At 58.3% G+C, this 57671-nt stretch carries 49 protein-coding genes and 5 pseudogenes (2 of these 54 cut by a window edge); 28 read left to right on the forward strand and 26 right to left on the reverse strand.

Translation table 11 applies throughout. From position 1 onward, the window contains the following. Both ACSQ83_RS24105 and ACSQ83_RS24110 read left to right on the forward strand, forming a co-directional pair. A protein-coding gene (locus tag ACSQ83_RS24105) for a PfkB family carbohydrate kinase (protein ID WP_436229866.1) crosses the window boundary here: on the forward strand, nt 1-733 show its 3' portion. The gene continues 215 nt to the left of window position 1, outside the view; 733 of the gene's 948 nt are visible here — the last part of the coding sequence; its start codon lies off the left edge, out of view; its stop codon occupies nt 731-733. A gap of 246 nt (nt 734-979) precedes the next feature. Beyond that, nucleotides 980-2098, forward strand: a pseudogene (locus ACSQ83_RS24110) (IS3 family transposase). A gap of 255 nt (nt 2099-2353) precedes the next feature. On the opposite strand, the gene ACSQ83_RS24115 reads toward ACSQ83_RS24110, so the two are convergent. Together ACSQ83_RS24115 and ACSQ83_RS24120 are read right to left on the reverse strand one after the other, a co-directional pair. After that, nucleotides 2354-3196, reverse strand: coding sequence for an oxidoreductase (locus ACSQ83_RS24115; RefSeq protein ID WP_436229867.1), 843 nt, complete (start codon nt 3194-3196; stop codon nt 2354-2356). Between the two features lie 141 nt (nt 3197-3337). Then, nucleotides 3338-3622 (reverse strand): hypothetical protein, encoded by a 285-nt coding sequence (locus ACSQ83_RS24120; RefSeq protein ID WP_414954878.1) that lies wholly within the window; start codon nt 3620-3622, stop codon nt 3338-3340. Nucleotides 3623-3957: 335 nt separating this feature from the next. On the opposite strand from ACSQ83_RS24120, the gene ACSQ83_RS24125 reads away from it, so the two are divergent. Beyond that, complete coding sequence (locus ACSQ83_RS24125) at nt 3958-4404, forward strand: cupin domain-containing protein (RefSeq protein ID WP_414954877.1); 447 nt, start codon at nt 3958-3960, stop codon at nt 4402-4404. A 35-nt stretch (nt 4405-4439) separates the two neighbouring features. On the opposite strand, the gene ACSQ83_RS24130 is transcribed toward ACSQ83_RS24125, so the two are convergent. Beyond that, complete coding sequence (locus ACSQ83_RS24130; protein ID WP_414954876.1) at nt 4440-5771, reverse strand: polyhydroxyalkanoate depolymerase; 1332 nt, start codon at nt 5769-5771, stop codon at nt 4440-4442. A 220-nt stretch (nt 5772-5991) separates the two neighbouring features. Between ACSQ83_RS24130 and ACSQ83_RS24135 the strand changes: the two genes are divergently transcribed. Continuing rightward, nucleotides 5992-6645, forward strand: a complete 654-nt coding sequence (locus tag ACSQ83_RS24135) for a glutathione S-transferase family protein (protein ID WP_436229868.1) — start codon at nt 5992-5994, stop codon at nt 6643-6645. A 21-nt stretch (nt 6646-6666) separates the two neighbouring features. Here ACSQ83_RS24135 and ACSQ83_RS24140 read toward each other — a convergent pair whose 3' ends face one another. From ACSQ83_RS24140 to ACSQ83_RS24170, 7 genes are all read right to left on the reverse strand, one after another. Then, nucleotides 6667-7032 (reverse strand): response regulator, encoded by a 366-nt coding sequence (locus ACSQ83_RS24140; RefSeq protein ID WP_436229869.1) that lies wholly within the window; start codon nt 7030-7032, stop codon nt 6667-6669. A 17-nt stretch (nt 7033-7049) separates the two neighbouring features. Then, a complete protein-coding gene (locus ACSQ83_RS24145; RefSeq protein ID WP_436229899.1) occupies nt 7050-8009 on the reverse strand; it encodes a chemotaxis protein CheX in 960 nt (319 codons plus the stop codon). 40 nt (nt 8010-8049) lie between these two features. Further along, nucleotides 8050-8589, reverse strand: a complete 540-nt coding sequence (locus ACSQ83_RS24150; RefSeq protein WP_414954873.1) for a hypothetical protein — start codon at nt 8587-8589, stop codon at nt 8050-8052. Between the two features lie 41 nt (nt 8590-8630). Continuing rightward, nucleotides 8631-9353: a methyl-accepting chemotaxis protein gene (locus ACSQ83_RS24155; protein ID WP_436229900.1), complete on the reverse strand. Its 723-nt coding sequence runs from the start codon at nt 9351-9353 to the stop codon at nt 8631-8633. Nucleotides 9354-9432: 79 nt separating this feature from the next. Beyond that, on the reverse strand, nt 9433-11772 hold the full coding sequence (locus ACSQ83_RS24160; RefSeq protein WP_436229870.1) for an ATP-binding protein: 2340 nt from the start codon (nt 11770-11772) through the stop codon (nt 9433-9435). A gap of 584 nt (nt 11773-12356) precedes the next feature. After that, nucleotides 12357-13604, reverse strand: coding sequence for a serine hydrolase domain-containing protein (locus ACSQ83_RS24165; RefSeq protein ID WP_436229871.1), 1248 nt, complete (start codon nt 13602-13604; stop codon nt 12357-12359). 252 nt (nt 13605-13856) lie between these two features. Next, nucleotides 13857-14816 carry an SDR family oxidoreductase gene (locus ACSQ83_RS24170; RefSeq protein ID WP_436229872.1) on the reverse strand — a complete coding sequence of 320 codons (960 nt, stop codon included), beginning with the start codon at nt 14814-14816 and terminating at the stop codon, nt 13857-13859. Nucleotides 14817-14906: 90 nt separating this feature from the next. Here ACSQ83_RS24170 and ACSQ83_RS24175 point away from each other — a divergent pair, with 90 nt between their 5' ends. Then, complete coding sequence (locus ACSQ83_RS24175; protein ID WP_436229873.1) at nt 14907-15803, forward strand: LysR family transcriptional regulator; 897 nt, start codon at nt 14907-14909, stop codon at nt 15801-15803. Nucleotides 15804-15820: 17 nt separating this feature from the next. Here ACSQ83_RS24175 and ACSQ83_RS24180 read toward each other — a convergent pair whose 3' ends face one another. The 3 genes from ACSQ83_RS24180 to ACSQ83_RS24190 form a co-directional block, all read right to left on the reverse strand. Continuing rightward, a complete protein-coding gene (locus tag ACSQ83_RS24180) occupies nt 15821-16549 on the reverse strand; it encodes a cytochrome c biogenesis CcdA family protein (RefSeq protein WP_436229874.1) in 729 nt (242 codons plus the stop codon). A gap of 288 nt (nt 16550-16837) precedes the next feature. Continuing rightward, entirely contained in the window at nt 16838-17029 is a 192-nt protein-coding gene (locus ACSQ83_RS24185; RefSeq protein WP_436229875.1) for a hypothetical protein, read from the reverse strand. Between the two features lie 294 nt (nt 17030-17323). Then, a complete protein-coding gene (locus ACSQ83_RS24190) occupies nt 17324-18430 on the reverse strand; it encodes a catalase family protein (protein WP_436229876.1) in 1107 nt (368 codons plus the stop codon). 272 nt (nt 18431-18702) lie between these two features. Here ACSQ83_RS24190 and ACSQ83_RS24195 point away from each other — a divergent pair, with 272 nt between their 5' ends. From ACSQ83_RS24195 to ACSQ83_RS24235, 9 genes and pseudogenes are all read left to right on the forward strand, one after another. After that, complete coding sequence (locus ACSQ83_RS24195) at nt 18703-19008, forward strand: hypothetical protein (protein WP_414954865.1); 306 nt, start codon at nt 18703-18705, stop codon at nt 19006-19008. Nucleotides 19009-19055: 47 nt separating this feature from the next. Then, nucleotides 19056-20147: a flavin-containing monooxygenase gene (locus tag ACSQ83_RS24200; protein WP_436229877.1), complete on the forward strand. Its 1092-nt coding sequence runs from the start codon at nt 19056-19058 to the stop codon at nt 20145-20147. Between the two features lie 183 nt (nt 20148-20330). Further along, the gene (locus tag ACSQ83_RS24205; protein WP_436229878.1) at nt 20331-21974 is read left to right on the forward strand and encodes an acyl-CoA synthetase; all 1644 of its coding nucleotides are present in this window, start codon (nt 20331-20333) and stop codon (nt 21972-21974) included. 11 nt (nt 21975-21985) lie between these two features. Continuing rightward, nucleotides 21986-22789, forward strand: a complete 804-nt coding sequence (locus ACSQ83_RS24210; protein WP_414954862.1) for an enoyl-CoA hydratase — start codon at nt 21986-21988, stop codon at nt 22787-22789. A gap of 146 nt (nt 22790-22935) precedes the next feature. Continuing rightward, nucleotides 22936-23100 (forward strand): annotated as a pseudogene (locus ACSQ83_RS24215) (hypothetical protein); the annotation flags it as partial. A 38-nt stretch (nt 23101-23138) separates the two neighbouring features. Beyond that, nucleotides 23139-24628 (forward strand): annotated as a pseudogene (locus ACSQ83_RS24220) (carbohydrate-binding module family 20 domain-containing protein); the annotation flags it as partial. Between the two features lie 523 nt (nt 24629-25151). Continuing rightward, the gene (locus ACSQ83_RS24225; RefSeq protein ID WP_414968033.1) at nt 25152-25886 is read left to right on the forward strand and encodes a Crp/Fnr family transcriptional regulator; all 735 of its coding nucleotides are present in this window, start codon (nt 25152-25154) and stop codon (nt 25884-25886) included. A gap of 972 nt (nt 25887-26858) precedes the next feature. Continuing rightward, on the forward strand, nt 26859-27062 hold the full coding sequence (locus ACSQ83_RS24230; RefSeq protein ID WP_436229879.1) for a hypothetical protein: 204 nt from the start codon (nt 26859-26861) through the stop codon (nt 27060-27062). Nucleotides 27063-27337: 275 nt separating this feature from the next. After that, nucleotides 27338-28151, forward strand: a pseudogene (locus ACSQ83_RS24235) (porin). Between the two features lie 173 nt (nt 28152-28324). Here the strand turns inward: ACSQ83_RS24235 and ACSQ83_RS24240 are convergent. After that, a complete protein-coding gene (locus ACSQ83_RS24240; protein ID WP_414954562.1) occupies nt 28325-29236 on the reverse strand; it encodes a CHAD domain-containing protein in 912 nt (303 codons plus the stop codon). A gap of 251 nt (nt 29237-29487) precedes the next feature. Here ACSQ83_RS24240 and ACSQ83_RS24245 point away from each other — a divergent pair, with 251 nt between their 5' ends. Continuing rightward, nucleotides 29488-29856 carry an NUDIX hydrolase gene (locus ACSQ83_RS24245; RefSeq protein ID WP_414954563.1) on the forward strand — a complete coding sequence of 123 codons (369 nt, stop codon included), beginning with the start codon at nt 29488-29490 and terminating at the stop codon, nt 29854-29856. A 210-nt stretch (nt 29857-30066) separates the two neighbouring features. Here the strand turns inward: ACSQ83_RS24245 and ACSQ83_RS24250 are convergent. Beyond that, nucleotides 30067-30655, reverse strand: a pseudogene (locus ACSQ83_RS24250) (flavin reductase family protein); the annotation flags it as partial. 363 nt (nt 30656-31018) lie between these two features. Here ACSQ83_RS24250 and ACSQ83_RS24255 point away from each other — a divergent pair. Next, nucleotides 31019-31801 carry a DUF4239 domain-containing protein gene (locus tag ACSQ83_RS24255; protein WP_436229880.1) on the forward strand — a complete coding sequence of 261 codons (783 nt, stop codon included), beginning with the start codon at nt 31019-31021 and terminating at the stop codon, nt 31799-31801. Nucleotides 31802-31863: 62 nt separating this feature from the next. Here ACSQ83_RS24255 and ACSQ83_RS24260 read toward each other — a convergent pair whose 3' ends face one another. The 3 genes from ACSQ83_RS24260 to ACSQ83_RS24270 are packed head-to-tail and all read right to left on the reverse strand — an operon-like array spanning nt 31864 to nt 35000. After that, entirely contained in the window at nt 31864-33111 is a 1248-nt protein-coding gene (locus ACSQ83_RS24260) for an arsenic transporter (RefSeq protein ID WP_436229881.1), read from the reverse strand. Nucleotides 33112-33144: 33 nt separating this feature from the next. After that, nucleotides 33145-34428: an MFS transporter gene (locus ACSQ83_RS24265; protein ID WP_436229882.1), complete on the reverse strand. Its 1284-nt coding sequence runs from the start codon at nt 34426-34428 to the stop codon at nt 33145-33147. Further along, complete coding sequence (locus tag ACSQ83_RS24270) at nt 34425-35000, reverse strand: metallophosphoesterase family protein (RefSeq protein WP_436229883.1); 576 nt, start codon at nt 34998-35000, stop codon at nt 34425-34427. The genes ACSQ83_RS24265 and ACSQ83_RS24270 overlap by 4 nt, the downstream gene beginning before the upstream one ends. A gap of 317 nt (nt 35001-35317) precedes the next feature. Here ACSQ83_RS24270 and ACSQ83_RS24275 point away from each other — a divergent pair, with 317 nt between their 5' ends. The 4 genes from ACSQ83_RS24275 (at nt 35318) to ACSQ83_RS24290 (ending at nt 39590) form a co-directional block, all read left to right on the forward strand. After that, nucleotides 35318-36811 (forward strand): sensor histidine kinase, encoded by a 1494-nt coding sequence (locus ACSQ83_RS24275; RefSeq protein WP_436229884.1) that lies wholly within the window; start codon nt 35318-35320, stop codon nt 36809-36811. Then, a complete protein-coding gene (locus ACSQ83_RS24280) occupies nt 36796-38160 on the forward strand; it encodes a sigma-54-dependent transcriptional regulator (RefSeq protein ID WP_436229885.1) in 1365 nt (454 codons plus the stop codon). The genes ACSQ83_RS24275 and ACSQ83_RS24280 overlap by 16 nt, the downstream gene beginning before the upstream one ends. Nucleotides 38161-38305: 145 nt before the next feature. Continuing rightward, nucleotides 38306-39031, forward strand: coding sequence for a hypothetical protein (locus tag ACSQ83_RS24285; protein ID WP_436229886.1), 726 nt, complete (start codon nt 38306-38308; stop codon nt 39029-39031). A gap of 22 nt (nt 39032-39053) precedes the next feature. Further along, entirely contained in the window at nt 39054-39590 is a 537-nt protein-coding gene (locus ACSQ83_RS24290; protein WP_436229887.1) for a hypothetical protein, read from the forward strand. A 127-nt stretch (nt 39591-39717) separates the two neighbouring features. On the opposite strand, the gene ACSQ83_RS24295 is transcribed toward ACSQ83_RS24290, so the two are convergent. From ACSQ83_RS24295 to ACSQ83_RS24315, 5 genes are all read right to left on the reverse strand, one after another. Beyond that, nucleotides 39718-40509 (reverse strand): COG4705 family protein, encoded by a 792-nt coding sequence (locus tag ACSQ83_RS24295; protein WP_414954533.1) that lies wholly within the window; start codon nt 40507-40509, stop codon nt 39718-39720. Between the two features lie 322 nt (nt 40510-40831). Then, nucleotides 40832-42199, reverse strand: coding sequence for an ATP-binding protein (locus ACSQ83_RS24300; protein WP_414968332.1), 1368 nt, complete (start codon nt 42197-42199; stop codon nt 40832-40834). 14 nt (nt 42200-42213) lie between these two features. Then, nucleotides 42214-42876 carry a response regulator gene (locus ACSQ83_RS24305; RefSeq protein ID WP_414954535.1) on the reverse strand — a complete coding sequence of 221 codons (663 nt, stop codon included), beginning with the start codon at nt 42874-42876 and terminating at the stop codon, nt 42214-42216. Further along, nucleotides 42873-43412 (reverse strand): hypothetical protein, encoded by a 540-nt coding sequence (locus ACSQ83_RS24310; RefSeq protein ID WP_414954536.1) that lies wholly within the window; start codon nt 43410-43412, stop codon nt 42873-42875. The genes ACSQ83_RS24305 and ACSQ83_RS24310 overlap by 4 nt, the downstream gene beginning before the upstream one ends. Before the next feature lie 416 nt (nt 43413-43828). Next, nucleotides 43829-44395 (reverse strand): cytochrome b, encoded by a 567-nt coding sequence (locus tag ACSQ83_RS24315; protein WP_436229888.1) that lies wholly within the window; start codon nt 44393-44395, stop codon nt 43829-43831. Nucleotides 44396-44717: 322 nt separating this feature from the next. On the opposite strand from ACSQ83_RS24315, the gene hpnI (ACSQ83_RS24320) reads away from it, so the two are divergent. Continuing rightward, entirely contained in the window at nt 44718-46013 is a 1296-nt protein-coding gene (gene hpnI, locus ACSQ83_RS24320) for a bacteriohopanetetrol glucosamine biosynthesis glycosyltransferase HpnI (RefSeq protein ID WP_436229889.1), read from the forward strand. 114 nt (nt 46014-46127) lie between these two features. Beyond that, nucleotides 46128-46961, forward strand: coding sequence for a hopanoid biosynthesis-associated protein HpnK (gene hpnK / locus ACSQ83_RS24325; RefSeq protein ID WP_436229890.1), 834 nt, complete (start codon nt 46128-46130; stop codon nt 46959-46961). 45 nt (nt 46962-47006) lie between these two features. On the opposite strand, the gene ACSQ83_RS24330 is transcribed toward hpnK, so the two are convergent. The 3 genes from ACSQ83_RS24330 to hpnJ are packed head-to-tail and all read right to left on the reverse strand — an operon-like array spanning nt 47007 to nt 50754. Further along, on the reverse strand, nt 47007-48017 hold the full coding sequence (locus tag ACSQ83_RS24330) for a lysylphosphatidylglycerol synthase domain-containing protein (RefSeq protein ID WP_414954540.1): 1011 nt from the start codon (nt 48015-48017) through the stop codon (nt 47007-47009). A gap of 36 nt (nt 48018-48053) precedes the next feature. Next, the gene (gene hpnI / locus ACSQ83_RS24335; protein WP_436229891.1) at nt 48054-49289 is read right to left on the reverse strand and encodes a bacteriohopanetetrol glucosamine biosynthesis glycosyltransferase HpnI; all 1236 of its coding nucleotides are present in this window, start codon (nt 49287-49289) and stop codon (nt 48054-48056) included. A gap of 43 nt (nt 49290-49332) precedes the next feature. Continuing rightward, complete coding sequence (gene hpnJ, locus ACSQ83_RS24340) at nt 49333-50754, reverse strand: hopanoid biosynthesis associated radical SAM protein HpnJ (RefSeq protein ID WP_414954542.1); 1422 nt, start codon at nt 50752-50754, stop codon at nt 49333-49335. A 716-nt stretch (nt 50755-51470) separates the two neighbouring features. Between hpnJ and ACSQ83_RS24345 the strand changes: the two genes are divergently transcribed. The 6 genes from ACSQ83_RS24345 to ACSQ83_RS24370 form a co-directional block, all read left to right on the forward strand. Beyond that, the gene (locus ACSQ83_RS24345) at nt 51471-51650 is read left to right on the forward strand and encodes a hypothetical protein (protein WP_436229892.1); all 180 of its coding nucleotides are present in this window, start codon (nt 51471-51473) and stop codon (nt 51648-51650) included. 102 nt (nt 51651-51752) lie between these two features. Further along, nucleotides 51753-52916, forward strand: coding sequence for a hypothetical protein (locus tag ACSQ83_RS24350; RefSeq protein ID WP_436229893.1), 1164 nt, complete (start codon nt 51753-51755; stop codon nt 52914-52916). Between the two features lie 247 nt (nt 52917-53163). Then, a complete protein-coding gene (locus tag ACSQ83_RS24355) occupies nt 53164-55494 on the forward strand; it encodes a bifunctional salicylyl-CoA 5-hydroxylase/oxidoreductase (protein WP_436229894.1) in 2331 nt (776 codons plus the stop codon). An 8-nt stretch (nt 55495-55502) separates the two neighbouring features. Next, complete coding sequence (locus ACSQ83_RS24360; RefSeq protein ID WP_414954545.1) at nt 55503-56285, forward strand: SDR family NAD(P)-dependent oxidoreductase; 783 nt, start codon at nt 55503-55505, stop codon at nt 56283-56285. After that, nucleotides 56282-56821, forward strand: a complete 540-nt coding sequence (locus tag ACSQ83_RS24365) for a MarR family winged helix-turn-helix transcriptional regulator (RefSeq protein WP_414954546.1) — start codon at nt 56282-56284, stop codon at nt 56819-56821. Before ACSQ83_RS24360 ends, ACSQ83_RS24365 begins: the two co-directional genes overlap by 4 nt. Before the next feature lie 34 nt (nt 56822-56855). Next, nucleotides 56856-57671, forward strand: partial view of an enoyl-CoA hydratase family protein gene (locus tag ACSQ83_RS24370; protein WP_414954547.1) — the 5' portion only. The gene runs 48 nt beyond the window's last position; the window shows 816 of its 864 coding nt (coding positions 1-816); its start codon is at nt 56856-56858; its stop codon lies off the right edge, out of view.

Below are 57671 nucleotides of genomic sequence, written 5' to 3' on the forward strand. Positions count from 1 at the left end.
TTTCGGCGACATGGCGCGTCAGGCGTTATTGCAGGAAGGCGTGGAGATTGCGGGTCCCGAAGTCGCGGACCAGGATACCGGCTTGTGCGTTGCCATTGTTGACGCTTCCGCCGAGCGTACGTTCGTCTCGCACATGGGTGCGGAAAGCGTGCTTGAGCGGCATGTGCTTGATGCGCTTGCGGTGACCGCGCGGGACATTATTTATGTGAGTGGTTATAGCTTGATGCTCGCGGACAAGGGCGCTGTGCTTGTCGAGTGGCTTGAGCAACTGCCTGCGGACACGCGGGTGGCTTTTGATCCGGGACCGTTGGTTGATGCTATTGATTCGGCGTTGCTTGCGCGTGTGATGGCGGTCGTGTCGATCTGGACGAGTAATCGGGTGGAAGCATTGCGCTTCGCCAAGACCGATGACTTCGATGCAGCATTCGATTTGGTTATCGCGCGGTTGAGAAGCGGTGCGCTTGCTATCGTGCGGGATGGTGCTTCCGGTTGTTATCTGCGCGTGGGTGAAATGCGCGACCATGTACGGGGTTTTGCGGTAAAGGCCGTCGACAGCAATGGCGCTGGCGATGCCCACGCCGGTGTGTTTCTGGCCACGCTTGCGACTGGCGCCGATGCACGAACGGCGGCGCGGCGCGCGAACGCTGCGGCGGCGATCGCCGTGACGCGTCATGGGCCTGCAACGTCGCCGGACGCGGCGGAAATCGATGTGTTTGTTGGGTCGGTTGGTTAGGTTGGACGGAGCGGTCGGGGTTAGTGTTGGGTTGCACGGGTTCTGTGTTAGCGGTCTGGTTCATTGCCGGGTTGCTGCTTTTTAGGTCTTCGCGCGTTTTATGTTGGCTGATTTCTTTATCACTATTAGCCACTGCGCGTGGCGGCGCTTCGTTTCTTTGTCGCTTTGGACAAATGAAATGATGCGTGTAGTGGTTCAATGATTGTGGACACCTCAAACGGGGATAATTCTCCAACTGAGGTGAGAATGGGCAGACGAAACTTTCCGGATGAATTGAAGGCCGATGCGGTCCGGCTGGTGGTGGAGCAGCCATATTCTTTCGCTCGGGCCAGCGCGGCGATGGGTGTTGGCGACACAGCTTTGCGGCGCTGGGTGGCGCGATGGCACGAGCAAAAAGCGGTGCCCCCCGCGCACGGTCGACCAGATGAGCGCGGACGCGCAGCGCCTAAGGGAGTTGGAAAGCACGGGTGGCCGATCTGGAAAGGGAGCGTGAGATTCTAAAAAAATCCACGGCCTTCTTCGTGAAAGAAATGGATCGCTCATTGAAGTGATTCATTCGCTGAAGAAGGCCTGTCCGATCGTCCTCCTGTGCGCTCTCACGGGCGTGGCGCGCAGCAGCTATTACGCATTTGCGCGAGCGCGCAGCCAGCGGCAGCGTTCGCCAGACTTGCTCGATGCCGCGCGCCAGATCCACGATGAAAACCGATGCAGTTATGGCAGCCGCAGGATGTCGCTGGCATTAAGGCTCCTGGGCTATGCGGTCGGGCGTTATCTGGCTCGCAGTTTGATGAGAGAGGCCGAACTGGTGGTGCGCAAGCGGCGCACGCACAAGTATCGCAAGGCCGAGGGCGAGGCGCTTATTGCGCAGAACCTGTTGGAGCGTAAGTTCGAACCAGGCGCCATTAACCGCGTGTGGGCAGGCGATATTACGTACGTGTGGAGCAAACAACGCTGGTCTTACCTGGCTATCGTCATGGACTTGCACTCGCGGCGAATTGTAGGCTGGGCCTTTGACATCCAGGCCGACACCGAATTGGTGATTCAGGCTCTACAACACGCGTATCGCCGCCGGCAACCGGGAGCGGGTCTCATGGTTCATTCGGACCAGGGATGCAATACACGAGCGCACGCTTTGTCGATGGCCTAAAGAACGCCGGCATCGTACAAAGCATGAGGCGCAGGGGTAACTGCTGGGACAACGCCGTAGTCGAACGTTTTTTCAGGAGCTTGAAGAGCGAATGGATCGGCGAGCGGGAGTATAAAAACCATGAGGAAGCCAAAAACGATGTAAGGGAGTTCGTGGAAAAGTACTACAACTATCAACGTCTTCATTCGGCAGCCAACAACTTGCCGCCGGTGTTGTAAGAAGCTGGTTCTGTGTGAAATCCCCTTTGGGAGTGTCCACAAATACTTGACCACTACGGCGCTGCCACGCGCAGTGGCTAATAGAGCTAAAGAGATCAATCAGAATAAAAACCGCGAAGACCAAAAAGCAGCAACCCGGCATGGACTCAGACCGCTAACGCCAGAACCAACCCTTCCAGAACCCCAGGTGCGAACGAAAACTAGTTTCGCATTGACCACTATGGCAAGCGCCCGCTAAAAGAAACCACAATCCGATTAGGCTCCGTAATCGCCATCAGTCGAGACTGAAACCGCCCGCCACCGATCAAGCTCGGCTTGCATACCAGCGAGTTTCGCGTCCGCAGCATTTACCGCAATCGACCCAGCAATAAAACGCATCGGAGGCGCAGCTTCATTCGCGAGACCCACGAGTGCTTGTGCGAGTTTCACCGGGTCGCCCGGTTGCTGGCCGTTGCGTTGCTCGAAGGATGAACGCAGCCGTTCACGCCGGTCGTCGTAGTCGGCCACCGTAACCCTCCCAAAACGAAGCGATTCCGCGGTAAGGAAATCCGTACGAAAGGGACCGGGTTCCACAATCGTCACGAAGAGTCCGAACGGTGCAATCTCCTTCGCCAGTGACTCCGAGAAACCTTCAAGCGCAAACTTGCTGGCGCAATAGAGCGAAGCCACTTCCGCACCGAGGATGCCGGCAAGCGACGAGATGTTGAAGATGCGCCCGCGACGAGCCGCGCGCGTGACGGGCAACGCGGCCCACGTCACGTTAAAAACACCGAACAGGTTGGTGGCGAACTGCGCCTGCACATCTTCGATGGTGTTCTCTTCGAAGAATCCCAAGTGGCCGTATCCCGCGTTGTTGACGAGTACGTCGATACCGCCGAATCGCGACACAGCGGCTTGAACGGCCGCGTTCGCCTGCGCCGCGTCGGTCACGTCCAGCGCAATGCCAAGCAGTTGATCGCTATCCTGCCCCAGGCTCTTGACGATATCTTCCCGCTTGCGTCCCGTGGCGACCACCCGGTCACCCGCCTGAATCGCAGCCTTGGCGATAAGCGCACCAAGACCACGGCTTGCGCCCGTGATAAACCATGTTTTCTGCATCGTCGGCTCCTTTGCTGATCGAGCCTTCATGGAACCACGACGCAATGCCCGCACGATAGACCGATTCTCGCGCGTTCTTGCCTGAACGTGTAAATCGTAGTCGGGGTTTGATCCGGCCTTCTATAGATGCTGAGACGAAGCTTATTCGTCGAGTTCGCTTGTGCAACCAATCAGCCTGGATGGATCAGCAAGGAATTCTTCAATGGTGCCTTCGTCCTCGAACAGCATCTTGAGAACGCACACTTCGTCATCCGTCAGAACCGCTTCGACAAAGTCGCCGTCGCGTCCAATAGTGTCGCAGTCTTCAAGGGTCAACTCCGCGATGACAGCAGAAGACAGTTTGACGGGCCATCTCTCACTGAACGCAACAGTGACTACCTTCCGCGCTTCGTCGTAGGCTCTGATCTCGACGCTGATGTAGGACATGGTGTCGATTTCTCCAGTGAACGTACCCAGAATGGCTCGCACTGCAACCCGCCACGACGCGATACAGAACCGCGCTACGGAATCAAGTTTAGCAATACACAATCGTTTCCGTGCAATGTCTTTAAAGGAATTTAAACGCAAACGGCTAGCGCGTGAATGTGCTTTTGCAATGCCACTTTTATGCAAGCGCACGACTTAGTTTTAGTCCAAGGGAAACCGCAAGCACAAGAATGATTGCAAATCCCTTAACGCCTTCCAGGTTGGAACGCTTGATGCATGGGAAAGCGGCTAGCCTTTCCCACTTGACAGTTTTGGTACCTAACCGGAGCGCGCTCATGTCAACTGAAACGTTCGAACTTGCCACCCGCTTTTCGCATATCCGGCCACAAGACACCCCCTATGAAGATCAAGGGTTGCGCGATTTTTTTCTTTATCGTGATTTAGGCATTGTTGAGGCAACGGGCGGGAAGGTAGTCGCGCAACTCGTCAAGGCGAACAATGCACCAGAGCAAGGCACGGGTTGGCACCGACATGAGGCCGAATTCCACATTGTGATCATGCTCAAGGGCTGGGCGCGCTTCATGTACGGCGACAAGGAGACGCTGGTCGCAACCGGCGACTGCGTGCATCAGGCGCCGGGAATCGTGCATTACCTCTTCGATTATTCCGAGGACATGGAGTATCTGGAGATAGTCGGCCCCGCGAACTTCACCACCATCGACGCACAAGGACCCTGCGAGGTTCCCGCGTTTACGCCATGGAAGAGCAAGCAACCTGCGTGAAATGCATGCTAAGCCCGCGTCCTTGACAACGCTATTCAAGGCCCTTCGGATTGCACATTAACATCCATGCGCGGTGCGACAGGGCGTGCGAGCGGCGCCAAGGATTGCAAAGGCTGGGCGCGTGCATTGATCACAATCGGGCTTGGCTCGTTGTCGTGGATCATTGCGCGCACGCGCGGATAAATATGGCGTTCCCAACGCTTGCCGTTGAACACGCCATAGTGACCAACACCTGTTTGCACGTGATGCGTCTTCATGTACGGACGTAACTTATTGCACAGTTCCTGCGCGGCAAGGGTCTGGCCGATCGCGCAGATATCGTCGCGCTCGCCTTCAACGGTGAGCAGCGCGGTTCGCCGGATCAACGACGGATCAACCGTGCGCCCGCCTACTTTCAGTTCATGCAGCGGCAACGCGTGTTGCTGAAAGATGGTGTCAACGGTCTCGAGATAAAACTCGGCCGTTAAATCCATGGTCGCGAAGTATTCTTCATAGAATACGCGGATAGCCTCGGCCTTCGCGGGGTCGCCTTTAGCGCGTTGATACACCATGTCTTCGAACGCATCGAAATGACGTGCCGGATTCATCGACATGAACGCCATCAATTGCGTATGGCCCGGATAAACACGCCGGCCTGCGCCCGCAAACCCCCAGGGCACAGCGCTAATGAGGTTGTGCTCGAACCATTCGATAGGCTTGCTCTTCGCCAGCACGTTCACCGAGGTCGGATTGATGCGCGTGTCGATAGGACCGGCCATCAGCGTCATGCTGGCAGGTTGCATCGGATGATCGTCTGCGGCCATCAGGGAGACTGCGGCAAGGGTGGCCACGGTCGGCTGACAGACCGCCAGCACGTGGGTATTAGGTCCCAGCGCGACGATAAAATCGATGACATGCTGGACGTATTCATCAAAGCCGAAGCGTCCCTGCGCCAGCGAGACGTCGCGAGGGTTGATCCAGTCCGTGATGTACACGTCATGGTGAGGCAGCAACGTGCGCACCGTGCCGCGCAGGAGCGTGGCGAAGTGTCCGGACATGGGCGCGATCACCAGTACGCGCGGTTGTTTGGGCTCGCCTTGCTTCGCAAAATGCAGCAACGAACAGAACGGCGTGGCGAGCGTGATCTCTTCGGTGACAGGCACGCTCTTACCTTCCATCTCCACCGAGTCAATAGCGAATGGACGCCGGCTATGCGTGAGCGCCGACAATGCAAGCAGGTCGCAGGTGGCTCGCAAAGACCGGCCGTGAGGTGTATTGGCGAGAAAAGGCCACGCATCCAGCGCGTGATTGACGAGTGCCGCGCCGTGGCGTATTGGCAGAGTGAGATCCGCCATCGCCTGATAGCCGGAGTATGCGAATGGTTTCATCGCCTTTCGCTTGAGCGCGTATTGTCGAGTCGTCCAAATCAACGCAATAGATATGCCAACCGAATGCCAACGTGTTACGTCAACATGAGGGCGATTGAAAGTGGCACATCCCTTGCAGCATTCCTTCAGATGCACTGAACATGCTGTCTTTTGGTGCGTGTGTGCACTGCGCCGCGCACCGGGGCGCGCGTGTTTCACTTGAATCGCAGAGGAGCTACAGATGACGAACGCTACGCTCACCATCAGCAGCAAAAACTATTCGTCGTGGTCGTTACGTGGCTGGTTACTTACCAAGTTCAGCGGTCTGCCGTTCGACGAGTTCGTGATGCCCATGGACGATCCCGCCGCGCGCGCCGAACTGTTGTTGCTGTCGCCGTCCATTCTCGTTCCCTGCCTGGTTCATGACAACATCAAGGTTTGGGACACGCTTGCGATTGCGGAGTATCTGAATGAAGTGCGCCCGAAAGCCGGGTTGTTGCCTGCTGACCGGCGTACACGCGCGCATTGCCGTTCCATCTGTGGAGAGATGCATTCGGGCTTCGCTTCGCTGCGCTCGGCATTGCCCATGAATATAAAATCGCACTTCCCGAACTTCGCGATCTGGGCACGCGCGCAGACGGATATCGAGCGTATCACGGCAATCTGGCTTGAATGCCTCAAGCAATATGAGGGTCCGTATCTGTTCGGAGCGCTTAGCGCCGCCGATGCGATGTTCGCTCCGGTCGTGACGCGTTTTGTCACCTACGACGTCAAGCTCGAGCCGGAAATTGTCGCGTATGCGCAGCGCATTCTCGCACTGCCCGAAATGCAGCAATGGATAGCGGACGCGCAGCAGGAGGTCGAGGAGATCGACGAACTGGACGCGGAGTTTTGAGGTCGAGTTCGGAGGCGTGGCTTAGCTTGCCAGCTTCCTGAAAGTCTCGAGAACAGCGTCACCTTTGAATGGTTTGACGATCCAGCCCTTTACGCCGGCCGCCTTGCCTCGCTCTTTCATGGCCGGGCTGCTCTCCGTGGTCAGCATGATGATATTGACCGTGGTATTCACGAGCTCGCTGCGAATCTTTTCGACCATGGTCAGGCCGTCCATGTTGGGCATATTGACGTCGCTGATCACGAGCTTGATCCCGGGACTCGACTTCATTTTGGAGAGACCATCTTTTCCATCGATAGCGGTCTCCACGTCCAGCCCGTTCTTTCTCAAGAAACCGGCGACCTCGTCGCGCACCGTGCTGGAGTCATCGACAACAAGAATTTTTGACATGATTTTTCCTTAAGAAATCAGAACAGATCCAGTTCGCCTGCTTCAACCACCGCGCCAATATCCTTGGTGACTTCACTGAAGTCTTCAGGCGACCAGCTCAGGTTGAAGATGAAGCGCTGATGAAGTTTTACCGTGTGACCCGACTGTTCGTCGGTCAGGTTGTACATGAAACACAACTGCGGATTCGCCGTGCCGAACGAGATGTACTTCTGCTTGTGATTAACAAGCAGCGGCACTTGCACCTGACTGCGCGCAAGCGCATCAGCGTCGCCCATGTAGCGGTTCTTGAATGAACCCCAGATCAGGTTGGTGATCTCACCCAGCAGGCTGTTGAGATCGCGGAAATCGGCGGGACCGTCACACATGTCATGCCGGTCGAGCAGGTCGAGAACAGGCTGCTCCTCGGCCTGCATCATCATGTAACCACGGCACCAAGTACTCTCGAGCGGAATCAGGCTGAACACTTCGCCGAAAATGATACGGTCGCGCACGATGCACGGCGTGTCCCAGGTAATGCTGACGTTCTTGAAGAGGCTGCTCAGTATTGACTCCGTGATCTCCAATATGCCGCGCACCAGTGCGTTCGGATAATCCAGGCTGAAGATATATTCGTCGATGACCTCGCGCAACGGCGCCATGTCCGAGGCAAGGTAAGCCGCGCACAGGACCCGGCGCAGGCCATCCGGAAGATCGTCCAATGTGGCACTCGAATCGCGGCGGATGATGATCGGCAATTCGGGGCGCACGGTGTTGATCTTGATCGCGATCTCGGCGCTTTCTTCCAGCGAGCCGCCGTAGCTTTCCGAAAAGAGGATGGCGCCCAGGTCTATGTTCGATCGCAGCACGGATAGCAAGCGATTCTTGCGTACCTTCAGGCCGACCAGATTGTGTTCGTCGCAGAAGCGCTTGATTGCGTTCGCGTGCACCGGGGAGTCGTCGAGGACGAGCACTTTGCTGACCGGCTTGTTCTCGTTCATATCGTTTGTCATCGTGATCTTAAAGCTGATTAAAGCCAGATTAGAACAACTCGAGTTCGCCGCTGGTTTCTTCAACAGCCGTTATGTCGGCCACGAAATCGATGGGCGCATGGGCGCATACGCACACCGTTGCGGCAAGCTGGACCGAGCCGTTGATCGTGATTGCATAGGACGAGAGAAGGTCAGGCTTCAGTCCTTCGAGGTAGGGCAGGCAACGGGCGCTAAGCACATAGGGTGTCGACATTCCGAGATCCCGGAAGTACGGCAGCAGGTCCTGGTTCACGGCTCCGCAGCAAAGATTGCAGATCTCCAGGAGCATGTCCTGAAGCGATACGTCTCCGGTTTCCTTGGCAAAATAATCGCGTGTGTGAACGTCGTCATCGAAATGAAAAACGAGCAAAAGCCGGAACAGGATGGACGAGATGGTCAGGATGATAACGTTAGCTTCGGGCCGTGCATCGTCATGGGCTTGCGCGAGCGGGACGATCTCGCACGCATCGTCCGGATGCCGCGGCAGCCTCGAGCGTGCAGCCTTAAGCAAGATGCCTTCAATACTGGCTTGTGCGTTGCTGCTGATCATTTTGATGCTCGGTTAATGCTTGACTAGTGCTTGGTTGAGACCTAATGAAGCCGCGCCTGAAATTGATCGGCAAGCACCTCAACGCTGCTCAGGGACGCCGTGATCATCTTCCCGCCCGCCTGGATGTCCTGGAAGGTGGCGGTCGTTGTCAGGTCATTGCGGTGCAGGCTGTCCCGGTAGCTCCGCGAGAGTTCTTCCGAACGCGCGGCCAGTGCCCGTACTTCGCCGGCCACCACTGCAAATCCACGGCCGGCGTTGCCCGCACGCGCGGCCTCGATGGACGCATTGAGCGAGACGATCACCACATGCTTGACGATGGAGGACAGCTCGTGATTTTTCGCGTGCATGTCCTGGTTCTGCGTCATCAGCGAAATCATTTGCTCGTGCCACCGTTCGAACGTCGCCGCGAGGCTCTTGAGCCGCGATGCCTCAGCGGCAATCCGTCTGGCGTGGTCGAGCAAATTCTCCTTGTCTTCAACCAATGCCGCCATTGCCGCGCGATCCTCGCCGGCAATCTTCGATTGCTTTGCGAGGTCATCGTGTAGTTGAGCGATGGAAGATTCGAGTTTCTGAATCTCTTGCTGCCCCTGGTCAATCAGGGCGTTCTGCTGTGCGTTGGTTTGCGTCAGCGTGTGGATGCGGCCGTTTGTTTCCGATTGAAACCGGGCCAACGTTCGTGCGCTATGCAACTTGTGCAAGATCAGCGCGAGCATGGCGGTTGCCACGGCCCCTGCCGATGCTGCCAATAGATACTGTTCAATCACAATCATTCCTTCCAGGTTTCGATCGATGCGTTGTTGCGTGTTTGGGCGAGTGCTAGGCAGAAACTTCATCTGCTTCGCGTTACGGTCGTATACCGGCGCTTTCGACGGCGACATCGTCCGGCAGACACACAACGGTTTCGAACTGGCGGAATTCCGCACCCTCACGATCATCGGAGAAGCTCAGCTTGATGCTGCCGTTCGCGCGCTTGAGGAAGTCGCGCACGGCGTCCATGCCCACGCCGCGGCCCGACACTTCCGTGACCTGCTCGGCAGTCGAGAATCCCGGACGAAAGATGAGATCGGCGATCTCTTCGTCGCTGGTCTTCTCGTCACTGCCGACCCAACCCCGTTCAATTGCGATATTACGAATCCGCCCTAAGGCAAGGCCGCGGCCATCGTCTTTCAGCGTAATGCGAACTGCATCTTCTTCGAGTTGCACGTTGATATCGATCGTGCCGACCGGCGTCTTTCCTTGTGCTGTGCGCGCCTCAGGCGTCTCGATTCCATGGTCCATCGAATTGCGCAGCAGGTGCATGAACACGTTTTTCAACGCACCGCTGGCGTGACTGCGCAGGCGGGTATTGTTGTCGCGAATGCGGACCACGGGTGCATCCTTGCCGAGTTCCGTCGCGAGAGAAGGAAGCGAGTCAAGCACGCCCGAGAGGACCTGGCCAATACTTTCGGTTCCGAGCAGGCGCAAAGTCTGACTCACCGAGTCGCGCATCTCGATCAGGTCTTCCGGGTTGCCTACGTTCATGGCTTCGAGTTGACGCAGGCTTTCCTGGATATGCTCTATATCGATCGTCAGGTATCGCTCGGCGTTACCGCCTTGCCCCGGTCCCTTACGTCCCAAGCTAACCTCGTTGATCTCGGCGTAACTCTCGACCACTTCACGCACGCGCGCCAGTTCCTGTACCAGGCCTTCCTGATCCCAGGTCCGCTGCGCGTCGGGCTTGCGCAGTTCGTCGTAACTCTGCTCGGTCTCGTGAACAATGTCCGTCAGGTACTGCAGGCTGTAAGTGCGCGCGTTGCCCTTGATCGTGTGCATGTTGCGGAACAGCTCTGCAATAGCCGCACCGTTAGCCTGACGATGCTCGCGAATGATCCGTTCGTTCTCGCTGATAAAGCTGGTCGAGCTTTCTATGAAGTGATGGAATTTTTCCTGATTGATCGCGAGGATTTCGCCAATCATTTCCAGCCTGCGTTTTTGCTCGCTGGTTTCAGCCGCGAGTGCGCGCAGCTCGGTAACATCGCGCACGCAAAGCATCAGGCGCGCGATGGTGTCGGTTTCATCAGTGATGGCGGACCAGCTCAAGTCGAGTATCTTGATGCGGCCATCGGGCATGCGCTTCGTAGTTTCGTGTACCAGCAAGTGCTGATTGAACTCAAAGTTCATGCTGTCTTCGCCCAGACATGCGTGGCTCGCCGCATCCACTTGCGAGAGCACGTCGGAGCCAAGGTCGGTGTCGGAAAACACGAGGTCCATCAGACTGCGGCCTGCAATGTCTTTCGTTTCGAAGATTGCTTCAAGATGCGCGGAGTACTCGGCATGAACAACCGCCCCGGATACAACCGTCAAGATGCCTTGCTGCATGTTTTGCAACATGGCCTGGATGTCCGCGGTCTTCTGCTTGAGCAAGGCCGAGTTCTCCTGGATCTTTTCGATCATTCCGTTGAACGCGACAATAGAGTGACCGATCTCGTCCATCCGTCCCACGGGCACGCGACGGGTGAAGTCCTGGCTGGCGGCAATCTCGCTCATCATCGCTTGCATGCGGCTTAGCGGTCGCGTGATCTGGCGATAGAGCAGCGAACCAATCAGGCTTAGCAGCGCAATCGCGATACCCGTCACAGTCGCGATAGCGGTCGTGGTGGTCGCGAGCGTGTGGTTCAGTGCTGTAATGGCCTCGTCTTTCTCGCGGTTCTTCTCAATGCGAAGGGTCTCGACAATCCCTTCAAGTTCGTCCCGGTACTGGGCCACGTTGGCAAACAAGAACGCTTGCGCGAGCTCGTTCTTGCCCGCAGCTTTCATCTTTGCGGTGTCGTTAATGGACGAGAAATAGTTCTCGAGGCTGTCGTTAGCCTGGCTTACCAGCCCGACTTGAGCGTGGCTGTGCGCATTGCGTGCCTGGAAGGCGAGTGCTTGCTGCAAGGACGCTTTCTTGTCGTTCAATGCGGCCTGCGCTTGTGCGACCACGTTGCCATCCGGCGAATACACCAGCGTCATGGTGGCGAGTTGCACGTCCTTGACTTGCGAAACGAGGTCCGCGGAAGCCAGCGCGCTGGGCACCACTCCTTCCGTGACTTGCCTGACTTCAGAGGCGCTGCGCCGCGTTTGATAAACGGCGTAACCGCCTATCGCGGATAAAGCGACGAACATCAGGATGACCAACAACGTAATGCGATGACGGATAGTCATTCGAGTAACTCCCCGGGCTAAACTGGTGTATCAAGCCCTGACTAAGAACAGGTCGGCCCTGTGCAAATAGGCGATTCTTTAAGAGACTCGAATAGTGTTCAATTAATGTTACTAATACGTGACTGCTTAAGAGAAATAATGTCGTTTACCCGAAGCATCCTTTCTGGGCTTGGCTAGCGCGCTGTTTCTGATTTACGCAACAGAATGAAGACGAAAATGGCTCTAAAGTTTTTCGAGATTAAGCCGTTAACATCAAGGAATTAATCGATTCTCTGAGGCCGAATAAAAGGTTAAACGTTTGCGTGAACCTTTTAAACGCGCTTGGCTATGATTCAAAGGAATTGCCGCGCGAGATATTTTTTGCCGGGCGGGTAGCGCTTAACAGGCGCTTTACTGAATCAGGCTCTTTACCCAATTGCTTCGACCCGAACCGGAAGGCTGAGCGCCTCAGGTAAGAGGCGGCCAAAGGCGCAACACTGGGGCAGGCAGGGTGCCACCGCCCCTCAAACCTAGCCCGTCAATTCTCGCGCGATTTCACAACAATGTTGTACGCGTTGTACAGGATGACCAAATCCTTAAGATGGCTAACCATATTGCTCGACTAACGCATTCCATAGCGCGAGGACTTCGAGCATGCCGGGATCCTGATCGTTGGTCCATACGGCTGTCTGAACCAGCACCAGCTTGGAGCGCGGGTCGACAATAATTCTTTGTCCGTCCATACCCGCCAACGCGAACACGCGGCGATCGCCCGGCAGGATCCACACTTGATAACCATAGCCCATGTACGTTTTTGCGTGCCCGGGCGCGAGAAAACTCGTGGGCGAGCTGACCGTGGTCGCATCGAGCAGCCATTGGCGCGGGACGACTTGCTGGCCGTTCCACATTCCATCGTGCGCCATCATCAAGCCAAGGCGAGTCCAGTCACGCAGCGTTGCACTGACACAGCAATACGTAATGTCTTGCCCGGTCGGGTCTTTCCCCCAGGAGGCGTTGGACTCCATGCCCATCTTCTGCCAGATGCGCTCGCTTGCATATTGCGCTACCGACATATGAACAGCGTGGCTAAGAACGAGGCCGAGGACTTCGGTTTCAGCGCTTGCGTAGTTGAAGTGAGTGCCCGGCTCGCGCTCGCGCACGTTGAATCGCTTCACGCCCGCAATTGCGCCAACCCCCTTGGGATTCAACAAGTCCCGGCCAAGCTTGTCGCGGTCGTCGCCGGGCATGCCATCTTCGTGATACGCGACGCCGGAGGACATGTGCAACAGGTCGCGAATCGGCGTCTCGCCGTAAGCGGTGTTGGCCAGTTCGGGAACATAGGCGTCTGCGTGGTCGTCGATGGAACGGATAGCGCCTTCGAACACAGCAATGCCGACCAGCATGCCTACGATGGTCTTGGCCATGGACTGCGACATGAATGGGTCATTGTCCTTTCGGCCGTATCGATAATGCTCGTAGAGAATCGTATCGTCGCGGGCAATCAGCAAGGCGGTGACCGGGTTCCGGTCGAGATAGCTGCCTATTGTCCTGATGTGGCTGTCGTAGGGGTAGCTGAGCGGAAGTTCGCTATCGGCGCGCTTTAGCGGCGACGTCGGACCGGTTCCCTTTGCTATCTTGTCCACAGGTCTCACGTTGGCGAAGTGCGTGTAGTAACCCACGAACTCTTTTTGTGTCCGGGCCTTTCCGGGCACGGGCAGCGGATAGTTTTCCTGTGCGCCATAGGCGTCGGCGGCATATCCGGTGGCCGAAAAAACAGGGCCCGCCTGTGCGTGGGCATTGCACGCCGCAAGCAATAGAAGAAGGGGAATGACCGGCTCTACCCATTTGCGCACAGTCCTGCTCCTTGTTGTCTTGCGAGTCGTGTGACGAGACTTGCGAATAGATTTCCACCGCTAATCGCATTGCTCACAAGCGCTACGTCCAAGTAGCGATTTCAATTAAACGATTCACACACGGAAAGCGTTGACGTCTCGTGACGCGGCGTGATTTTCTTTCAACCCGATTGCTTTAACGGAGGATAGGCCGCACGTCGCCTACCCCCCGAACGCCGTGCAAGTCACGCAGACAACAAGACGACACGACGCTTAGATGCAACGCATCGACCCAAGGGTAGTCTTGACCGCCTCGTCCCAAGGCGTATGCGGTTCCTCTCCCAGCGTTGCCAGTAACGAAGCATTCTCCATGCGTATGGGCTCCTTCCACAAATAGCGCATCTCCCGCAGCTCGCGAAACGTCTCTGAGAACAGCGACATCACTGGAAGCACCCACCAGGGAAAAGCACGTACCTTCACGTCAGGCTCGCCGACCGAGCGTTTGATCGCACCGACCATTTGCGTGCCGTCGGCGTCCCAATGACCCCGCATATGAAAGGTCGCGAAAACAGGCAACTGAATTTCCTTTTCGACTAACCGCACCATGGTTTGCGCGACATCCGGCACATAGGCCCACTGATGTCCGATACCGGTCTTCCCTGGATAGGACATCGAGCGAACCGGTTTGCCGGGTTTAACGATACCTGCTGAGAGCCAGCTATTGCCGGTGCTGCCGGGGCCGAAAAAATCGCCAGCCCGCACGACAAGACTGCGCACGCCGTCGGAGCTTGCCGCCTGGAGGCGGCGCTCCAGTTCGACACGAATTGCACCCTTATGCGTGAGTGGTTCTTGAGACGACGATTCGCGCAATACAGGGAATGCGTTCGGGCCATAGTTATAGACCGTGCCCGGCAACACGATCCGCGCGCCGGAAGCACGCGCCGCGGCAATGGTGTTGTCGATCATAGGAAGTACTAATGCGGCCCAGTTGCGATATCCTGGCGGATTGACCGCGTGGACAATGATCTGCACGCCGTCTGCGGCTGCAATCACATCCTGTCGACTCATTGCGTCGCCCTTGACCCATTCGAACCGGTCATCGCGATTAGTCAGCGCGGCGGGGTCGCGATGCAACGCCCGGACCTTCCAGCCACGCGCAGCAAGTTGCCGTGCCACTTCGCCACCAATGCCGCCGGTAGCCCCTAAAACCAACGCCATGCGAGTGTCTTTCATCTTTGCCTCCTGAAGTAATGGTGATTATTCTTGCGCAGACGGCGGTTAAATGAAATTATCGATACCAATAGAGCTGATATACATTTTTGTATGACTGATACGGAGCCTAGCTGGGATCTTTACCGGACTTTCCTGGGCGTGATGCGCGAGGGTTCGCTTTCGGGCGCGGCGCGTGCGCTAGGACTGACGCAGCCTACGGTCGGGCGTCATGTGGATGCGCTCGAACTGGCCATGGGCTATGCGCTTTTTGTCCGCACGCAACAGGGCCTTAGCCCCACGCAGGAAGCGCTGACGCTCAAGCCGTTTGCCGAGGCGCTGGAATCGAATAGTGCTGCACTGTTGCGGGCTGCATCGAGTCAGGGCGTGAAAGTCGGGGGCACCATCCGTATTACCGCCAGCGACGTCATTAGCGTGGAGGTGCTGCCGCCTATCATCACCGCGCTGCACGCTGCTTACCCCGAACTCATCATTGAACTGATGCCGTCTAACCGGATGGAAGACCTGCTGCAGCGCGAAGCCGACATCGCGGTACGAATGCAGAGGCCAAGCCAGGGAGTATTGATTGCGCGCCGGATTGGCGATGTCGAGCTTGGGCTTTACGCGCACAAGCGTTATCTGAAACGTCGCGGCAAGCCGGCGAATATCGACGAGCTGGCTAACCATGCGCTCATAGGCTTCGACAAGGAAACCGCTTTTATCCGCAGCGTGAAAGGCAAGCTGTCCGAACTGCGCCGGGAGTCGATGGCATTGCGCACTGACAGTGACCTCGCTTCGCTTGCGATGTTGCGTGCCGGTTTTGGTATTGGAATGTGCCAAATCGGGCTTGCTGACCCCAACCGTGATTTGATCCGTCTCTTCCCCGAGAAGATTTCGCTTCGACTGGATACCTGGCTAGCCATGCACGAAGACCTGCGCGACAACCCAAGTTGTAAGGTCGCGTTTGCAGCCCTCGCTGAAGGGCTGGATCGATACGTTCACGGAGCGTAGGGAAGAGCCACCCTGGATCAGAGCCCTTTCAGCGAGGGGAAAATGGCGGCGATCCACGCGTAGACCAGGACGTCGACTTGCAGGTAGATCGCGATCGCCGTGAGCATGACGAGCACGCCGAATACTTGCTGCAAGCGTTCGGCGTGACGTGCCACTATCCGGACGCGCTGGGTCATGTAATGACCGCCATAGATGATTGCCAGCATGGGTATGGCAGCCCCGATAGCGTACAGGGTGAGCAGCAGCGCCGACCAGCCCAGGTCCTGAGCCTTGACCACCAGCACCAGGATGGATGCCAGTACGGGCCCGGCACAGGGCGTCCACACCGCCCCCAGCGACATGCCGAGCACGAAGCCGCCCGCGTTGCCGCTGCCGGGTTGCGTCCCGGTTTGAACCCCAGGCAAGAACGCGGCACTCATGCGTTGCAATGGCGGTTGCAGACGCGCCACCAGCCAGTCATACGGACGTGGCCACACGCGCAGCAGTCCAGAGAGCGCCAGCAACGCGATGCCGGTATTGCGCAACACTTGCTGGGCCACGTGCACTGTGCTGGACACCGCGCCGAGCAGCATCGCGAAGGAGGCGAACGTCAGGATAAAACCCGCGACGATGAACAAGGGGCGGACGCGGCTTGGCCGCTCGACCGAGGTGCCGAGCAGGATCGGCATTGCCGGCAGGATGCAAGGCGATGCAATGGTGAGCAAGCCTGCGAGCAAGGCGAGCGGTGTTTCAATGGTGTTGTGCACGATCAGCGTTCCGTTGGCTGGTATGACCGTATTGGAACGCCCGGGCGTATCTGGCTTGTGTCGACGGCAAGCGCCGGTGCAACGTTGTGTGTCAGGGAATGCTGCGGATACACAGCGACACAAATCTCCGCGCACGCCAGGGTGGCAAGCTGGAGTTGTCCATCGTGGAGAATCAGAAAAGTGTTGATTTGCAGCCTGGGTTGGCCAGGAAAAGGCCACTCGCTCCGTTTCCGGAATGACGCAGTGCGCGCGGCCCGAGAAACGTTCTGGATATGTTCAGCTAATCGTTTAACGCGAGTCTCTGAAAATCCGTCCAACGAGCCAGGAAAAATCGGGCGGCGGCGTGGTCTTGATCACGCGGCACATCTCGGCGACTGGACCTGGATCGCCACGGTTTGCGAACTCGATTGCCTCGGCGAGCGAGACGGTGCCCTCTAATGCCCGGCCTTCGTTATTTTCTACTGTGAAGCGAATTGCCAATGCGTTGCCAAGATCCCTTTCGACTTTACGATCGCGACAATTTTTGCGTCCATTCGCGCCTCCGATCAATCCTATAAGATAAGGAGCGCCGGTTCTGACGGCTATTGGAATTCACGTCGAATAACGGCGGATTGCGGACAGCGCAAAAAATCGATTGTCCGCATTGAGCGTGGCGCCGTCCTTGCAACCGGCTAGTCGCAGAGTTTCCAAGTTGCACTTACGCTGCTTCATGACCCAATGAGGGCGCTCCGTGCCGGCAAATTACAACACGGAGCAACATGGCCGACAAAGGTCTTATTCAGGCAGTGGACTAAACGATCCTGGCTCGTGGAACGGACATCCGTTATGACTCTGGCGGAACTCGGAAGACATCTCATACGCGGGCTTTCGGGTCCGGTTCACTCCGCCAAGCGGGCGATGGGCGCTTAGCCCATGCCACGGACTGAATGCCATTCCATCGTCTACCGCAGTTGATCTGGCATCGGACCATGCCGGCTGCGAATTCACGACGATTCGCGCAACTGCAACGTAAGGGCTTTCATCTTCGGGCCACTTTTTTGCCGCGTCCTCAATGGGCATCTTCTTAATGTCGGTTGCGAGTTGAACGCGCAACTCCCATTCACCGCCGCTTGATGAAAAGAATTCCTTCACCGACTCGCGCAGACCGTCGGGTCTGTCTTTAAGATCGACCGGCGCATCGGCCAAGGCGGTCAAACCGGGAGACACGGGAGCAATGCTAAGTTTCGCGAAATAGTCGTCGTAGAGGAGAGGGACGACGCTGTAATAAGTCTCCCCAAGGATGTTGGTTTCGGGGTGGCCGCCCAGGCTCTTGATGGTTCCGCTTTCACCGCCCAAGCTTTCTACCGCGGCTTCAACACCACGCATGACCGCAGATAAGGCTTGTTTCATGCCCGGGCCCTTGTCGGTCGTCCTTGCCAGCAGCTTCAGCGTCTTTAGAAATTGTTTCGGGGTCGACGCCGTAAATGCCGGAGCATTCTGCATGACAAAGTCTTGCGTCGTAGCGGATTCGCCTCCTGGCAGGCGATGACCTTTCGCTCCCGTGACCTTGATTGCGAGACCGCGCGGCGTCGATACGCTGTCTGCAAGCAAGTCACCGGGATTGGTCGAAAATCGCAATACGACGGGATAATTACCGGGCGTGGCGAAGAGTCCCTGGGCTAATTCCGCCGGAAGTCCGGCATTCACATGCAATTCGCCTTGCAGCAAGGCGTGGCTTTTAGCATGCACGCTGCGGTCCGCATGGCCGTAGTCGTGCGAAGTCGTATCGAGAATACTGCGCAATGTCTCTATCAATTCACGCGTCGTTTCAGCCTCGTCTTCAGGGACTTGCTCGAACGTTGAGTCGTAGGGTAAGGGCTTTATGGCTTGCAAACTTGACATGGATAAGCTCCGCTATGTGGGGACGAATGTGTCCTGAAGGCGAGTTGTTGTTTCATCGTCCGTGCAAGGGATGTTCCCGCAGTCGGTCAAGCCGATGGGTGGCGGCGGAGTGAGGGGGTGAGTGAGCGTGCTTCGCGTATGAGGCCGGCGCAAGAAAGAGTCGCCACGCCGCGTAGCGCCGCCGCCTGGCAACATTTCATCCGGCAATAAATCGTATGACGAGAATTTTTCCGCGCTGCACGTCTCTAAGCGACACCAAGCGGAATATGGAAATGGACTACGCATCGATTCAACCCGCGTTGACCACCCTGTTGCGCAACCGGCCGCTCGGCACCACTGCCGACCTTAATGAGCAGACGGTTGCATACTGGGACGGCTACGAGATAAGGGGCATTCATTTACGGCACGACGAGAGCGATAACAGCGACCGGCTCGACGGAGATTTCGACCTCGATGAACGCACGCTTAATCATCTGCACGCGGATCTGGTCGCGTGGATGGCCGCGCCTCGTTATACGGTACGCGCGGAGCTTGCGGCCTCGCTGAAGGGCGTTCCCCCGTTCAAAGCGGGCGCTTGACCGCTTGGTTCTGGCGTCTCTGAAAATCACGTCTGGTGAGTTCGCAGATGGAACAGAAGTTAGACACGCTCGTGATAGGCGCCGGGCCCGCAGGCCTCGCGGTGGCTGCGTGTCTAAAGAAGCGCGGAGCGTCCTGCACGATTGTGGAGCGCGCGGGCAGCGTCGGGTCGAGCTGGCGTCATCACTATGACCGGTTGCACCTTCACTCCGACCGGGACCGTTCTACCCTGCCTTATTTTCCGTTTCCCGCTGGAACGCCGCGTTATCCATCGCGCAAACAAGTGGTCGAGTATCTCGAACTGTATGCGCGGCATTTCGAGCTGGCACCGCACTTCAACGAGGAGGTCAGGACGGTTCGTCCACGCAATCCCGGATTGACGGTAACCACGACGGCCGGCGTCTATCAATCGCGGCAAGTGGTCGTGGCCACCGGCTGCAACGCGGTTCCATACGTACCGCGGTGGCGCGGCCAGGAGCGCTTCCGCGGCCGCATCCTGCATGGCAGCGAGTACCGCAATGGCGAGTCATTCCAAGGCCAGAGCGTTCTGGTCGTCGGCTTCGGCAACAGCGGCGGAGAGATTGCCATCGATCTCCATGAACACGGTGCGCAAGTGGCAATGGCAGTTCGCGGACCGGTCAACATCATCCCGCGCGAGATCTTCGGTGTGCCCGTACTCGCTGTCTCTATCGCGTTGAGCCGCCTTCCCGCGCGACTCGCTGATGCGCTCGCTGCGCCACTCGTGCGGCTCATTATCGGAGACATTACCAAGCTCGGTTTCCGCAAACTCTCGATGGGTCCTTTCACGCAAATCAAGACGAAGACGCGTATTCCGCTCATCGATATCGGTACCGTCAAACTGGTTCGCGAGGGGCACATTCAGGTGCTTGGAGACATCCGCGAGATGAGCGAGACCGAGATCACGTTTGACGATGGGCATTCGCGGGACTTCGACGCAATTATTGCCGCGACAGGGTTTCGTCCGGGAAGCGATTTTCTCTTGGCGCCGCAGAGCGAACTGACCGGCGGGGAGACAAAATCCGGGCTGCATTACTGCGGGTTTGTCGTCTCACCGACCGGCATGTTGCGCGAAATCGGAATCGAGGCGCAACGGGTTGCAGACGAAATCACACGCATGTAGGAACGGTGGGCGCCCGGAGGGCCTGCGTGGCTCGCGGCATTCGTCAATCGAGACAACCAAAACCAACAATCCCGCCACTGCGCTCTATCGCGCGTAATATCGAGTGCGAAGCGCGAGGCGGCGAACCTCGCATTCGGATAGACCTTCGAAAAATCGAAGGCTAAATGGGACAAGGGAGATGCGATGAGCAACGACATGTACGAAGAGGGATTGAACAAAACCGCTGCCAACTTCGCGGCGCTGACACCTTTGATCTTCATCGAACGGGCAGCGTCGGTCTATCCGGCAATGCCCGCCATTTCGCACGGTGCGGTGCGGCGCGACTGGGCTCAGACCTATGCGCGCACACGGCGTCTGGCGTCTGCGCTAAGCGCCCGCGGCATTGGCGTTGGCGACACGGTCGCCGTCATGTTGCCCAATATCCCGGAGATGGTCGAAGCGCATTTCGGTATCCCGATGATCGGCGCAGTCCTCAATACGCTCAACACGCGACTCGACGCCAGCACGCTCGCGTTCATGCTGAATCACGGCGAGGCGAAAGTAGTGCTGGTCGACCGGGAATTCTCCGCCGTGATGCGCGAGGCCGTTGCGAATGTAGACCACCCGATTGTCGTCATCGATGTCGACGATACCGAATATGCCGGCCCGGGTGAGCGCATTGGCGAACTCGACTATGAAGCGCTGCTGGCGAGCGGTGATCCTGCGTTCGAATGGGCGCCGCCATCAGATGAGTGGAACGCGATCTGCCTAAACTACACATCAGGGACAACAGGGTATCCGAAGGGCGTTGTCTATCACCATCGCGGGGCGTACACCAACGCGGTCAGCAACATCCTCGAATGGGACATGCCGAAGCATGCGGTGTACCTGTGGACGCTGCCTATGTTCCATTGCAATGGCTGGTGTTTCCCCTGGACCGTCGCTGCGCGCGCGGGGGTCAACGTATGCTTGCGCAAGGTCGATGCTAAAACAATCTTCGACCTGATTCTTCGCGAGCGGGTGACGCACTATTGCGGCGCGCCGATCGTACAGAACCTGCTGGTCAATGCGCCCGATAAGATGAAAGCCGGGATCACGCACCGCGTCCATGCAATGGTTGCCGGCGCGGCGCCGCCTGCGGCCATGATCGAAGGCATGGAGCGGCTTGGCTTCGAACTGACGCATGTGTATGGCCTGACTGAGGTCTATGGCCCGGCGACCGTCTGCGCGCAGCAAGCTCAATGGAGCACTCTCGACATAGGTGAACGCGCGAGCCTGAATGCGCGGCAGGGCGTGCGCTATCACTTGCAAGATGCCGTGACGGTGCGCGATCCCTTGACGATGGAGGAAGTGCCGGCAGACGGCGAGACAATCGGCGAGATCATGTTTCGCGGCAATATCATGATGAAGGGTTATCTGAAGAATCCCGCCGCGACGGAGGAAGCATTACGCGGCGGCTGGTTTCACACCGGCGACCTTGGGGTCGTCAATCCGGATGGTTATGTCCGGATCAAGGACCGCAGCAAGGACATCATCATTTCGGGCGGGGAGAACATCTCAAGCATCGAAATTGAAGATGTCTTGTATCGCCATCCGGCGGTACTCGCGGCCGCCGTCGTCGCGAAGCCGAACCCTCGCTGGGGTGAGACGCCTTGCGCTTTCGTCGAGTTAAAGGCGGGCGCAACGGTGAGTGCAGCCGAGTTGGTCGCGCATTGCAAAGCCCATCTTGCGGGTTTCAAAGTGCCGCGCTCGATCGAGTTTTGCGAGTTGCCGAAGACATCAACCGGGAAGATACAGAAGTTCGAATTGCGTAAGCGCGCCGGATCGGTATCGGCCATTGACGTATGACGGAGGCGAACATGAACGAAGGCGCAAGTCTGGAGCCACTCGTGCTTATCGATCACGATATCCACGGCATTCCCGGCGCGGTACAGATAACGCTGAACCGTCCAGACGCATTTAACACGTTGTCCGAAGCATTGATCGACGCGCTGCAGCGCAGCCTGGATGAGGTGGCTGCGTCCGATGCGCGTGTCGTTGTGCTTGCCGGCGCGGGCCGTGCGTTTTGCGCGGGCCACGATCTGAAAGAGATGCGAGCCACACCGTCATACGCGTACTACCAGGATTTGTTTGCTCGCTGCTCGCAGATGATGTTGACCATCCAGCGCATGCCGCAACCTGTGATTGCACGGGTGCATGGCGTTGCGACTGCGGCGGGCTGTCAACTGGTCGCCATGTGCGATCTGGCGGTGGCCGCAAGCACCGCTCGCTTCGCTGTGTCCGGGGTCAACCTCGGATTGTTCTGCTCGACGCCCAGTGTGCCGCTGTCGCGCAATCTGTCTCGCAAGGCGGCATTCGAAATGCTTGTGACCGGCGACTTTATCGATGCACAAACCGCGTGTGAGCGCTGCCTTGTCAATCGAGTCGCCGAGCCCGAAGAGCTGGACGATGCAATTCGTGCGCTCGTGACGAGTATCAGTGAAAAGCCGCGTGCGGCGATCGCCGCCGGCAAGAGCCTGTTCTATCGGCAACTGGAAGCGGGCATTGATACAGCGTATCAACTCGCTGGCGACACAATGGCGCGCAACATGATGGACGAGGCAGCGCTTGAGGGAACCGAGGCGTTCATCCAGAAGCGCCCGCCGCGGTGGCGCGAAACGTAGCTGACTGACGCGGAGCCAGGGAAGGGCATGCCATGACACTTGCGACCCGGTTTCGGTGGGCCATCGCGGCAATGGCGGCGCTGTTTCTAGGCGCCGTTCATGCCGCAACTTCCGGTGAAGCCTTTGGCACTCCAGGCGCGGCTGCCATGCATGGACCGGCGCAGAAGTCCTTCCTCGGGACAGCGCTGAGTGCGACGTCGCAGGTGTACTTCACGGGCTATCGCGGCGTTGTGTCGGAGGTGTATTACCCGGTGCTCGACACAACGGAGTCCGTCGATTTGCAGTTCCTCGTTGGCGATGCCGCCGGCACGTTCGTCGATGAGGAAAAGCTTCAGCCTTATCGATCCGTACGACGCCTGCGACCGTCGTCAACTATCTCTTCAATACGCTGCAGCAAAAGACGGATTGCGGCACCGCCGAATACGATGCCGATGGTTGCGCGCAAGGATTCAGCCGCGTTGGCCGCTTCCCGCAGAATGCGGGGGTAAGCGGTTGGTCCTACTGGCAAGGGACGCAGATGGACGAGCAAGCCATGCCGATCCTGCTCGCGTGGCGTCTCGGTCCGGCCGTCTATAACGCGTTGTGGCCGAAGATCGCGCTCACCGCCGACTATATTCTCCGTACAGGGCCGTGGACGTATCAGGATCGATGGGAAGAGGACTCGGGCTACTCGCCGTCGAAGATAGCCGCAGAGGTGGCGGGCCTCGTTGCCGCTGCGCGCATTGCAGAAGACAACGGCGATAACGCGCGCGCAGGCAGCTACCTTGCAGCCGCCGACTATTGGCAACAGAACGTCACGCACTGGACCTACACCAGCAGCGGCGCGTACGGAAGCGGCAAGTACCATGTCCGCATCAATCCGGCGAACAAGAGCAGAACCGCAAGCTCTGGCAGCGGCGGGCAAAGCTACGAGCCCACCAGCTATCCCCGACTCTGGTCAGACCTTTCTCGTGAAGAACGGCGGCGGCATGCAGGATGAACGCGCGGTGGTCGACGGGGGGTTTCTCGAGTTGGTGCGCATGGGCGTGAAGCGTGCCAACGATCCTACTATTGTGAGTACACTTTCCGCCTATGACGCCGTGCTCGCGATGAACGTGAAGGACTCGAACCAGGCGTGGTTCCGCTATAACTTCGACGGCGACGGCGAACACAATGACGGCAGCAATTTCGACGGCACTGGCGTCGGCCGCGCGTGGCACATCTTTACAGCCGAGCGCGGAATGTTCAGCATCGCGAGCAGCGGAGCCGGCAGCAGCGGCACTGCGTACCTCAACGCCGTCAGGTCCTACGCAACGCCTGAAGGCTTCATCCCCGAACAGATCTGGACCAACACGGTCACTCTGCCCGGCAACTGGCAGGTCGTGACGCCGCGGGGACTCACTGCCGGCGCACCGACCAAAATCCATGGCGCCGCTCAACTGGGCGATGGGTGAGTACATCAGCCTGCTTGCATCGATTCACGCGGGCCGGGTCGTCGATATTCCGTTCATTGTGCGCGCGCGTTATAGCAATTGCGTGGTCCCGCCGGCGAGCGGGCAGGCTAGCGTCACGATCAGCGTCAAGGCCACGACGCAGCCGGGGCAGTACCTGTATATAACCGGCAGCACGGACGCACATGGCAACTGGAACACCGACCTCGGACTGCCGGTGGACCCGGCCAATTATCCGGTGTGGAGCAACGCGGTGAATCTGCCGGCGAGCAGCAGTGTTCAATACAAGTACTACCGCTAGAATGCCGATGGAAGCGTGACGTGGGAGAACGTGTCCGGAGGTGGCAATCGCACGCTGAACGTACCGGCGTCGGGCGGCGCAGCATTAGACGATACGGTCGGTTGGTGAATATTGTGCGGCGTTTCAAATCATGCGGAAAGCAAACGTCCCCGGCCACGCCGGATTGAGCAGACATTTCTGTATCACTTTTAAAACGGCCGGGAAATGCTGATGCGACTAGGGTTTTGCCGCCAGCAAACCGGTGCTTTCAAGCATCGCTTCAAAACTCGGACGCCCTTCCAGTAAGGCATTGACCTGACGACAGCGTTTGCGCGTTTGATCGGACAGATAATGTTCATTCGGGTTTGTACTGTTCAAGAGTGAATCAAAAACGTTCTCGTCCCCATTGTGTGCTGCTGCATATCCAACGAGGCTCCATGCTGGTACTGGGTTTCAGAGATCTGGCACGGTCCTCGCTTTATGTGTGGTGCAGCACTAGCCGGAGTCTAAAAATAACCCACGACTTCGGCGAGTCTGCTTACGGGGCTGGTCGCAACATGTCTTCGATGAATGCCGTCAGATGCATCACGAAGACGCGAGGCGGACCAGTATAAAAAATAGGCGCACAGCGCACGAATCAGAGAAAAAAATCATGTTGACCCTCAAATCAGACCTGCACGGCAATCATCTGTTGGGCGCGCTTCCGGCGCACGAATGGGAAGCGCTCACGCCGCACCTGGAACTCGTTCAGCTTCGTACAGGCCAACTGCTTTGCGATTCAGGTCAACGGATTCATCACGTGTATTTCCCGACGACAGCCATCATCTCGTTGCTTCACTCGATGGAAGATGGCAGCTCGGCGGAGATCGCCGCGATTGGCCGCGAAGGCATGACCGGCGTTCCTATCCTGACCGGCGGCGACACCATGCCGACGCGCGTTCAGGTTCAATGCCCGGGCTTTGCGTATCGCATGAGCGCCTCCGCTTTGCGCGAGCAGTTCAATCGCTCGGATTTCCTGCGTCGCCTGATGATGCTGTACATGCAAGCGCTGCTGACGCAAATTGCGCAGACCGCTGCGTGCAACCGTCACCATTCGCTGAGCAAGCAGTTGTGCCGCTGGTTGTTGATCGAGATCGACCGTACGCCGTCCAACGAATTCCAGGTGACGCAACAGATGATCGCCGACATGCTGGGCGTGCGTCGTGAAGGGGTCACGGAAGCGGCAGGAAAGCTCCATGACGCGGGCCTGATCCATCACAGCCGTGGTTGTATCAAGGTGCTCGATCGCGCCGGCCTGGAAGCGCGTGCTTGTGAATGCTATGGCATCGTCAAGCGCGAGTTCGACCGGATGCTGCCGCGCGTGCGCCAGGCTGAAGAAGTCTGCTAAGCGTGGTCTTGCTGATGGGTTCAGCTCGGACAGACTTTAGGGCAAGCAGGAAGGGCGGGAGGAATTCGTCCTCTCATGCCAAAGAAGGATTGCCGCGTTTCGATCGGCCGCGCCAGTGTAGTCATCGCGTTAAGTGGGACAACGGTCGACGCAACGCGGTTTCTTGAGATCATCGATCGACGGGCACGCATCATCTGCATCGTCGGAAGCTAATTCTTACTTTCATCGAGTTCGCAAGCACCCGCGGCTTCAAACCGCGGTGAGCCGGTGCAATTGCCCTTCTCGGGGCGGATCTGCACCCGGCGGCTATGTCTGGTCCCTGTACGAAAAGTCGGCGGCCTGACTTTCAGAATGTCACGGCGTTGACAATTTGCGCCTGTAGCATCTGCGCGAAAATCAATGTACCTCATCAGCGACGTTCGCCTCGCTAGCGGCCAGTGCACTCCAACGGTCCCACATGCTGAAGTTCTTAGCCGCTCAACTGTCAGCTCACTCAAGAATGCTCAAAATCATCCGTTATATCAACGACGTGACGGCCTAATAGGCGGATGAAGTGAAGCAACCCGATGTTGCAGCAGGAGAGACGTCCAAGCAGTATTTCGATAGCCCCCGCACCGCCAAACTCAAGGGTTCAGTGTCCCGCTGGACCTAGGTGCTGACCGTCCTTGCTGTCGTTTTCATACTTTCTGCCATCGGGCTGAACACCGCGCTGGCGATGCGCCAGACGCGAGAGCAGAACGAGGCGCTTGCCTCTGTGCAAGCATCGAGTAAGCTCAAACGCAATCTCGACGCACTCCAGCAATTACTGCTCGAAGAGCATGCGGAGCTCTATACGCGCGTTGGAACGCGCGCGTTTATACGCGGGCTCTTTACGTCTTTCCCTCGGACCAGATGACCGCGCGGGCCCGGGCAGCGAGGGAGGGGTGCAAGTCCCGGTCCAGTTGCACCGGTCACCTGGACGAACTGGACCGGATGGTCCATACCCTTTCGGAGCAAAGTGAGGCGGTCGCGACGCGGGTATCGCGTCATTTCGGCAGCATCAAGCTAAGCGATCCCGCGCTGGCAGAACTCGACGCGTTTTTTTATAGCGTCGTCGCGAAGGTTGTCGAAATACGCGTGGATGCCGATGATGCTGTCGACGCAACCGTAAGTCGCGCAACATTTGATACCAAGTGAACCTCGAGCGTGCTCTTAGGTTCGGCTCTGTCTGCGTTGCTGATTCTTGTCGCACTTCTCCTGCGACATTCGCGAAGTGCTCAGCGGCTCAGGCTTGCATGGCGCGTAGCTTTTAAAATAAGTCGCGCCCGGCAAGGACGACGCGATCAATGACGAGTGAATGAAAAATTGCTGCGGAGTGCAAAAAAAATAAAGTTCGGCTTAAGCGTTTCGGTAGGGTAGAAATCTTTAAAAAATAAGACTTTCACCCCTCCAACAAACTCCTTGAGCGCGCCATGAAAAGAACCCTGTACGTATCTTTGGCTTCCCTCGGATTTGCCGCTGCTTCGGTAGCGCATGCACAAAGTTCCGTGACGCTATACGGCATCATCGACGCTGGTCTCATGTACACGAACAACGTATCGAAGAGCGGATCGGGCGGCTCATTGTTCCAGGCTACAAGCGGAAATATCAACGGGAGCCGCTTTGGTTTTCGCGGCGCAGAGGATCTCGGTGCCGGCCTGAAGGCTATCTTCGTGCTCGAAAACGGTTTCAACATTCAGTCCGGCAAGCTCGGCCAGGACGGCCGCGAGTTCGGCGCCAAGCCTATGTTGGCCTGGCAAGCAGTCAGTATGGCGCGATCACGCTAGGTCGTCAGTATGACTCACTGGTTGATTTCGTTGCGCCATTGTCGGGCACAGCGGGTACGTTCGGCGATACAGGGTTCGCGCACCCGTTTGACAACGATAACCTGAACCATTCGGTGCGCATGAGCAACGCAATCAAGTATATGAGCACCGACTACGCGGGGTTCAAGTTCGGCACTCTTTACGCATTCTCCAATTCGACCAACTTCTCCCAGAATCGCGCGTACAGCTTCGGAGCAAGCTACGGCTTCGGTCCATTGAATGTCGCCGCGGGTTATTTGCAGACCAATGGCTCGAACAGCACGGCGAACACGGGTGGCGCGATCGCACGGACGTGTATGCGGAGGCGATGTACCAACACGCGATCGGAAACCACTTTGTGGCGTTCATCAATACATCAGGTGGCGCTTCGTCGACAGCGAATCAAGTCGTTGGTACGGTCGGAATTCGCACCCGGTTCTAAGTTGATCGATGTGAGTGATTGCCGACTGCCGCTAGAATCGTGGATTCGCCAGAACATGGAACAGTCCGGCGGAAAGAGCCATTATGACGTTTTTGTTACAGCGATCGCGCGGGTCGGCGTGGAGAAAAAATTGGCGGGTCGAACTGCGCCGTGAGCAGTGAGTCCCGGCAGACTTAACTTGCGATGGCTCGAACACGCCGCGATGCTGCGCGCATTCTCCGGCACTTCTGCTTTTCAAGCCATTGCAGTGACTCTTGCACGACTTCGGGTGGAACGTCCTCGAATGACGCACCCCGGATCAAGGTCTCACTGGCGGCAATGTCGTTGAACTGCCCGAGTTTGTTCTGCACCGACGTCAACTCTTTAATGCTGCGGTCGTGTCCGTTCTTGATGACAGGTTCAAAAAACTCAAGCAGATATCTCAGCTTCTTCCCTGCCTTGCGGACATTGTGGAGGTCTTCTTCTTCGGCGGTTTCGTGACGCGTTGCATGCTTGCAGCGCTTCTTTAATGCGCGCTGCGCACGACGAACGCGATTCTCGGCGAACTCCCGAATGGGAAGGTCGTTGCAGCGAGACTCGAGGGTTGCTTGCGCGCGAAGCAGGACGTCATTCAAGAACGCCTCGACGTGGTCGCTTTTTATCATCGTCTGACTATGCGCGACTGCCTGTGCGCGCTTTTCCCTCGCGGCCGCCACTAGCAGTCCCATTGATGCGCGTGACGCTTGTGCAGCATTCAAAAGATCGCCGGCGACGTCCCAGTCGCGCGTTCCACCGGCTACCGCAGCGAGGCGCTTGAACTCTTCAGTGGCATGTGCGGTTGTTTCTTCGCCGAGGTATGGGGAATAAGCCCAGTACAAGGCACGCAGCTTTCTGAATGCGACGCGAAGCTGATGGAATCCTTCGGCATCGCAATTTATAGTCAGCTCTCGCGCCCGCCGCACAGCATCGGCAACAACGGGAGTCGCCAGTGATGAGAAAGTGCTTGCGATTGAACCTGTTCTTGATAACTCTGAATCAGCTGACCGCCGATCTTCCTTCAAGAGATTGATTGGCCGTGGTAAGGGCCAGTCAGCATCCATGTCCACCATTGAAGCCTCGCGTCGCGCAAAAAACTATTTTGCCCGACATTAGCACAATGATGTTTTTGAATTCACTTTTCGTGACGATTTGATGAAACGACTCTTAAAATTGTGGCGTGGAGACCGCTGTCACTAGAGACGCCGACGAGCATCTGCGATTCTGTATTAGCATGCTCATTTATATCAAGCATTGCCCGACAGGCTGGCGCGCCGAGTGCGCCTCGAAGACACCAAGAAGAGATAAGTGGGAGTTCAGTTTGAAGACACGCGCCACCGTTATTTGTCGCCGAGGTAAGCGAATCCTCCTGGTTGCACGTCGTCAGTCGAAATGGGCTTTGCCCGGCGGGATCCTGAAGCGCGGAGAACAACTCCCGGACGCCGCCCTTCGGGAACTCAAGGAAGAGACGCGGCTTTCCGGGAAGTCAGCCAGATATCTCTTCGACGTTCGTGGCAAGCAAAAGCACCATCACGTGTTCTCTTGCGAAATCTCGAACCGGGCCAAGGCTCGCCCGAGCAATGAGATCTCCAAATGCCGTTGGGTGCACGTTGAAGACATCTCCCGCCTCTTAACGAGTGAGCCGACGATCGACATCGTGAAACTCATGGGTCAACGGCGTAAAAGATAGCTGCGCGGGGTTGGGGCGGGGTTGGCGCCGGGTTGGCGCAAGCAAGTATGAGGCGCTGATTTACTGAGTGCCCGTCAGCCTGAGGCCGGTGTCACGTTGGTCAATCGTAAGCTTGCGAACCACCGGGTTGAAATTGATTTTTCGACCCGTGAAAGTCAAGTCCTGCCGGATTGGGCCGAGCCGAACATGGCCGGCCCTGGCCGCAGAATGCTATGCGCACTGATCCGTCAGTTCCTGTTCCCACGCCCGGTCAATGTCCGGGCTTCGGTACGCCCTCTCCGGTATCTCTGCAAGTCGGGACGCATGCACTTGTCCGCTGAGCCCGTAGAACTTCTGGAAGTTCATGATCAATGGCGACCACTTGTCCGGATCGATACGATCGGCGTGACCTTCCATGAGCAAATCAGGATGGACGTGGACGCGCTGGATCCGCACTTCGATCAAGCTGATGAAGCCGCGCAGTTCGTCACTGTCTTCGCCAATGCCGTGAACTGCCGCAACGACTGCTTCCAGTTGAATCGGACATTCGAGTGCGCGCGGTGCCTTGACAGTATCGGACCCCACCCGCGCTCACCTCGTTGATCGACGGCAGGTTTAGCACACATTCACCGGTGCGAAGCAGATTGCGGGTGGTCTGCGATGCGGACGCAAAGCCAAGCACGCCTCGCCAGCCCAGCCAGAACGCCGATGACATCGGTGCGAGGTTGTGCGTGCCGTCTTCGTTGACGGTGCTGATCAGAACAACGGGTGTGCCGAAATACAGTATGTTGGGTTCGGCTACAACGTGAGGCGCATTCATGAGTTTTTGCTCCGTGGGTAAGTGTTCCCATGGTGCGGCCGGTGCGCGCTTCATACCCTCTGATTCTTGCTTCGTTACTCTGCATCGCAACGATGTCTGCGAGCGGAGAACGCGTTGTTAAACGCGCGCCGGGCGGCGTGGATCGACCCCCTGCAGTTTGGTGCACGCTCATCCACGGAAGCTACGTATGCGAAATCGCGCGCTTACAACCATCCAATGCTGAGGGCTAGGGTTATTCGGTCATCACAGCGCAACGTGGTCGGGCGCACAGACTACCGATAGAGCTTCGTGGTCTGGTTGAGGGGATTTGGACCTCCCGACTATCAGGAATATTCAGTTCGGACTGCGCACGGCGCAACCACAATGATGAGTACATGGCTACATGAGCTGCCGTTATGGTTGATGGCACTTGTCACTTTCGGTGCGATATTTCTCGCGGGCGCGGCCGTTCATTTCTTCACCGGATGGCTTGCTGCCGGTCCACATGGGCGATCAATCAAGGCAATCTCGCCCGGTCTGCTTTCTCCACTCGGTATCATATTTGGCTTATTTATCGCCTTCACGGCCTCGCAGGTCTGGAGCGATACAGCGCGCGCCAATGTCGCGGTCGCCACTGAAGCCAGCGCGCTGCGATCGGTTATTGTGATGTCTGCCGTTTTGCCGAAGGACGCCCAGACTGAACTGCGAAGGATGGTCCGAGATTACATCCAGTACACGGCGACGACTGAATGGCCGCTCATGGCGAAGGGAGCCGTCACGCTTAGCGTGAGTCCTCCCACGCTGAACGACGCACTGAAGTTCACGCTATCCCTGCCAGTCGTTACGCCTGGACAGCAGACGGCGCAGCGCGAGGTCGCGGCGTCCCTGGAGCATGCTCTTGAAGTGCGTCGCGAGCGCATCCTGATCAGTCGCAGCGAAGTGAACGGTGTCAAATGGTTGTGCCTGGCGTCTCTGGCGGCGTGCCTGCTGTTCGCCATCGCGTTCGTTCATTGCGACAACCGTCTGACATCTGCCGTGGCACTGGGCCTGTTTTCGGTGGCACTCGCCACCACCTTTTTGCTCATCCTCTCCCACGATCGGCCCTTTACAGGAGATGTCGCGCTGACGCCGGAACCGCTGTTGCAGGTGATGCCTGAGGATCGATGACCGTAGCCGGCAATAACGATCGGGTATATCCATAAGCTGTTCATGAGCATCTCCTTGACGCGCTAGATCAGAACCCGGGCACCAATTGCCAGTATCAGCGCGGGAAACATCACGACCGCACCGACTCTCAAGAACTTCATGAAACTGACGTCTTCGCCTTCGCGGCGTATCGCGTTCAGCCAAAGAATCGTCGCCAGCGATCCCGTGATCGACAAATTCGGTCCCAGATCCACGCCGATCAGCAACGCATCGATGACCCGCTCAGGACTGTGAGCCAGAGCGACAGTGGAACTTGCGATCAGGCCGGCAGGCAGGTTGTTCATGAAGTTACTGGCCATGGCGATTACAGCGCCCGCTGAAGCGGCGCTCGCCACTTCAGCGCGGTGGGTTGCCGCCTGCACATAGTGCGCAAGGTGCGCGATCACTCCCGTTTGCTGAAGCATCTCGACCATCACGAACAGGCCAGCGACGAGAGGCAATATGCTCCACGAGATATCTTTCACCAGGGGCATCGGCGATGAACGTTCCTTGATGAGGACAATCGCCGCAGTCAACGCGCCGAGAATGGCGGTCGGAAGCCCAAGTTGGATATCGAACGCGGATACGATCAGCAGGACAGCTGCAGTCACACCAATGCCGCCCAGCGCGACCCGCCCGCTTGCGGACAATGCAACGCCCTTAAGGTCAGACTCACACGTCCCCTGCAGGTCGCGTCGCTGCGACCAGCGCAGCATGATGTAGGTCGCGACGATCGACAGCACCGACGGCACGATAAAGCGCGCCATCCACGGGCCAAGCGCGGGGGTATGGTTGCCGTAGAGAACAAGATTCGCGGGGTTCGATATCGGGAGAACGAAGCTTGCCGCATTCGCGATGAATGCACAGACAAAGAGTAACGGCAACGGCTTCGAGCCTGCCTTCTTCGCTGCGGCAAAGACCGCTGGCGTGAGCACGACAGCGGCGGCATCGTTGGAGAGAAAGGTGGTAACCACTACGCCAACCAGATACACGAGCAGGAACAGGCGCTTGGGTGAGCCCTTGGCGTGGTTTACCGCAAGCACGGCGACCCAGTCGAAGAGGCCTTCGCGGCGGCCTACTTCCGACAGCACCATCATGCCGAACAGGAAGAGATAGACGTCGATCCCTTTGGCTACCGCCTGCAAGGCCTGTGTGACAGGCAGCAGTCCCAGCACAACGAGCAATAGCGCACCCGTCACCGCCCACACAGCCTCGGGCCATTTGAACGGACGCGTGATGACACCTGCAGTCGCCAACGCGGCAATTCCCCACGACATAAAAATAGGATTCACAAAAGCGACGTCTCAAAGAAGTAAAAGGGTTTGTTACGTTGTCGTCGACAAGGGGCCTACGCCGTGCTCGTGCGTTTGCGCGGCCTCACCTTCGGGGTCCCGGCATGCATGCCGGAGGCCTTTTCCAAACCCAAGCCAGAGCACAATTGATCCTGTCGATACCGCTCCAAGCACGAGAAATGCCGCCGGATATCCGAACCGGTGCGCGAGCACACCGCCCATTGCCGGGCTCAGCGCCGCGCCTACAGACTGAACCGTCATGACAACGCCCTGGCCCACGTTCACCCGGCCCGTCCGGTCAAGCAGCTTCACCACGAGCGCGGGGACCGCCACACTCTGCAAACCGGCACCAATGCCATCGAGCGCTTGAACCGGCCACACGCCCCACGCATGCATCACGCTCGCTGCGGCCACTCCGCGCACCGGTAACGCGAGAAAGGTGATCAGAATCACCCACCAGTGACCGCGCCACTGGATCAGGCGACTTGCAAACAGGGAGACGATGACCATGACGAACTGCGCGATGACGATCGTCGCCGCGGTGAACGCGTTCGGGTCACCTTGCTTGGCCGCGACGATCGCAAGCCCGTACAACGGCAGCATGGCTGCGTTACCCAGGTGAAACATAGCCAGGGCCGCAGCAAGTACCAACAACGGCCTCGACTGGAGCAAGACGCGAAAGCCGCTGACTTCGCCCCCATCCCTGTCTTCCTCGTTCTTCGATTGGCCGGGTGAACCACTCTTTTCCAGGCCGCGCGCGTGATCATGATCGATAGCGTTCGCCGGAATCAGCAGTACGGCGATCACCGACAACACTCCGAATGCAGCGCTTAACGCGAAGATTGCCCCGAACCCGTAGCGCCAGCCGAGCCAGCCTGACAGTGCCGCGGCAGCCGTATTACCGGCATGATTCGCGACCTGGTTGCGGCCGAACTGCTTGTCAAAGCCTCGCTTGCTTACCATGCCGAGCGTGATCCCGGCGAGGGCAGGGCCGAGTGCTGCGCCCGTAATGGCGGTTGCCACTTGCGAGGCCGCGACCATCCAGAATCCATGCGATACCCAAAGCAGCAGCGACGCCAGCACCGTCATGATCCCTGCAACGATGATCACCCCGCGTTTGTGCCGGGTGGCATCGACCAGAGCACCGGCTGGCGAGGTCGCGAGCATCCCCGCGATTCCACCAATCGTCATCACCGTGCCTATCAGGTCGGTGCCCCATCCTCGCGCTTGGAGGAAGACGCCGAGAAATGGCCCGATCCCGGCCTGTACATCGGCCATGAAGAAATTCAGCGCTTCGAGCGGTCGAGTGGGTTTCACCACGCACGACCATTCTTGTTCGGCCCAAGCTGCGAGCCGAGCAGCCTGTGTTCACGCCATTCGCCGATCGTGTGCGCATCGGTGCCCGGTGGGGCATCCAGCAGTGAACGGTTCGACGCGTCCTGCCTCGTCAGCACCTGCAGCGCGTCGGACGCCGCCGCGCCATCACTTCCGGCAGCGGTTACGGTAAGCATGTAGTCGTCGACATTGACCGGGACCGGCAAGACGGCTTGCCACACGGCACGTTCACCCATGACCGGCTGCATGACCACGCGGTGCCCGTCAATCGATGCAATATGAAATGCCTGAAACGCCGTTAGCGTTCCCGGCTCGAAGTCGTGATCGCCGGGTATGGCGTGGGCCGGCAGGCGCAGGTCGCTTAATGCGGCGCGAATGCGCGCGTATTGTTCGGGCGTCCCATTGTTGGCGTTGTCGGCCGGAAGGTAGGCGAAATCGACGGCGTGGGCGACCTTCTCATTGACGACGCTCACCAGATGCTTGAGATGTGGAGCGCTCTCGTAATCATCGTCGTTCGTAATGTGCAGATCACCGAAATGAACCCAACTCAGCATGATTTCGCGACTCGCTCTTGAACCGAAAGGATCGGCGACGCGACGCTTTTCGCAAGGTGCATGCCATGCGCCGGAGCCTTGCCGGGCAGCTTCAGCGCGGTTGCCGGCGGTGCCGGATTGCCCGGTTGCTGGACACCCGTCGTCCAATGAATGGACACTCGGCCGGACAGTGCGTCGGGTGGGTCATCGGGTTCGCAGCCGAATCGGTGGTCCTCAGACAACGTTTGCATGACGAAACAATATCGGGCCGTCACGGCAGGAGGTCTCAGGCGAGAATATTGCTATCCGTATCTTCTTGTCTTTTTAGCGATCGCGCCATGCGCACACCATCCCGGCATCTCTCGTTCGCCAGTCAGCTCGCCGTATTCTGGGCGCTGGTCGCCTTTATGTGTGCGGTGCTGATCAGCCTCGTCTGGTTCATAGCCGAGGCCAATGTGACCCGTCAGCTCGCCATCGCGCGCCAATCGAGCCTGACCGCTTGCGAAGCCGTGGCTTCGCGCTATGACCTGTCGACCGATTCGTCGCAGCCTGCATTGGCGCCCAACACGGAATTGATGCACGCGATCCTCGATGTTGTATTCGCGCAGATCAATGGCGTGGAGGGCGGCTTCTGGCGCGCGGACAAGACCAGTCCGTCATCTCGCGGCAGTTTCGAAGCTTACGCATTCCCGACATACCAGGGCAGCGGCATCAAGCGCGATATCCCCGAAGCCGAGACGCCGCTGATCCTGCGGACCTTGCGCGATGCCACCGCGGCCAAAAGCCCCACGGCTACTTCAGTCGCCGGACAGGCAGACGCAGTGGTGGTGGCCGCGTGTCCGGTCGCTCACCACGACGACCTGTTCGCCTGGACACTCACGCGCACGCATCCGCCGCTTGGCGCCGATGGCAGGACCCTCGTCGCCGTCCTCGTCGCGATGCTGACGCTGATCGTGGCGATTGCGGTCTGGCTGGGTTTCCTGCTGCGGCGCTGGCGTGCCAATCTCGCCCGTATCGAAGCAAGTCTGGTTGCACGCGACGACCGCTTTGTCCCGATGATTTCCACCGGGGAACCCGATCTCGACAAGATCGTCGCCGCCTTCAACGCCTACGGTGAACGCACGACGGCGTTGCAGGCGCAGGCTGGCACATTGAACGAACGGCTCGTCGCGGCTGAACGTTTTTCCGCGCTTGGCCGGCTCGCGGCGCAGGTTGCGCACGAGATCCGCAATCCGATCGGCGCAATGCGGTTGAAGGCAGAGAATGCGCTGGCGGGCGATATCAATAGAAAAGACCGTGCGCTCAAATCGATACTCGAACAGATCCAGCGCGTGGAAACGCAGCTTGGCGCGTTGCTCGCGCTGACGCAGCCGGTGCGGGTGCATATTGAATCGGTGCCATTGGCAGCGTGGTTGCAAGGGCAGGCAGAGTTGCACCGCGACGCGGCGCAGCGTGCGAACATTACGTTGAACCTGGAGCAGGAACTCTCCGGTCGAACCAGCTTCCCGATTGACGCCGATCAACTCGCACGTGCGGTCGACAATCTTCTGATCAACGCGCTGCGCCACGCACCGTCGAACGGACACGTCACCCTTCGCGCGGTCGTTGCGCCGAACACGCTGCGCCTGGAAGTTTTAGATGATGGTCCCGGCGTACCGCCTGAAGAACGAGAACGTGTATTTCAGCCGTTCGTCACGGGACACGCCGCCGGGTCGGGCCTTGGCCTGGCCGTCGTGCGCGAGATCGCGGCGGCTCACGGCGGCCGCGCCTTTTATGAAACGCGTCGTCAGGGCGCATGTTTTGTCATCGAGATTCCATGTCAACCATCCTGATCGTCGACGATGACGACGCCTTTCGCGAAAGCCTCGCCGAGACCATCGCCGATCTCGGGCATTCAATCGTACAGGCCACAAGCGGCAAGGCCGCACTCGCGCATCTGAAGCGCGATGAACCCGTCGATTGCCTGTTCCTGGATCTTCGCCTGCCCGACATGAACGGCATCGAGGTGCTCGAACAAGTGCGCACGATGACTAGCCGGCAAAACCTCGCGGTCGTCGTGCTCACCGGTTTTGCAACCAGCGACAACACCATCCACGCGATGCGGCTTGGCGCGTTCGATCATCTCACCAAGCCGGTCGGACGCAGTACGATCGCCGATTTGCTGCATAAGATCAGCGCGTCGGAGCGAACGGTGTCGACTGTTGCACCGCCCACGGACCATGTCGATGACCGCGTTCCCCGCCTGCTTGGGAATAGCGAAGCGTTGCGCGATGTGCAGAAGCAGATCGGCCGGGCGGCGACAAGCGATTCGACGGTGCTCATCACCGGCGAAACCGGCACCGGCAAGGAGGTCGCGGCGCGGGTGCTGCACGATGCATCGAAGCGAAAAGACCGGCCTTTCGTTGCGATCAACTGCGCAGCGATTCCCGAAGATCTTCTGGAGAGCGAACTCTTCGGCCACGTGAAGGGCGCGTTCACGGGGGCGATATCGGACCGGCCCGGCCGCTTTATACAAGCAAACGGGGGCACTCTTTTTCTCGATGAAATCGGCGACTTGCCGCTCAGCATGCAGGCCAAATTGCTGCGCGCCATCCAGGAGCGCGTGGTGACACCCGTGGGCAGCGACAAACCCCTGCCCATCGATGTCAGGATCGTCGCCGCCACGCATCGCGATCTCGCACAGGAAGTCGTGCAGCGTACGTTTCGCGGAGACCTGTTTTACCGGCTGAACGTGATTCCCGTGATGTTGCCGCCACTGCGTGAGCGGCCGGCCGACATCATCCCGCTCGCATCTCATTTTTTGGCGATCACGGCGGCCGGCGGCGGCCCGTTGAAGAGCCTCAGCGCGAGTGCCGAAGCGCGGCTGTTGAGTCACGCGTGGCCTGGAAACGTGAGGGAACTGCGCAATGCGATGGAGCGCGTGGCGGCGCTGGCGCGGGGCGCGCAAGTCACTGATGACGATCTCGCGTTCCTGGTGAACGCTACGCCTGCGCTGTTGGCGTCGGATATGTCGGCGGGTTTGCTTGACCTGCCATTGCCTGAGGCGATCGAGCGGCTCGAGCGCGCTTCGATCGAGCGGGCGTTGACTCAAACGGCGGGTAATCGCGCGGAAGCGGCGCGCAAGCTGGGAATCAGCCGGCAGTCACTGTACACAAAGCTGGCGGCTTATAAGCTGGGCTGAGCGTCCAGTGATTGGACAGCCTGCGTCCAACGTATCGACAGTCTGCGTCAATGATTTCACTCGGAGCCTTGCGGGGTAAGCCACTCAAGCATGGCACGCGACTTGCGAAATCTGGCTACGACCATTCGACTCGATGGAGCCAACCATGAAAGGCCTTAACCTGAACCTCGCCACGACCATTTGCGCGGCGCTAATATTGACAGCGGCATCCGCAGCGTACGCTCAGATTGCGCAACCGCTTCACGCTGCGGGTCCGCAGGCAGGCGTGACAACGTCTCTTGTGTCTCCTCCGCCTCCGCCTCCGCTCGCAGCCAATCCGAATCTCGTGCAGGCCAACATCGCCGGGGTGGTCAAGCGTTATCTGATCAATCCCGACGGCGATGTCGACGGCATGATGCTCGCAGATAACACGCTTGTTATGGTCCCGCCGCATCTCGGTTCGCAAGTCGTCGCGTCAACGGCACCTGGCGAGCGGGTTCGCATTGTCGGCGAGACGACGCCCGGTGGCACCGTGCGAGCGCAACAGATCATCAACGATCGGACCGGCATGTCTATTGCAGACCAGCCGCCGCCTCCGCGTTCGCCAGGGGAACGGCGCGGCACCGGACTCGTGAAGCTTGAAGCAAGCGGCAGCATCCTGCGCGTGACGACAGCGCCGCGCGGCGAGCCCGATGGCGTGTTGCTCGCCGACGGTACCGTTGTCAAACTGACGCCGCCGGTGGCGTCCCAATTCACCAGCCTTCTTCAACCCGGAACGGTCATCGCAGCGCAGGGCTATGGCACGCGCAATCGCTACGGCGAGTCGCTTCAAGCCACTGCCTTTGGCACCCCCGGAAACCTGACACCGCTCTACGACCCCCAACCTCAATAACCGATATCGAAGGAGCAAAAACATGCATTGGATCGATCCCGCTTGCCTGCCCGAAACACACGGCAAAGTCACCCGCTTCCTGATGAATCCGCACGGCGAACTGGACGGCGCGATTCTCGATGGCACGCTTCAAGTTCACTTTCCGCCGCATTTGTCGAAGCAAGTAGCGAAACACATTGCGCTCGGCGATCGGCTCCGCGTTCGTGGAGTGAAGCCTCGCGGAGCCGATGTGATTGCTGCCGTCAGCCTCAAGTCGCAGCAAGGGGTGGAGATCATTGACGAGGGGCCAGGGCATCATGAGCATCGGGTGAAACCGGAAGGCAAGTCGATGGATGTTCAAGGCGAAGTCGTACGATCGTTGTACGGTCCCAAGGGCGAATTGCGCGGTGCGTTGCTGGACGACGGTACATCGGTGCGCATGCCGCCGCACGCTGCCGCCGAACTGGCGAATTATCTTGCGCCGGGCACACATGTTCGGGCTTGGGGGCGTGGCGTAAAGAACAAGTTCGGCAGTGCCATTGATGTGCACGACATTGCAGAGCTCGTTGACACCGATTGATGGGTTCGCTGGACACAGTCGTTTGATTTGTGCGCGTTGCCCACGCGCAATCGGCTAGCTTTGAAATGGTTCGCTCGTTCGTCCGGCGGGGAGGGTATCGCAAGGAATCGCGCGACACTCGCGACCCCTATCGGGGATTCGTCAAACGCGACGCCGGGCGCTGCTGAATCAGCACGATGCATAGCACGATAAAGCCAAGCAATATCAGCGACACGTACGAGCGACTGACATTGAGGCCGCCTTGTGCGAGGGGTTTGTCGAGCAGGTCGCCGAGCGTCGCGCCGAGCGGGCGGGTCAGGATGAAGGCGGCCCAGAAAAGCAGCGTGCGAGAGAGATTTGTCCAGAAGTACAGCACCATGACGACCACCAGTCCCCCGCCAAAGATCAGTGCTCCGTACTCGTAGCCGAGCCCGAGGCCGCCGAGATCCTTATCGGCGGCCCAGTCACCCAGCGCGGTTCCCAGCGTCTGCGAAAACAGGATGGTGATCCAGTAAAACCATTCGGCGCGAGGTGTCGACACACTCTCGACCGCGACAGACCCTTCCGTTTTGTACCAGACGGCTAGGCTTCCGAACAACAACGCCAGCACGATGGCCGAGCCGCCCGTGTATCCCATGCCGATTGATCGATCGAAAAAATCGGCAAGTGTGGTCCCGAGGGTTGTGGTCGCGATGATCGTTGCCCAATACAGGAACGGACGGAACCGGTCGTTTTTGATTTGTGCGGAAACGAGTCCGATAAAAATCACTGCAAAAATTGCGGTGCCGGTCAGGTAGCCCAATTTGAGTGACATTGTCACCCAGTCGCCGCCTGTTTCTCCGAGTGTGGTCGCCGCGATCTTGATGATCCAGAAGCCCACCGTTACCTGGGGAACTTTGATGACCGCATGGTCGAGTAACGAATAGGCATCGCTTTTCATCTTGGGTCCTTGTGGCGGGCACGCCGGAAAATGGCCCCCAAGTATCATTGGTCGTTGCTTAAGAAAGCCTTATATGGGTAGCCGCCGGGGGCGAGTAATTGAAATTTGCAAACGGGGTAAACTCTCGATGTCATAAGGAATGCGTAGTATTGATCTTCTATATTGAAGGCCGAAAACGCGGCGATATGCATCGGGCCACGTCACAGTGCTGCCGAGAACGTCAGCTTGCATGCGGTGTCCGGCCGGTTTGTGCCCCGGATCAGCAAGCGCTAGTTACAAGCATTGGAGAGTATCGGCAGCGGGTGCACGGCCGTCGCCGGCTTCACGCAACAGGCTCGAACTTCATCGGGCGTTTGTGATCGGACTCGGCTGGCGCAGCAGGTTGGTCCATCTCTGGAAACGTCAGTGTGACGCGAAGTCCGCCGCGACCATCGCGCCAAGTCGCATCGCCTAGCGTAATGGATGCGCCGATACGGGTTGCAATTGTGTGGACAATCGACAGCCCGAGCCCAGAGCCGCTTTGGCCCGTCCCGAGCACGCGATAAAACCGGTCAAACACCCGGTCTCGCTCATCCGCAGGAATACCCGGTCCAGTGTCCTCGACTACGATCGACGTGCGGTTATCTGCGGTCTGTATCGACAGATCGACGCGGCCACCGGACGGCGTGTAGCGGATGGCGTTATCAACCAGGTTCTTCAGCATCGTGCCCAGATCTGCTTCGCTTGCGGGAACCCAGACGTCCGCCTCACCGCTGACTCCGATGTCGATCTCTCGCGCCTGCGCGATGGGAATCAGGTCTTCAAGCACCAGCCGAAAGGCTTGCGCGACCGGAGTCTGACATGCTTGAACACCGTTTGCTTCCTGCACATGCGCCAGCGTCAGCAACTGCTCAACCAACGCACGCGTGCGCATCAGGCCGGTGCGCAAACCCGTAAAGCGCTCGCGCGCCTGGCTCGACATCTCCGACAAATCAAGCCGCTCCGCCTGCAACAACAGCACGGTGAGCGGCGAGCGCAGTTCATGCGCGGCATCGGCTACGAACCGGCGTTGCAGTGCAACGGACTCAGCGACCCGCCCAAGCAAGCGGTTATTGGCGACGAGGAACGGAATGATCTCAGCAGGAAGCTTCGCGTCCCCGGTCACGTCTATCTCGGACAGATCGTGATCCGGGCGCGCGTCGAGCTCAGAGGCGAGTCGCCTGAGGGGCTTGAACATGTGCCCGACCAGCAGAAACACCACGCCGATGAAAACGGGTGCCAGTACGACAAAGGGGATGAGCGTAGCGACAGCGCTGTTGCGGGCGATTTCGTTTCTGTCGGAAGTTTGCTGGCGAACGACCACGCGAACACCCGGCGCCAAGGTACGAACTACGATGCGCCATTCGTGGCCATTCAGGGTCAAGGTCTGGATGCCGTCGGGAAGCGCAGGCGGCAGGTCCGCCAACCCTTGGACGCTGCGATTGGACAGCCTCTGTACCACGACTTTCGCTTCTGCTTCGAAGTCTGGCACATAGTGCATGGAGCCTTCCTCCATGAGCTGAACATTGTTCGCCGTGACGAGCGCGGCCACTTCCTTGAGTTGCAGGTCCTGGATTTCGTTGGCTTCGTGGAACGCGGCCTTGAACGAGAACACACCGGCCGCGACGGCACTTAAAAGAACGGCGATTGCGAGCCATATGGACAGTCGCAACTGGAGCGATTGCCCTAACCGCCTTTTGACACCATCCATCCCACACCTCTGACGTTTTTGATCGTATCGCTGCCCAGCTTGCGACGCAGCGAGTGAATCAGGAATTCGACCGCGTTGCTTTCGACCTCCTCATTCCAGCCGTAGATGCGGTCCTCCAGTTCCGTACGCGACAGAATCGCGCCTGGACGGATCAGCAATGCGTGCAGCAACGCGAACTCGCGGGCGGAGAGCCGCACTGAAGTCTCGGGAGAGCGCGCTTCGTGCGTTGCGGGATCCAGCGATATGATGCCATTGGTCAGCACCGGTGCAGCGACGCCCGCGCGGCGACGCACAATAGCCCGCAAGCGCGCGAGCAGTTCGGACATTTCAAATGGCTTGAGGACGTAATCGTCGGCACCGCTGTCCAGGCCACGAATGCGGTCCGCGACCGCGTCACGGGCCGTAATGATCAATACGGGGATGGTGTTGTCGCTGACTCGGATGGCACTCAGCACGTCCATGCCATCAACCCGTGGCAAACCAAGGTCGAGCAAAACCGCTTCGTATGAACCAACGTTGACCGCGTTGAGCGCTTGCGAACCGTCGCGAACCCAGTCGACGGCGCACGCCGCATCCTTCAGGGCGTCTCTGACCACCTCGCCAATCATCAAGTCGTCTTCTACGAGCAGTACTTTCATCGGGGGTTCCAGCGCGCGCATATTGCGCCGATGGCGGACATGCCGACATGCCGCGTTTTCAGTGCACGGTCGCTTGCTACATGAAGCTCGCGCAGATCCCGGGTGAGGCGGTCCGACAAGCCATGCAGTGCTTGCGGCGTGGACTTAGCCAGATTTGCTGCGCTCAGGTTATCAAAGAAATCGCGCGTGCTGGCTCGCGCGCCTGACACCGCATTGACGAAAGCGGTCGCGCTTTTGGGGGCGGTGCCAATTGCTTCGTTTGCCGCTGTTTCCACGCGTTTGAGCACATGCTCGATGTACGAGCGGTTATAAGTCGTGGCAAAGTGAGTGCGTTCGGGTACGGGCCCGCACAACGCACATATCGCTTGCTGGGCAAGTGCATTTGCGGCATCAAACGCATCCGTGGTCGCCTGGATGCGCTCGGCCAGCAGCGCCCCGATTGCCTTGTGTGCGCGTATGGCTTCCTGGGCCGGGATCGCAATGCCGAGCAAAATCCCGGCGACCGTTCCCATACCGTCCAACCAACCGTTAGACATGACACCGTATCCTCGGACTCATGGAAGAACCCACGTTTCCGACACGGCATGGTGAGGCATGTCGGAAAGGGAAGTTGCGGGTTGGCCGGTCGCTGCCGGAACGGTTGTATGTGTGGTTCATTTGTTGGTCTCCTCAGTTTGGAGCCAACCCGCACCCCATGATAGGTTCGGAAGGCGCAACGATAATTAGCAAGGGCTTACATAGTGTGTGAAATCGGCGTTTTTCGCGGATTTTATTCTTGCAAATTGTTTCAGCTGCTTCAGGACATCGATATGCCAAACAATCCTCCTACTCCAAACGTGAACCCTGCGGCAACCGTGCCGATCAAGACCTGCCTTAGCGTTGAATACACGGAACTGCTTCGACCGCGACCAACTGCGAATAAAACCGCTTCTCATGACTACTCCGCCAGCATTTACTTACGCACTGTTCGGCTAGCGGGAAGCATGCGTCGAAGGGTTGCATCGCGGAGAACGAAATGATGGAACAGCGCTGCAGTCGCATGCAATCCAATGAGCGCGAGCAGCACCCATGCAAAGACTTGATGCCAGTCTCCGAGGGAGTGTCCGAAAGGCGATCCTTGCGATGACAACGGAGGCAAGGGCACCATTCCGCCCAAGAAGGTTCGCCAGCCTCTGGACGACGCATTAGCCCATCCCATCAACGGCAGCGCGATCAGCAGGAAATAAAGCAGCCAGTGCGTAAGGCGTGCAACACCCGCAAGGAAGCGGGGAATGCCTGGCAACTCGGGCGGCGCAGGATGCGTGATGCGCCAGATGACCCGCACGGCAACCAACAGCAGGATCAACATTCCCGCCGATAAATGCCACGCGATCAACTCTATGGGTTGCGTGTCGCGATGCACATCGGGCATGGTCCACGCGATCACATATTGCCCCGCGAGAAGCAACACGGTTGCCCAGTGGAAGAAGCGCGCGGGTCCGCTATAGGTTGATGGCGTGTTTAATTGGATCGGCCGCATCTTGCTTTGCCTCTATGGGTGTGGAGCCAGCAACCTGAACCCGAAGACTTAGGAAAGGCTTAGCGGCCCATGACGAATTTCGCAATCTGCACGCGCGGGCATCGCAATGTCATTTCACGCATCAGCGCTTCGCGATCGGATAGCTATGTAAGGCCACGCTAATTGTGTCCATTAAATCTGTATCTATGATCGGACGCAGCCGACTCACATCCTATGCTCAAAAGTCGTCTCACGGCTTGAACAAAACGCTGCGCGCACGCGTGTTCGTTTCCACAATTACGTTTGGCTCGCACCGCACTCAATATTTTTTACGGGGATTGCGATGACCTGGACGCCGCTGCTCGCGACGGAATGGATCCTGATTGCGCTGTGCTGTTTTTCGACTTGTTACATCACGCTGGTAGCGCTGGTTCGCCACGGCTCTCCGCCCCGGTACGCCAATGGCGTACGCGACGTCACGCCGCGACCAGTCAGCGTACTGAAACCTTTATGCGGGTTCGAGCCTCGTCTTTACGCGAACCTCGCAACCTTCTGCGACCAAACGCATCCCTGCTTTCAACTGATCTTCGGCGTCTCGTCCAATCTCGATCCAGCTGTCGCAGTGGTCGCGCGCTTGCACGCCGCTTATCCCCATGTAGACATCACTCTGGTAGTGGACCCGTCGCTCCACGGAACGAATCACAAGGTCAGCAACCTGATCAATATGGAGCAAAGTGCGCGCAATGAGGTGATCGTCGTGGCCGACAGTGACATTGCAGTCAAGCCGGACTACCTCGTGAACGTCATTGCACCGCTTGAACAAAAGGACGTCGGCATTGTGACGTGCCTGTATCGCGCCCGGAGGGTGGGAAATTTCTGGAGCCGCCTGGGCGCGCTCTTCATTGATGAGTGGTTCGCGCCTTCCGTGTATCTCGCGCACGCAACGGGATCGCAGCGCTTCGGTTTCGGTGCGACGCTCGCGATGCGGCGCGAGACGCTCGATAGCATCGGCGGCTTGACAGTAGTGAAAAATTGCATCGCCGACGACTACTCCATCGCGCACGAAGTCAGGAAACTGGGGCTAGGTACGTACCTATCGGAAGTTGTCGTTTCGACTGATGTAACCGAACGTGACTTTCGCTCGCTGTGGCAACGCGAGAAGCGGTGGTTGCGCACTATCCGCCTGGTTCATCCACTTGGCTTCGCATTTATCCTGATTTCGTTCGCGTCGCCGTGGCTCCTGGCGAGCTTTATCCTTGGCCTCGGTTACGACGAGAGCGCGGGAACCCGCGCGGCATCAGTCGCAGATATGCTGCTAGATCTAAGTACGTCATTTGGCGTGAGCGCGCGCATCTTGCTGCACTGGCGTCGCGCACGCGACTGGCGCGTGTTCCTGCGCGATTTGCCGCTCATTCCCCTGCGGGATTTGCTCCTGTGGGCAGAGTGGGCTGTCGCGGCGTTCGGATCGCATGTGGTCTGGCGCGGCAGCCGGATTCGTATCGACGATGATCTTGAGGGCAAGACCCAGCCGGACGGTCCGGAAGCCTTCGATAGAACCTGGCATCCTGACACAAGGTCATGCATGAAAACGCTGCGGCCGGATGCGCCCATTACTGGCGATGGCAACTTGCCCCACTAACATGAGTCGCATACGTGGATTGATCATCAACGCAGATGACTTCGGCGTGCATCCGCGCGTGAACGAAGCGGTCGAACGCGCCCATTACTGGCGATGGCAACTTGCCCCACTAACATGAGTCGCATACGTGGATTGATCATCAACGCAGATGACTTCGGCGTGCATCCGCGCGTGAACGAAGCGGTCGAACGCGCCCATTGTGAAGGCTTGCTGACGTCGGCGAGCCTGATGGTCGGTGCTCGCGCAGCGGCGGATGCCATCGAGCGGGCGCAGCGGCTGCCCAGCCTGCGCGTAGGTTTGCATCTCGTGCTGGCGGATGGCTTCGCAACGCTGAATGCGTCCCGGATACCAGACCTCGTGAATCATGCGGGCCGCTTCGGCGACGCCATGGTGCGCGATGGCATCCGGTTCTTCTTTCTGCCACGTGTGCGTTCTCAGCTTGAGCAAGAGATTCGAGCCCAATTCGAAGCGTTCGCCGCAACGAGTCTGCCGCTTGATCACGTGAACACGCACAAGCACTTTCATCTTCATCCGACGATACTTTCGCTGATACTTAAAGTCGGGAGCGAGTTCGGCATGCGCGCCATGCGACTGCCGCTTGAATCGGGCGCACCAAGCGGTCTCAGGCCATGGACCACGCTGGTGAAAGCGAGGCTCGATCATCACGGCATAGTGCATAACGATCACGTCATCGGCATGACGCAAAGCGGCCGGATGGACGAAGCAGCGTGGATAAGCGCGCTGGGACATTTGCCCAATGGTGTCACCGAGATCTATTCACATCCGGCGATCGCCGGCAAGGGCGCGGAGCCTGTTACGCAATCCATGACCGGTTATCGTCCCGCCGATGAACTCGCTGCGCTGCTCTCACGGCGCGTAGCTGCGGCGATGCATGCCACGGGCGCAGTGCGTGGCGGATTCGCCGATATTTTTCCCGACGCGTTTTGATGCCCGCGACACATTGAAAGGCGAACTGATTAGTAACGCTTGCCCTCAAGGGCTGATGCTTGCGTCGCGGGAACGCAGAATGCCTCGGGACATTCCTGTCGATTCCGCGACTTGCCATGCGGCCAGACCCGGTAAAAAGACGATCAGGTCGCGGATGCGGCGCGAGCCGGCGAGGGCGAGACTCGTCGCCGGGTCAAGACCCAACGCGCCTCCGATAAGTACAAACCCGCCCTCCTGAACGCCAAGCGCGCCGGGCACAAAAAACGCGGCGCTGCTCACCGCCTGGATCAGCAGTTCCAGCACGATCGCTTTCTGGAAAGCGACCGTTACACCGAGAAAATACAGCGCGAGCCATAGCTCAAAAGCAGTCAGCACACACTGAGATGGTTGCCAGAAGAAGACATATCGGAGGATGACACCGCGACGGCGCCAGATGAGTTTGATCGATTGATCGATGCGGCCCGACTGTCCCACGAGTGCTGCAAGCTGACCACCGCATAGGCTGTTTATCAGCCGGGCCATGCGCTCGAAAGGGCTGGCGTGCTGGACCAACGCGAACAGAATGAGAAAGGGTGCGAGGACGGCCGCACCAAGCCCAAGTTCGGCTGCAAGGCGCAGCAAGCTTGAGCTCGACTGTGCGACCAGATAGCCGATGCCACCCAATGTAAACACGAGCTGGCTGATGACCGTCAACTGCATATCGACAATAATGCTCGCCGCCGCTGTCGAGGGCCGCAAGCCGCTGCGTGTCATCAATCGGAACGACACCACCTCGCCGCCAATACGTGCTACGGGCAGCATGCTGTTGACGGACTCGCGGATCCATACAAGGTGCAGCATCCTGCCTAGCGAGGGCCGGTGGGCGCCGCGAACCAGCGTTTGCCAGTCGCGCGAATTCGCGATCATGGGCAGCACATGCGCGATCGCAACGAAGCTCAATCCCCAACCTGCCGTGCGCATGAGCGCAATTACAGCACCCGGGTTTTCATGGGCGACCAGCCACCCGGCTGTCATCAATCCGGATAGCGCCGCAGCGGCTCCTATATAGCGCTTCAAGTCGGCTCCATCGACATCATGATTTTCGCCGCTCTTTCATTTTTCGATGACCGGAATGAGCAAGCCATCTCGTCCCACCGTAAAGTTGAACCCGCGCCAGACCACGTGTGATGAAAAGAAGCTCAACAAATAGACCGCGAACAACACGAGATCCCAGATCGGCAACAGCGCGACGCCTGCGGACGGATGCTTTAGCGCTCTATTCATCTGCACTTTCAGTGCGAATCGCGCGACGATCGCCGCGCCCACCGTGGTCCACGCCCAGACCTCACCGCCCGATACCACTACGCTCAGCAATGCAAACGCTAACGGATGCGTGAGTACGGAGCCAAGATGACCGGCAGGGTCGACGGTGCGAATCGTCCGGCTCCATCGCAGCTCGTGTGCTACGAATTCCGCTGCGCTTTTTTCCACGCACGCATGTGTCACCGCGAATGCGGGTACAACGACTTTTTCGCCCGCCAGTCGCACGGCTTCGCCAATGGCATGGTCTTCTGCCAAGTGATGCACGAACTGAGAGAATCCACCGATTTTTTCCAATGTCGTGCGGCGCATGGCGAGCGTCTGGCCGAAACAAGGACGCGCCATGCCTAACGCAAGACCGAGGACGACGCTGGGCAAAAACTGATAGTTGCTGGCATTCGCGGAAAGACCGCCCCAGAACCCTGAGTCCGGTTGCCCACGATACAAACATGTCACGAGGCCAACCCCGGGCTGATGCAACTCACCGATCACGCGCCGCAGGTAGTCGGGCTCAACTGCGACATCACTGTCCGCGAAAACGAGAATATCGTGACGCGCCTCGGGCAGCATGTTGAGGATATTGCTCATCTTCCGGTTCGGCCCATACAAGCGTGCGTCCGAAACCACGGTGATATCGGCATTGGGGAAAAGTGTGCGCACGCGGCGAACCACGTCGAGAGCGATATCGCGTGAGTCGTGCACGCCGAACAGAAACTGAATGGGACCGGAGTAATCCTGCTGACAGAACGAGATCAGGTTCTGCATCAACGCGAGTTCGGCGCCATGCAACGGCTTCACTATGGTCACCGCCGGGAACGCCGTTGTTTCAACGACAGGGCGCGCGAAGAAGCGCCGCACAAGCAACGTTGCTACTACGGTGTAGCTGATACCGAACGTTACGCATGAGGTGGTGATCCAGATCGCGGGACTTTGTACCCAATGCGCGAAGTCACCCGGCAAAAGAAACGCGAGCAATGCCGTGGACGAGAGAAGCGTGACCACGCAGGCGATCCAGATTTGATATTTCATCGCGCCAGCAATGGTCTTGCGCTGCTTTGATCCCCGCGCCTGCTCATGCTTTATGCGCTCTCAGGAAGCTGAAGAACTCGACACCTTCGCGCAAGCGCCGATGCATCATTTCCCAACTCACCAGCATTTCCCGCACGATTTCCCAGATCTTCGCGGGCCTGAAGTAGAAGCGCTTATAGAACTCTTCCACGCTGTGATAGATCTCTTCGCTCGACAGGTGAGGATAGCTAATTGCTGCAAGCTGAACGCCCGTGGAACTGACAAGGTTGATCACCTTGTTTTCCTTCATCCACCCGTTTTCTATCGCTTGCTTGTATAGCGTGGTCCCGGGATAGGGTGCGGCGAGCGACACTTGAATGGTGTGCGGATTAATCTCCTTCGCATATTCGATGGTCTTTTCAATCGTTTCGTGCGTTTCACCCGGCAGTCCCAGGATGAACGTGCCGTGGATCTTGATGTTGAGCTTGCGGCAATCCTCGCTGAATCGGCGTGCGATATCGGTTCGAAGGCCTTTTTTGATGTTCAGGAGAATCTGGTCGTCGCCGGACTCATAGCCGACCAACAGCAGTCGCAAACCATTCTCCTTCATGACCTTGAGCGTTGCATACGGGACGTTCGCTTTGGCGTTGCAGGACCAGGTCACACCCAGCTCGCCCATGCCGCGGGCAATCTCCTCGGCTCTCGGCTTGAAGTCGGTGAAGGTATCGTCGTCGAACATGATCTCCTTGACCTCGGGCATGTTGTCCCTGATCCACTTCACTTCCGCGAGCACATTGTCGACCGAGCGTGTGCGGTAGCGATGACCGCCAACGGTCTGCGGCCAGAGGCAGAACGTGCACTTCGATCGGCATCCACGTCCGGTGTAGATCGATACATACGGATGCTTGAGGTAGCCACTGAAATAGTTTTCGATCTTCAGATCGCGCTTGTAGACCGGCGCGACGAAAGGCAGCTCATCCATGTTTTCGAGGATGGGCCGCGCGTCGTTGTGCATGATCCCGCCATCGGGCAGGCGGTAGCTGAGGCCAGGAATGGATTCGAACGGCAAGCCTTGCGCGATATCCCGGCAGGTAAAGTCGAACTCTTCCCGGCACACAAAGTCGATCGCGTTGCTGGCGCCGAGCGAACCGTGCGGATCGACGGCGACCTTTGCACCGACCATTCCCACAAGAATCGCAGGCGTGCGTTGTTTCAGATGTTCGGCGAACAGGGCGTCGGTCGGGAACGAGGGTGTGCTCGTATGAATGACGACGAGCTCGTATTGTTCCGCGATGTCGAGCGTCGCCTCCACGGACAGGCCGTCCGCAGGAGCATCCAGTACGCGGCTATCTTCGATCAAGGCGGCAGGCTGGGCGAGCCAGGTGGGATACCAGAATGAACGGATTTCGCGCTTTGTCTGATAACGCGAACCTGCTCCGCCATCAAAGCCGTCGAATGAAGGTGCTTGAAGGAAAAGCGTTTTCATAAGTGCTCCGGGAGTTTGCCGGCGCAAGGCTGGCTCGTATCGCCCACGACCTGTCGCACGGGCGAGAATGCTTAGCATGGCTTGATGTTTGACGTGCGATCTTTGGGACTTTCTTGGGCGAGCTGGTTTCCCATGACACGACTGTTTGCAAGCGTAGTTGCATGCCGGAGGTCAGCATACTTGAACTATCTCGCCGATAACTTAGGGGCGTATTACGGTCCGCATCCAAATCGAAAGCCAAACGTCCGGCTGTTGTCACGTTGGCGTGAAAGCAAGGAATTCGGGATCAGCTTTTCCCGTGTGTATGTCAGATAGCTCATCATCAAAACTTGAGTTTGCCGACTGCCTTAAGCCCAAAAGCCGGTCGCATGTCGAGCCGAACCCACGGGTGTCGACGACAACATTAGTATCTTGGGTAGCCGCCGTGTCACGTCATTCGCCGAAGCACAAGGAATTGAAAACCCCGTCGGGCACATCTGGCAAAGGCGCCGGAATGCGCTGGAGGCCAACGCTTCCCGGGCCGGCGCATAGCGGCCATGACCGGCCGTTCGACGTCCGAGGCAAAATCGTCGACAATCGCCCAAGTGCAGTTGTCGCATCGCCGCGCCACTAGGTATGCATGAGGTTGACTTTTCCCCGGCGGCGCGAAACAAGCCCAACCGACACTGCAATCGAACTGAAAGCGCATAGCAGGCTGAGCCACGAGAGAAACCGTCATGACCGATCCCTTTACAGAGGGGCTAGAAATGCAGCCGCTCCCCCCTTATGAGCAGCAGAAACTGGATGAGTTCTCGTTGCTGTACGCAACCGGCGTCGATGCCTACAAGCACACGAACTTCAGTTTTATTGCGATTGATGGGGCGGACGGTCTTGAGCTTGCTCAAGGCCACATCTAACATCGAGTTGGAAATCAATCGCTGCCGGAACTCGCTGTCAAAACACCATCCATATGCGGTTGTTCGTTACCCTTATCCAAACTCGGCATCGACTATCTGAGCTTGATCACGGCATTAAGAGGTGATGGCGTTGAGACGCCCATTGGTTGCCTACGATTTGGGCGCTACGCGCAACCTCACAGCAGTTTCTCGACCTATCTTGAGAAGTTTCCGCCGAATTTCTATACACCCGTCATCCATACATTGCGGCTGTCGATATCGACTGGCTCACACGTTTTCCAGAATCGTCTAACAGAATTCCAGAGCGATCTTCGCTCAGGAGCGATGCCATACGACTCAATCGTTGAGTTGGCGGGCGAATTGCATTTGTACCCTTTGAGGTGGGACGTTTGCTCTCTTGATGTCACGGCTGAAGGAGTCGTCGCCGTAGATCTGGGTCCGCGCGCGCGCATACAGAATGGTGTTGCCCATTTGGCTATTCGTGTTGCTAAAGACGTCGATCGTACGCAAGCAAGGCTCGGTTATCGAGTGCAAGCCCCAGTTGCGAAAGCGACAGAGCGAGGATCGTTCAATTCTAGCGATTTGACATGGTCAGATGACGGGGAGTATGTGGTCGTAGGCTCCGTCGATATCGAAGTGCCAAACGGATCAGTCATCCAGGGATTTGCGTCGTATAAAGGTCGTTGGATGCACCGGGGCTGGATTACCGACCCCGACAATACGGCGAATGTTCGTCGTTCGATGCATGAGGTATTCGATCCCGAGCTCGAGGGAACAAAGAAATCTTTATTTGATGCAAAAGCACACAAGCAAGATGCTCGTGTGCTTGAAGCGGGTGTCGGCAACCTGATGTTCATGTACGGCTTCGCCGTCGATCCGCTCTCGAGCCATTTCACAACCGATGCTGCCGACCTACTTGCCGTCAGTCCAAATGGCAACATTGCGGTTATCGAATGCACAACAGGAGCGATCAATAACAATGGAAAGTTATCCAAGTTACTTGCCCGAGCGGCGGCTTTACTAGAAAAGCTAAAGCAGACAGGCAACCCCCATCTGAAAGTTCTGCCAGTCGTCGTTACAACAATGAAGCGCGAGGCTCTGACGGACGAAGAAATTGCATCTAGCAAGGGAATTTATGTTGTTACCTGCGAAGACCTTGAACGTTTAGCTAACGAATCCATCATTCCCAGAAACGCCGACCAGGCATTCGAGTCGCTGTGGTCCTTAGTTCACCCGCCTCAAGAACAGCTATTTCCCCCGCAATGACCGCTGCGCTTGAGTCCTGCGGACCCCCTTGAGGAGAACAGGGGCCTCGGGCGTGACCCCCCCGATGAAAATTGTAGCAACGGCCAACGTCCGTTTCGGGAAATTGAGAGAGACCGCTTCGCGTCGACTTCTGCTAGCCGCACCCAACCAGTTTTATCTGCCGCCCGCCCGCCAAATTTCACAAATTTACTTGACACCTAAACTATCGAGGCCTAAATTGAACTGACCCTTCAGCCTGGAGCGCACAATGCGCATCGTTTGTATTGGTGGCGGCCCCGCGGGTCTGTACTTTGGCTTGCTGATGAAGAAGCAAAATCCCGCTCACGAAGTGACGGTAGTGGAGCGAAATCGCCCCTACGACACCTTCGGCTGGGGCGTAGTGTTCTCCGACCAGACGCTCGGCAACCTGCAACGTGCGGACGAGGCGAGTGCGGCAGCCATTCTCGATGCATTCAATCACTGGGATGACATCGACATCCATATCAACGGCCGCACGCAGCGTTCCTCCGGACACGGTTTCTGCGGTATCGGCCGCAAGCGCCTGTTGAACATTCTTCAGGAGCGTGCCGAGGCGCTTGGCGTGAAGCTGGTGTTCGAAACGCAAGTGACTAGCGACGAAGCCTACGACGCCGACTTCATCATTGCGTGCGATGGCGCCAACAGCGTCGTACGCACCAAGTACGCGGCCACCTACAAACCCGACGTCGACTTGCGTGATTGCCGCTTCGTCTGGCTCGGTACTGACAAGCTCTTCGATGCCTTTACGTTCGCGTTCGAGAAGACCGAGTTCGGCTGGTTCCAGGCGCATGCGTATCGTTTCGACGACCACATGTCTACGTTTATCGTGGAAGCGCCCGAGCGGGTCTGGCGTGCAGCCGGCCTGGATGAAATGAGCAAGGAGGACGGCATCGCATTCTGCGAACGGCTCTTCGCCAGGTATCTCGATGGCCACGCGCTCAAGTCCAACGCGCAACATTTGCGCGGCTCATCACAATGGATCAGGTTTCCGCGCATCGTGAATGAAACGTGGGTGCATAACCGCACGAATGGCGATGGCAGCGTGACGCCCGTGGTCCTGATGGGCGATGCCGCGCACACGGCGCACTTCTCGATCGGCTCCGGCACCAAGCTCGCGCTTGAAGATGCAATCGAACTGACGAACAGCATCGCGGCGCATCCGGGCGATCTTCCCGCCGCGCTCGAGCACTATACGGACGTACGCAGCGTCGGTGTCCTGCGCATCCAGAACGCCGCGCGCAATTCCACCGAATGGTTCGAAAACGTGGACCGTTATGCGTCTTTCGAGCCGGAGCAATTCGCTTATTCGTTGCTCACGCGCTCGCAGCGCATCTCTCATGAAAACCTGCGTTCACGCGATGCCGCGTATCTCGCCGAGTTTGAAAACTGGATCGCGCAGCGTTCGGGACTCGATATAGACAGCAGCAAGCGTTCCGTCCCGCCAATGTTTACACCCTTCACCGTGCGCGGCGTGACGTTGAAAAACCGCGTGGTGGTGTCTCCCATGGCCCAGTACTCGGCTGTCGATGGCATTGCGGGTGACTACCATTTGATGCATCTCGGCGCACGCGCCATGGGCGGCGCGGCACTGGTGATGACCGAGATGACCTGCGTCTCGCCGGAAGGCCGAATTACGCCGGGATGCCCTGGTTTGTACAACGACGCGCAACGTGACGCGTGGCGGCGTATTGTCGATTTCGTGCATCGTGAGAGCGATGCAAAGATCGGCATTCAGTTGGGTCATGCCGGCGCGAAGGCATCCACGCGCGTCAGTTGGGAAGGAATAGACAAGCCACTCAATGAGGGCAACTGGCCTGTCGTATCGGCATCCCGGCAACAGTATTTGAAAGGCATCAGCCAATGGTCGCGCGCTGCATCCACGGATGATCTGCAAGAGATCAAGACGCAGTTCGTGCGCTCAACCGAGCTTGCGGTGAGCGCTGGTTTCGACTGGCTTGAACTGCACTGCGCTCACGGTTATCTGCTGTCCGGTTTTCTCTCGCCGCTTACCAATCAACGAGACGATGAATACGGTGGTTCGGCCGCAAACCGTCTGCGTTTTCCAATCGAAGTGTTCAACGCGATCCGTGCAGCGTGGCCCAAGGACAAGCCCATTTCGGTGCGTATCTCGGCGCACGATTGGGTGGAGGGCGGCATCACGCCGGACGACGCCGTGCTGATCGCACGAGCATTCAAGGAGGCAGGCGCGGACATGATCGATGTATCGTCGGGACAGGTGAGCAAGGCAGAGAAGCCGGTCTATGGCCGCATGTTCCAGACGCCTTTCTCGGATCGTGTGCGTAACGAAGCAGGCATTGCCACCATCGCGGTCGGGGCGATCTCGGAAGCGGACCACGTGAACAGCATCATCGCAGCGGGCCGCGCCGACCTTTGCGCGGTGGCGCGTCCGCATCTTGCCAATCCTTCGTGGACGCTCGATCAGGCCGCGAAGATTGGTTACGTCGATATCACCTGGCCCAAGCAATATTTCGCCGCAAAGTCGCAACTCGAGCGCGGTTATGAACGCGAGCGCGCGCAGCATGCGGAGGGCGAAGCATGAACCCGGGCATGAACACGAATACGAAACCACTCACAGGCGAGCACGCGGTGGTCACAGGCGGTGGCAGCGGTATTGGCGCTGCCGTAGCGCATGTGCTGGTGAGCGCGGGCGCGCAGGTCACGCTGATGGGCCGGGATGCGACCCGGCTCGCCTATCAGGCTGAAGTCCTGAGCGAAGCAGGAACCGTGCATGTGCAGAGCGTCGATGTCACGTCCGCCGATTCCGTCGCTGCTGCGTTTGCTGCTGCGCGCGAACATGGGTTTATCGACATCCTCGTCAATAACGCCGGACAAGCCGAAGCGGCGCCGTTCACAAAGACCGATCTGGCGCTGTGGAAACGCATGCTCGATGTGAATCTGACCGGCGTGTTTCTCTGCACGCAAGAAGTTCTACCGGCAATGCTTGAGCGTCGCAGCGGGCGCATTGTCAACGTAGCGAGTACGGCGGGTCAGGTCGGTTATGCGTACGTTGCCGCCTATTGTGCGGCCAAGCATGGCGTGATCGGGATGACGCGTTCGCTGGCGCTGGAAGTTGCCACGCGTGGTGTGACCGTCAACGCCGTGTGTCCCGGTTATACGGAAACAGGACTGCTCGAACAGTCGATAGAAAAGATCGTTGCGCAGACCGGACGTAGCGAGAACGAGGCACGCGAAGCACTGCTGCGATCGAATCCGCAACGTCGCTTCGTGACGCCGGATGAAGTCGCCAGCTCCGCGTTATGGCTGTGCTTGCCGGAGTCACGATCGATTACCGGTCAGACCATTTCCATTTCAGGTGGAGAAGTAATGTGAACAAGCCCGCTGCCCGCACGGTTAAAACTGCCGCGCCCGAAAAGGCCAAAGCTGCCGGCAACGTCGTCGACCTTGAGATGAGCACCGGTGTCGACAGTCACATGGGACTGCGCTTATGGCTGCGCATGCTGACCACCACCAATCTTGTGCAGGCCGAACTGCGCCGCCGCCTGCGCGCCGAATTCGACACCACGCTGCCGCGCTTCGACATGATGGCGCAACTTGAGCGCCATCCTGAAGGCCTGAAGATGAACGAGCTGTCGCGACGTCTCATGGTCACCGGCGGCAACGTGACAGGTCTCACGGACCAGTTGGAGAAGGAAGGATTTGTCGTGCGCGATACCGATCCGAATGACCGTCGTTCGTTTGCCGTGCGCCTCACCGCGCGTGGCCGCGAGTCGTTCGATCGCATGGCGCGCGCACATGAACAATGGGTCGTCGAATTGTTCGGCGGCTTGCCGCTGGCGGACAAGGCACGCATGCATCAGAAGCTCGGCAAGCTCAAGCAGCACTTGCGCGAGCGCACGGATTCCTGAAGCCTGGCGACCCACACAAATACGGAGACGTTCGATGAACGGACAGTTGATGAACGACGGAACCACCGCGCTTTTTGCCGGTAACCGCACCACACTTGGCGACTATCGCGCGAAGCACTTTGGCTGGGCCGTAGAGCAAGGCGTTGGCACGATCACGCTTGATCGGCCCGAGCGCAAGAATCCGCTGACGTTCGAATCGTATGCGGAATTGCGCGACCTGTTCCGCCAGCTTGCTTACGCCACCGATGTTAAGAGCATCGTGATCCATGGTGCCGGAGGCAACTTCTGCTCAGGTGGCGACGTGCACGACATCATCGCACCGCTCGTCGATCTACCCATGCCCGAGCTGCTCATGTTCACGCGCATGACGGGCGACCTTGTCAAGGCGATGCGCCATTGCCCGCAACCGATTATTGCAGCCGTTGATGGCATCTGCGCGGGCGCGGGCGCGATCCTCGCGATGGCTTCGGACATGCGCCTGGGCACTGCGCGAAGCAAGCTCGCGTTCCTGTTCACTCGTGTGGGGCTGGCGGGTTGCGACATGGGCGCATGCGCGATCCTGCCGCGCATCATTGGTCAGGGAAGGGCGGCCGAACTGCTTTTCACCGGACGTTCCGCGAGTGGCGACGAAGGTTTAGCGTGGGGCTTTTATAACCGTCTATGCGAACCCCACGACGTTCTGCGCGAAGCGCAATCGCTCGCGTTCGATCTTGCATCGGGACCCACCTTCGCGCATGGCATCACGAAGAAGATGCTGCACCAGGAGTGGAGCATGAGCATTGACGACGCTATCGAATCCGAAGCGCAGGCTCAGGCAATCTGCATGGCGACGAATGATTTCGGGCGCGCG

Source organism: Caballeronia sp. LjRoot29, assembly GCF_964252755.1.
Lineage (GTDB): Bacteria > Pseudomonadota > Gammaproteobacteria > Burkholderiales > Burkholderiaceae > Caballeronia.

Excerpts from the sequence above, each read along its gene's own strand:
- ACSQ83_RS24195 (WP_414954865.1), top strand. The coding sequence starts at position 18,703 with ATGGACTACGCATCGATTCAACCCGCGTTGACCACCCTGTTGCGCAAC.
- hpnJ (WP_414954542.1), bottom strand. The coding sequence starts at position 50,754 with ATGAAAACGCTTTTCCTTCAAGCACCTTCATTCGACGGCTTTGATGGC.
- ACSQ83_RS24310 (WP_414954536.1), bottom strand. The coding sequence starts at position 43,412 with ATGTCTAACGGTTGGTTGGACGGTATGGGAACGGTCGCCGGGATTTTG.
- ACSQ83_RS24345 (WP_436229892.1), top strand. The coding sequence starts at position 51,471 with ATGACCGATCCCTTTACAGAGGGGCTAGAAATGCAGCCGCTCCCCCCT.
- ACSQ83_RS24130 (WP_414954876.1), bottom strand. The coding sequence starts at position 5,771 with ATGAAACCATTCGCATACTCCGGCTATCAGGCGATGGCGGATCTCACT.
- ACSQ83_RS24135 (WP_436229868.1), top strand. The coding sequence starts at position 5,992 with ATGACGAACGCTACGCTCACCATCAGCAGCAAAAACTATTCGTCGTGG.
- hpnI (WP_436229889.1), top strand. The coding sequence starts at position 44,718 with ATGACCTGGACGCCGCTGCTCGCGACGGAATGGATCCTGATTGCGCTG.
- ACSQ83_RS24315 (WP_436229888.1), bottom strand. The coding sequence starts at position 44,395 with ATGCGGCCGATCCAATTAAACACGCCATCAACCTATAGCGGACCCGCG.
- ACSQ83_RS24120 (WP_414954878.1), bottom strand. The coding sequence starts at position 3,622 with ATGTCCTACATCAGCGTCGAGATCAGAGCCTACGACGAAGCGCGGAAG.
- ACSQ83_RS24255 (WP_436229880.1), top strand. The coding sequence starts at position 31,019 with ATGATGAGTACATGGCTACATGAGCTGCCGTTATGGTTGATGGCACTT.
- ACSQ83_RS24140 (WP_436229869.1), bottom strand. The coding sequence starts at position 7,032 with ATGTCAAAAATTCTTGTTGTCGATGACTCCAGCACGGTGCGCGACGAG.
- ACSQ83_RS24190 (WP_436229876.1), bottom strand. The coding sequence starts at position 18,430 with ATGTCAAGTTTGCAAGCCATAAAGCCCTTACCCTACGACTCAACGTTC.
- ACSQ83_RS24115 (WP_436229867.1), bottom strand. The coding sequence starts at position 3,196 with ATGCAGAAAACATGGTTTATCACGGGCGCAAGCCGTGGTCTTGGTGCG.
- ACSQ83_RS24295 (WP_414954533.1), bottom strand. The coding sequence starts at position 40,509 with ATGAAAAGCGATGCCTATTCGTTACTCGACCATGCGGTCATCAAAGTT.
- hpnK (WP_436229890.1), top strand. The coding sequence starts at position 46,128 with ATGAGTCGCATACGTGGATTGATCATCAACGCAGATGACTTCGGCGTG.
- ACSQ83_RS24150 (WP_414954873.1), bottom strand. The coding sequence starts at position 8,589 with ATGATCAGCAGCAACGCACAAGCCAGTATTGAAGGCATCTTGCTTAAG.
- ACSQ83_RS24275 (WP_436229884.1), top strand. The coding sequence starts at position 35,318 with ATGCGCACACCATCCCGGCATCTCTCGTTCGCCAGTCAGCTCGCCGTA.
- ACSQ83_RS24290 (WP_436229887.1), top strand. The coding sequence starts at position 39,054 with ATGCATTGGATCGATCCCGCTTGCCTGCCCGAAACACACGGCAAAGTC.
- ACSQ83_RS24210 (WP_414954862.1), top strand. The coding sequence starts at position 21,986 with ATGAACGAAGGCGCAAGTCTGGAGCCACTCGTGCTTATCGATCACGAT.
- ACSQ83_RS24175 (WP_436229873.1), top strand. The coding sequence starts at position 14,907 with ATGACTGATACGGAGCCTAGCTGGGATCTTTACCGGACTTTCCTGGGC.
- ACSQ83_RS24360 (WP_414954545.1), top strand. The coding sequence starts at position 55,503 with ATGAACACGAATACGAAACCACTCACAGGCGAGCACGCGGTGGTCACA.
- ACSQ83_RS24305 (WP_414954535.1), bottom strand. The coding sequence starts at position 42,876 with ATGAAAGTACTGCTCGTAGAAGACGACTTGATGATTGGCGAGGTGGTC.
- ACSQ83_RS24205 (WP_436229878.1), top strand. The coding sequence starts at position 20,331 with ATGAGCAACGACATGTACGAAGAGGGATTGAACAAAACCGCTGCCAAC.
- ACSQ83_RS24355 (WP_436229894.1), top strand. The coding sequence starts at position 53,164 with ATGCGCATCGTTTGTATTGGTGGCGGCCCCGCGGGTCTGTACTTTGGC.
- ACSQ83_RS24280 (WP_436229885.1), top strand. The coding sequence starts at position 36,796 with ATGTCAACCATCCTGATCGTCGACGATGACGACGCCTTTCGCGAAAGC.
- ACSQ83_RS24200 (WP_436229877.1), top strand. The coding sequence starts at position 19,056 with ATGGAACAGAAGTTAGACACGCTCGTGATAGGCGCCGGGCCCGCAGGC.
- ACSQ83_RS24160 (WP_436229870.1), bottom strand. The coding sequence starts at position 11,772 with ATGACTATCCGTCATCGCATTACGTTGTTGGTCATCCTGATGTTCGTC.
- ACSQ83_RS24225 (WP_414968033.1), top strand. The coding sequence starts at position 25,152 with ATGTTGACCCTCAAATCAGACCTGCACGGCAATCATCTGTTGGGCGCG.
- ACSQ83_RS24145 (WP_436229899.1), bottom strand. The coding sequence starts at position 8,009 with ATGAACGAGAACAAGCCGGTCAGCAAAGTGCTCGTCCTCGACGACTCC.
- ACSQ83_RS24285 (WP_436229886.1), top strand. The coding sequence starts at position 38,306 with ATGAAAGGCCTTAACCTGAACCTCGCCACGACCATTTGCGCGGCGCTA.
- hpnI (WP_436229891.1), bottom strand. The coding sequence starts at position 49,289 with ATGAAATATCAAATCTGGATCGCCTGCGTGGTCACGCTTCTCTCGTCC.
- ACSQ83_RS24125 (WP_414954877.1), top strand. The coding sequence starts at position 3,958 with ATGTCAACTGAAACGTTCGAACTTGCCACCCGCTTTTCGCATATCCGG.
- ACSQ83_RS24170 (WP_436229872.1), bottom strand. The coding sequence starts at position 14,816 with ATGAAAGACACTCGCATGGCGTTGGTTTTAGGGGCTACCGGCGGCATT.
- ACSQ83_RS24230 (WP_436229879.1), top strand. The coding sequence starts at position 26,859 with ATGGTCCATACCCTTTCGGAGCAAAGTGAGGCGGTCGCGACGCGGGTA.
- ACSQ83_RS24270 (WP_436229883.1), bottom strand. The coding sequence starts at position 35,000 with ATGCTGAGTTGGGTTCATTTCGGTGATCTGCACATTACGAACGACGAT.